This window comes from Actinomadura chokoriensis (assembly GCF_039529475.1).
In the GTDB taxonomy this organism is placed as follows: domain Bacteria; phylum Actinomycetota; class Actinomycetes; order Streptosporangiales; family Streptosporangiaceae; genus Spirillospora; species Spirillospora bangladeshensis.
Map to the genome: position 1 here is coordinate 666,901 of NZ_BAAAMW010000001.1, position 56,973 is coordinate 723,873.

Consider the following 56,973-nt stretch of genomic DNA (forward strand, 5'->3'; position numbering starts at 1 on the left):
AGGCAGAACGCGCCGGGCCAGGTCTCGTTCATCTCCCTCACGGACTGGCCGATGAAGCCCCTCGCCCCGAAACGCGTCGGCGTCGACCTCGTCGGCCTCGACCCGTACCCGTGCAAGGGGTCGTCCGAGGCCCGCGAGCGCTGCGACATCGGGGCGATCGACCGGATGGTCCGGATGGCCGACGCCGCCGGCGTCCCGCGCACCAGGATCGCGCCCGTCCTGCAGACGTTCGGGCAGAGCTGCACCAAGGGCGACAAGCAGTACTGGCTGCCGACGCAGGCCCAGTTCCGCGCGATCCTCGCCCGCTGGGACCGGCTCGCGCCGCGCCCCCAACTGGAGATCTCCTACTCCTGGGGCCGCCAGGACCGGTGGGCCTGCCCCACCCTCGCCGACGCGACCGGCGGCGCCCACCCCGACCTGCAGACCCTGATGCGGGCCCGCAACACGCGCGGCTAACCGCCCGCCTTGTCGGCGATGGCCGGCTGCGAACTGGACGGCAGCGGAAAGTCGAACGAGCCGACCTTCAGAGCCGCGATTTCCATTACGGCGACAACGAGAACGAACGCGACGGCCAACAGGCCGAGCTTCTTGCGGTCCAAGCCCCGCACCCCTATCAAACCCCCAGAAAACGCAGGTCAAGCCTACCACAAGATGATCTATCACCCGTCCGACAACGACCTCGTCCACACCACCTGCAACCGCCCCGTTACAACAATCAACACCACTATTCAGCCACCGGAGCACGAGTCAGCCGCCCAGAGAGCGCCCTGCCCCCAGAGGGACCTCTGCCCCCGAAGGGACCTCTGCACCCAGAGGGAGCTATGCGCCCGGAGGCCGCCCGACCCGCCGAGCCGGGCGACCGCAGCGACACCGCCACCCCCGCACACGGCCACAAACCGGCGAAGACATGACCACCGCCCGGCCGGCAACGGGAGTCGATCCCGTTGACCTGCGGCGTGTTGTTGTTATGCGGCCGCCCATAACAACAACACGCCGCAGGTCAACGTGGGGGGGTGGCTGTGGGGGGTCACTGCGTCAGCTTTTTGCTCGTCAGGTTGGCGGCTCTCGCGTTGATGCATTCGCCGGTGGCCAGGTCGAAGGCGAAGTTGTGGGCTAGGCAGTGGATTTGGCCGTCGCGGACGACGGCGCCGACGGAGAGGTCTTCGCCTGCGTGGGGGCAGTAGCGGGGGATGTCGTAGCGGTCGCCGCCGCAGGCGACGGTGATGCGCTCGGACTCGTCCCGTCCGGTCTCGTACGCCTCGACGGCCTGCAGGGCGGGCGCGTTGGCGTGCTTGAGCAGGCCGACCAGGTAGTCGTTGTAGACGTCGGGGTCGCGGTAGAGGCTGAGGCGGAACGAGATGAGGAGGTCCTCCCAGGCCATCCGGCCGGTGAGGACGCCGTCCAGCCAGCGGCCTGCGGTGGTGATCCGGTAGTGCGGGCGGACGTCGGGGGACGCGGCCGCCACGGTGAGGCCGGCGGCGGAGAAGTCGACGTCCCAGACGCCGCCGTTCGGGCCGGTGACGTCGAACCGGACGGTCATGGCGATCTGCCGGTTGAAGTAGTCGCTGAGCCCGCCGAGGTAGGTGAAGTGGGCCTTGAACCGGTCGAACAGGTCGGGGCCCGGCTCCGGGTACTCGGCGACGACGTCCGCGATGGCGGGCGCGCGGTCGGCGGCGTACCGCTTGAGGTAGTCCGCGCGGTCGGCGTCGGCGAAGGAGAACTCGGCCGACACCGGGTCGCGGGTGATCTCGCCGGTGTCCAGGTCGACGGCGTCGCCGGGCTTGAAGTAGTCCCAGCGCTGCCTCGGCAGGTGCTCGCGCAGCCACGCGGTGGAGACCTCCGGGTCGCAGAACGCGCCGTCGGCCTGGTCGAGCACCCAGTTGAGGTGGTCGACCTCGGCGTCCAGGAAGCAGGGCGGCCCCGCGAAGGGGACGGCCAGCTCCGGCTCGGTCTGCCGGACGAGGCGCTGCGCCGCGCGGAGCTTGGAGATCCGCTTGGCCATGGAGACCTTCGCCATCTCCGCGGGCGGGTACTCGTAGCAGATCGGGTGCCAGGACGCCCCGGACGTCTGCAGGGCCATCAGGTCGAGCCGGCCGCCCGCGAGGTGCTTGGCGCGGCGGGCCTGCGCGGCGGTGAGCCGGGCGTCGTTGCAGTGCAGGATGCCGCGGCCGTCCGCCACGACGAGAAAGGCGGCATCGTGGCACATTGGCGACAGTTCCGGAATCACGGTGATCCAGGACCCGCGATTGTCCAGCGGGAATTTCCGCCAGGGTTCGACCTCGATTACCTGGCGGCCACCCGCGGCGGCCGTGATGCGTTCCCGGAAGGCGGGTCCGGGATAACACGGAATGAGGATTCTGGTCCGCGCCGGAAGGCGGTCCAGCACCCACGGGTCGAAATGATCTAGATGCTCGTGCGAGACGGCGACCCAGTCGGCGTCGAGGATCGGGGCGAGATCCAGATGATCGTTCCTCGGATACTGGTGCCAGGCTCCGAGAAAGGCCCCCGCTGGAGCGAGCCACGGGTCCGCGAGCAGGTGGAACGCGGTCGCGTCCACCGCCACCCCCGCATGTCCGAGAAATGTGACCGTCGGCATGGGGAGACTGTCCCTCGCGGTGCCCGCAGGCACACCCGCCGGAATGCGCAAAGCGGCTACGCCACCGGCATGAAAGAAATGTCATGGACGGAACTGACAATCCTGACTGGGACGCTCCGACAAAGGCCGGAGTTCACATTGCGTTGTGCATGTCCACTTCTGGACAGGCGGCGGTCTGTTGCGGCCAATTGACTGGACATACGCCGGGACACCGAGCGACCGTCTATGGGGTGCTGGAATAGCAGACGGGGGTCTTCATGAACAACGGGGCTCGGTCGTCCCCGGCGGACGGCGCGGCGGACGGCGCGGCGGGCGCGGTGACGCTCGCGTCCGCGCGCGGCGGGGAGCGGGACCGGCCGGCGGCGTCCGGACGCGGCGAGCAGGTGCTGTGGCGGCGCCGGCTCCGCCACGACATCCGCCACGAGCTGGGCACCATCATCATGCTGGCCTCGGCCGTCGTCGTCGCCGAGGACGTCGGCGACACCAGCCGGGCCCGCATCGACCAGCTGCTGGGCGAGACCCGGTGGCTCGACCACCTGCTGCGCCGGCTCGACGAAGAGGACGCCGGGGACGACGGCGGCGCCCGGCCGCTGCCCGGCCCCGAGCGGCTCCGGGTCGACGAGCTGACCGCCGAGGTCGTCACCGGCATGCGGCTCGCGACCCCGCACGAGGTGTGCTTCACCGGGTGCGAGGCGTGGGCCCACATGGACCCGGTCGCGCTGTGGCGCGCCGTCCGCAACGTCCTCGACAACGCGTGCCGCGTCGCCGAGGGGCGGGTCGACGTGCGGGTCGAGGCCGACCAGGGCTGGATCGCCATCCAGGTCGACGACGACGGCCCCGGCTTCGGCGCCGGCGCGCGGCCGGGCGGCCCGGCGCGCGGGCAGGCGCGGCCCGGCCTCGCCTCGCTCGGGCTCGGCATCGTCCACGACCTCATCTCCGGCTACGGCGGCAGCCTGGAGATCCGCACCTGCGAGATGGGCGGGGCGCGGGTCCGGATGCTGCTGCCGGCGGCGCCGCCCCCGACCGACCTCGTCCCCCGCGGCATCGGCGCCGACGCCTACACCGACGACTGGCGGCCCCATCCATGAGAATGGTCATCTGCGACGACCACGCGGTCTTCGCCGAGTCGCTGTCGCTGGTCCTGGCGGACGCCGGGCACAGCGTCGTCGGGGTGGTCTACTCCCCCGCCGACGCGCTGCCCGTGCTGCGGGCCGGGCAGCCCGACGCGTGCCTGATCGACCTGCGGTTCCCGTCCGGCACCGCGCTCGACTGGATGCCGCGGCTGCGCGCCGCGTCCCCGCGCACGAGGTTCGTCGTGCTGACCGGCTTCCTGGAGCAGCACGTCCTGGACGCGGGCGTCGCGGCGGGCGTGCGGGGCTTCGCGCACAAGGGGCAGCAGGCGGGCGACATCCTCGGCGTGCTGCGCCGCGTCGCGGCCGGCGAGGTCGTCGCCGACCAGGCGGCGCTGCGCGGCGGCGCCCGCCCGCGCAGCCGCGCGCAGAAGGTCGCGCAGTTCCTCACGCCGCGCGAGCGGGAGGTCCTGACGCGGCTGGCGCGCGGCGAGTCCACGCAGGCGCTCGCCAAGGCGATGGGGGTGACGCGCAGCACGGCGCGCAGCCACGTGCAGAGCGTCCTGTCCAAGCTGGGCGTGCACTCGCAGCGGGAGGCGGTGATCGAGGCGGCCCGGCACGGCCTGGTCAGCGTCGAAACCGGGGAGTGGCTCGCCGGCTGACGCGCCATCCGGGCGCGGGGACGGCCGAATCCGGCCCTTCAGGGTTCGGCCGGGACGCGTTAGCGTCTGCCTCGGAGAGGAGGTTCCCCCATGCCTCACCGGCGAGGCGCGTCACCCGTCTCCGGCGCCGGGGCCCTCGGCCGCGCTGACGCCTACGCCCGCGGGGTCCCGCACGGCCGGCTCGAACGGCTCCGGTCGCGGACGCCGGTCATGTGGCTCGACGGGCGCGGGGCGGGCCGGTCCGGCGCGTGGGCCGTGCTGCGCTACTGCGACGTCCGGCACGCCCTCACCCACCCCACCCTGTTCGCCCCGGAGCCGGACGGCGTCCTGCACGGCCCGGTCAGCGGCGACCTGCCGCCCCCGGCGCCCGGCGGCGCGGCCCTCATCGACATGGACCCGCCCGCGCGGGCCATGCTCGCCCGCATCCCGTCCCGCGAGCCGGTCGACTTCGTCGGCGACGTCGCGCGGGAGCTGCCCGAGACGCTCCGCAACACCCTCGCGGGCGGCCTGTACGCGCTGCTGCGCCACCCCGCCGAGTACGCCCGGCTGCGGGACGGGCAGGCCGACGAGAGGCTCGTCGACAGCGCCGTGGAGGAGATGCTGCGCTGGTGGACGCCGGTCCTCCAGGTGTGGCGGACCGTGCAGCGCGGGACGACGATCGGCGGCGTGCCGCTGCTGGCCGGCGAGCAGGTGATGCTGTGGCTCGCCTCCGCCAACCACGACGACGAGGTCTTCCCCGACCCCGGACGCTTCGCCCCGGAGCGCTTCCTCAACGCCGGGCGCCCGCACCTGTGCTTCGGGTTCGGGTACCGGGCCTGCCTGGGCGCCCGGCTGGCGCGCACGCACCTGCGCGCCCTGCTCGTCGCGCTGCTCGAACGCCCCGGGCTGCCGGAGCCGGCGGGCGAGCCGGTACCGCTGCGCTCCAGCACCCGCCACGGCTTCGCCCACCTCCCCGTCCGCTGGACCCCCTGATTCGTTGACCTGCGGCGTGTTGTTGTTATGGACGCCCTCAAAACAACAACACGCCGCAAGTCAACGGACTGGCGGATACCTCCCGGGGAGTACGGGCGGTGACTTCCTGCGGCCGACGTGGCGCCCGGGTCCGATGACTTAACGTGCAGGCATGAGCACCTCACCGCCGCCCGTCCAGGGCCGACCGCAGTGGCCGCGGCCCGGCACGTGGCCGGTGTGGGTCGTCCCGCTCCTGGTCGCGTTCTTCCAGGTCGCCGGGTCGCTGGGCGCGCAGCACGGCGGGCCCGGCCCGGACGGGGGGTCCGGCGGCCCGCCATGGGAGCGCGGGGACGGCGGCCCCGCCGAGATCGGGCACACCGACCTCGACGCGCTCGGCTTCGCGCTGCTGCTCGCCGGGCCCGCCCTGCTGCTGCTGCGGCGCCGGCATCCGGTGTTCACGGTGTGCGCCACCGCGGCCGTGACGGCGCTGTACTTCCTGCGCGCCTACACCTACGGCCCCGCGCCGCTCGCGCTGGCGGTCGCGATGATGGCGGCGATCGTGTCCGGGCACCGGCTGGTGACCTGGGCGGGGACGGCCGCCGGGCTCGCGGCGTTCTTCGCCCTCACCGCGCTGATCGGCGTCCCGGCGGCCGAGCGCGGGCAGGACGGGCCGTTCCCGGTGGAGGAGCCGACGCTCGGCGGGTCGAGCTTCGTCGTCGGGTGGGCGCTGGTGGTGCTGGTCACCTCGGAGCTGATCAGGATGCGGGCGCAGCGGGCCGCCGAGACCGCGCGGACCCGGGCCGAGGAGGAGCGCCGGCAGGCCAGCGAGGAGCGGCTGCGGATGGCCCGCGAGCTGCACGACGTCCTCGCGCACAACATCTCGATGATCAACGTGCAGGCGGGCGTGGCGCTGCACCTCATCGACCAGAACCCCGAGCAGGCGCGGACGGCGCTCGCCGCGATCAAGGAGGCGAGCAAGGAGGCGCTCACCGAGATGCGCGGGGTGATCGGCGCGCTGCGCTCCCAGGGCGAGACCGCGCCGCGCGCGCCGACCGCCGGGCTCGACCGGCTGGACGACCTGCTCGACCGGGCCCGCTCCGCCGGGCTGGCGGTCGACGCCGAGACCACCGGGCGGCGGCGGCCGCTGCACGCGGGCACCGACCTCGCCGCGTTCCGGATCGTCCAGGAGTCGCTGACGAACGTGACCCGCCATGCTGGTCCCGGCCCGGTGACGGCGCGGGTCCGCATCGCCTACGGTGAGCACGAGGTCGTGGTGCTGGTCGAGGACGACGGGCGGGGCGCGCCCCTGCTGGACGACCGGCCGGGCGGCAGCGGCATCCGCGGCATGCGCGAGCGGGCCGCCGCGCTCGGCGGGACGTTCGAGGCCGGGCCGCGCCCGGGCGGCGGGTTCCGGGTCCGGGCCGCGCTCCCCCTCGACGAGGAGACCGACCCCGCTGGAGGCGATGCGCGATGATCAAGGTGGTGCTGGCGGACGACCAGGTGCTCGTCCGGGCCGGGTTCCGGGCGCTGCTGGACGCGCAGCCCGACATCGAGGTCGCCGGTGAGGCGAGCGACGGCGAGGAGGCGGTGGCGCAGGCGCGCCGGCTGCGTCCCGACGTCATCCTGATGGACATCCGCATGCCGGGCCTGGACGGCCTCGCCGCGACCCGGCGGATCGCCTCCGACGAGCGGCTCGACGGCGTGAAGATCGTGATCTTGACCACGTTCGAGCTGGACGAGTACGTGTTCGAGGCGCTGCGCGGCGGCGCGAGCGGGTTCCTGGTGAAGGACACCGAGCCGGTGGAGCTGCTGCACGCCGTCCGGGCGGTCGCGGACGGGGACGCGCTGCTCTCCCCCAGCGTGACCAGGCGGCTCATCGCCGAGTTCGCCGCGCGGGCCAAGGAGCCGGCCCCCTCGCCGCGGCTGAACGCCCTGACCGACCGCGAGCGGGAGGTCATGGCGCTTGTCGGAGAGGGCCTGTCGAACGAGGAGATCGCCGCCCGCCTCGTGGTGAGCCCCGCGACCGCGAAAACGCACGTCAGCCGCACGATGGTGAAGCTCGGCGCCCGCGACCGCGCCCAGCTCGTCGTGTTCGCCTATGAGTCGGGACTGGTCAAACCCGGCTGGCTGCCATAGAAATTTACTCTGCGGCGATTTGCTGTTGCCGTTGGCAGTGACATGACAGGCTGGACGGAACGCACACCGCCATCGACGTTGAGGAGTCCGGTGCCGAACGACACGAGGATCCTGGCCGTCGACGACCGCGAGGAGAACCTGACCGCCCTCGCGGCCGTGCTCGACGCGATGCCGGTGGAGGTCGTGCCCGTCACGTCCGGGCAGGCGGCGCTGAAAGAGCTCCTCAACGACGACTTCGCGCTGATCCTGCTGGACGTCGTGATGCCGGAGATGGACGGGTTCGAGACCGCCGAGCACATCAAGGCCCGGCCGCGGACCCGCGACATCCCGATCATCTTCCTCACCGCGGGCGGCGGCGCCGGGGAGCAGGCGTACCGGGGGTACGCGGCGGGGGCCGTCGACTACCTGACGAAGCCGTTCGACCCGTGGCTGCTGCGCGCGAAGGTGTCGGTGTTCGTCGACCTGCACCGCCGCAACACCGAACTCAGGCAGCAGGCGAGGCTGCTGCGCAGCACGCTCGGCGGGGACGACGCCGGGAGCGCCCTCGCGGGCTGCGAGCGGCTGCTGGCCGCCCTCGACGAGCGGCTCGCCAAGGTGGAGGACGACGTCGCCCGGCTGCGGTCCGGCGAGCCGGCCGACGCGCTCGGCGAGCACGTCGGCGAACTGCGCCTCGCCCTGGACGCCTTCTCCGCCGGAACCTGACCCCCGCCCGGCGGCCCGCCGGCGGCCTCCGGTCGCGTTTTCCGCGCGCCCTTCGCGCGCCCTTCGCGCGCTCTCGGGAGCGTCCCGGTTCGGGACCTTCGGCCTCCGCGATCCGGGATCTATGGCCCGTGACGATCACGCTTGGTAGTTGATAGTAGTTGAGCCCTGCCGACGCTATTGACAGTCGATTCAAGAGACTCCGCAGGTCAATCGCTCAGATCCTTTACCTTTCAACCCCTTGATCCGGTTTGTCGCAAGTAAGTACTTGGTAGTAACTTGCACACACCGTCACGACCCCCAGGAGCAGACCCCCATGACCGACTCCCCCGACCCCGCCGTCGGCCGCGTCCGCTGGAAGCGGTTCGCCGCCATCGCCGCGCCCGCCGCGCTCGGCGCCGGCGCGCTGATGTTCATGACCGCGCAGGGCGCGATCGCCTCGTCCTTCGCCGTGTCCGGCGGCAGCTTCAAGGTCAGCGCCGACTCCCTCACCGGGACGGGCTTCGTCCAGTACGGCGGCGTCGACGCGAGCAAGGACGGGTCCAAGCACCCGGTGCAGGTCTCCGGCATCAAGTCCGCGCAGATCCGCAACATGTGCCAGTCGGTGAAGGTCGGCCCGTTCACGCTGCGGCTCACCGCAGGGACGGGGGCCAAGCCCGTCGAGGCCACCGACCTCGTCCTGGACGTGGAGCAGCTCAACGCCGACGCCACGTTCTCCAACATCGAGATCGGCCGGGACGCCAGCACCCTGAACAAGGGCCCGAAGGGCGCCCAGGGCACGGCCGGCATGTTCGGCCAGCAGGCGTCCAAGATCGAGCTGACCAACGTCAAGCAGGTCGCGTGGGCGACCACCGCCGGCACCTTCAAGCTGAGCGACCTCAGCATGAAGCTCGGCGACGAGTGCTTCTGAGGCCATGAACCCAGCCGAACCGCACGGGTTTCGCCGCTGGCGGCGGACGCGCCCCTTCTGGGGCGGCGCGTTCGCCGTCCTCGGCGGCCTGGAGCTGATCGCGATCCCGCTCGCGCCGATGCCGCTCGTCGTCCACCAGGGCATGGCCGGGGTGGCGAGCTGGCTGATCGGCGCGCTGCTCGTCACGACCGGCGTGCTGATGTGGACGCAGCCCGCCCAGCGCAGCTTCTACGGCGTCCTCGCCGTGCTGCTGTCGCTGGCGTCGTTCCTCACGTCCAACTTCGGCGGGTTCTTCTTGGGACTGCTGCTGGGCCTGGTCGGCGGCGCGCTCGGCTTCGCCTGGTCCCCCGCCCCGGCCACCGCCCCGCGCGGCCGGGAGCGCGGCGGGACGGGCGCCCACGCGGCGCAGCGCGGCGGGCGCCTGACCGCGATCGCGCTTCCCGCCCTGCTGGGCTTCCACCTGCTCAGCCCGACGCCCACACCCACAACCACGGCCGCGCCGTCACCGGCGGTCTCGCCCAGCCCGGCCGCCACCCCGGCGCCCACGCCCAGCGCCACGGCGGAGCAAAAGTGCCCGGCCGTCCCCGCCAACGCGTCCGCGCTCTCGCAGGACGAGGCTCGGAAACTCCTCCAGGACTTGACGTCGAGCAAGGACCCCGCCTGCGCCGCGAAGAGCAAGGCGGCCGCTTCGGGCACCCGCATCTACAGCGACTCGGGGACGCTGCGGGCCGACTCCCTGACGATGTCGGGGCTCAGCTATGACGGCGTCGCGTCCCTGTCCTCGGCGAGCGGGACGGTGAAGGCGCTGAAGTTCACCATGTCCAAGGCCGTCCTGAAGAACGTGAACCAGAGCGTCACGCGCGGCGGGACCACCGTCCGGACGCGGACCCCCAACCTCACGCTGACCGGCGACGTCGTCATGTACACGACGAAGATGTCGTCCAAGCTGCTCGGGATCCCGCTGACGTTCACGCCGGAGAGCCCGCCGCCGCTGACGCTGCCCTACATGGTGATGACGGACGTGGTGTCCGAGCAGCCCTCCGTCACCGCGAACGGCGCGCAGATCACCGGGCTCGCCATCGCCTGAGCGTCCGTCTGGAGCTTGCCGCGCAGGATGAACGCGCCCAGCAGCACCGCCGCCACGACCAGGACGACCGCGATCGTGACGACCAGCACCGTCCTGCGGCGCTCCCCGCCCGCCCGGACCGGCGGCTGCGTCTGCGACTGCTGCTGCCAGCTCGGGTAGTGCCGCGGCTGCTCCCACGGCGGGGACGTCCGCGGCGGATCGGCCTGCCGGGCGGGCGGCGGCGCCCACTCGGTCTCCAGCAGCGTGCGGGGCTCGCGGTCCTGGCCGGGCCGCGCGGTCGGCGGGCGGTACGAGCCGTTGCGGTCGGCGAAGCCGCCGTCCCGCTCGCCGGCACCGCCGGGGTCGCGCCGGGTCACCGGGCTGAGGTCGTCGGCGTCGAGGCGCGTCACGGCCTCGCGGTCCTGCCGGGTGACCACGCCGAGCTCGGACGGGTCCAGGACGGTCTCCGCGGCCTCGTCGGTGCGGACCGGCGGCGCACGGCGGACGGACGGCTCGTCCAGCACGGTCCGGCTCGGCGGCGTGAACCGCTGCGGCACGGGCGGCGCCGCGGGCCGGGGCGGCGGCATGGCCGCGACACGGGTGAGCAGGGGTTCCGCCTGCACGGCGGTCATCCGGTGCACCGGCTGGCGCGCCAGCAGACCGTCCAGCACCGGTGCGAGCGGCCCCGCGTTCCGGGCCGGCGGGACCGGCTCGGTCAGCGCGGCCTGCAGCGACGACATCGCGTCCGACCGCTCGTAGGGGGACCGGCCCTCGACCGCCGCGTACAGCGTCGCGCCGAGCGCCCACAGGTCGGACGCGGGCACGGCCCGCTCGCCCTGCGCCCGCTCGGGCGGGATGTAGGCGGGCGACCCCATGACCAGGCCCGTCTGCGTGAGCGTCGCGTCGCCCTCGACCTGCGCGATGCCGAAGTCGGTGAGCACCACCCGGCCGGAGTCGGTGATCAGCACGTTGCTGGGCTTGACGTCGCGGTGCAGGATGCCCTTCTCGTGGGCGTGCCGGAGCGCGGTGAGCATCTGCAGGCCGATGTCGGCCACCCTGCGGTGGTCCATCGGGCCGCGCTCGATGATGTCCTGCAGGGACGGGGCGAGGACCAGCTCCATCACGATCCAGGGCCGGCCGGCCTCCTGCACGACGTCGTGGACGGTGACGACGCCGGAGTGGTTCAGCCGCGCCGAGGCCCGCGCCTCCCGGAACGTCCGCTCGTACAGGACGCCGATCTCGTCGTCGTTCAGGCCCGGCGGGAACACGACCTCCTTCACCGCGACCTCGCGGTCGAGCATGACGTCGCGGGCGCGCCACACGGTGCCCATACCGCCCCGGCCGACCACCGAGTCCAGCCGGTAGCGGTTACCGAGCAGGCGTGCCTGTGTCATGTCGGAAGAGTCCCCCCATTGGTCATCCCACCCCGGAGGGACGGAACGTGTCGAGCACATTCTTCACGAGCGGCTCTCTCTCATTCCACTGGGACGCGGGAACGGCCACCACGATCGCGTACGGCCGGCCGTCGACGATCACGCCCCGGTCCCGGGCCCGGGTGGTGCCCGTGCTCCGGATCCAGGTGAACTCGATGTCGGCGGCCGGATGTCCGGCGGCCTCCGTGCGGGTGATCTCCCCGACCCGCCGGTAGCCCTTCAGCTTGCCGTCCGCGATGGCCTCCCGCTCCCAGCCCAGCCAGTGGTCGTAGGGATCACCGGCCCAGACCGTCTGGTCGACCTGAATGTAAGCGGTGGAGGCGGGGTCGGTCCAGATGACGCTGTTGCCCTGTTCGGAGCGCCGCCACCCGGGCGGGACGCCGATCGTGAATCCGGGGCCGGTCCCCGGGGTGAGGCCCGCGGGCAGGGGCGCCCGGGCCGGCGGGGGCGGGGACGCCGCGGACGAGGACGGCGCCGAGCTGCCCGGCCGCGTGTTCTGAGCGGCGGGCGTGGACTGCTGGGCCGCGGTGGTGGGCGACTGCGCGGCGTTCGTCTCCTTGGACGAGGGCCGGTTCACCCAGAACACGGCCCCGGCGACCGCCAGGATCACCGCCGCCGCGGCGACGCCGCCGAGGATCGGCAGGATCGGCGACCGCTTCCGGGGCGGCGGCGGAGACTGCGCGTATCCGGGCGCCGGGTGTCCGGGCGCCGTGTATCCGGGCGTCCACTGCTGGCCAGTGCCCGGAGGGAAGGCCGCGGTCATGCCCCCGGCCGGGGGCGGCGGCGGGACGGGAACGGACTGCTGCGGCGGTACGGCCCCGGTCGCGGCGGCGGGACCGTCGACCGCCGTCGCCTGGCCCGCCGCGAGCTGCGCGGCGGCCAGGTTCGCGGCGTGCCCGGACGCGACCGCCTTCAGCGCCTCCTCCGCCTGGTCGCCGCTGAGCCGCCGGACCGGGTCGCGCTCCAGCAGCCCGGTGAGAACGGGCGCGAGCGGCCCCGCGTTCTTCGGCGGCGGGACGTCCTGCGTCATCACGGCCGCGAGGACGGCCATCGCGTCGCTGCGGTGGTGCGGCGCCTTGCCCTCGGTCGCCGCGTAGAGGGTCGCGCCGAGCGCCCACAGGTCGGACGCCGGGATCGCGGGGTCGCCGTTCACCCGCTCCGGCGACATGTACGCGGGCGACCCCATGATCAGCCCGGTGCCGGTGAGCGTCGCGTCCCCGGCCATCTGCGCGATGCCGAAGTCGGTGAGGACGGCCCGGTCGCCGTCCGCCACCAGCACGTTCGCGGGCTTGACGTCGCGGTGCAGGATGCCGATCGCGTGCGCCGCCCGCAGCGCGCCCGCGATCTGCCGCCCGATCACCGCGACGCGGCCGGGCGGGAGCGGCCCGTCCTCGTCCACGATGTCCTGGAGGGAACGGGCCCGCACCAGCTCCATGACGATCCACGGCCGGTCGTCCTCGTCCACGACGTCGTGTACGGTCACGACGCCCGGATGGTTCAGCCGCGCCGACGCGCGGGCCTCGCGGAGCGTCCGGCGGTGCCGGTTCTCGCGCTCGTCGTCGCTCAGCCCGGCGGGCAGCACGACCTCCTTGACCGCGACCTCGCGGTCGAGGGTCTCGTCGAGGGCGCGCCACACCGTGCCCATGCCGCCGCGTCCGACGACGGATTCGAGCCGGTACCTGCCGGCGAGGAGGCGGCCGTCCATCACTCGTCCGCGGGCTTGAAGAACCGGTAGACCGGCTGCAGGTCGGCGAACAGCTTGCTCCAGGCGTCGTCGGGGGCGCGCAGGAGGATGGCGTAGCCGTGGTCGCCTGACACGAACCCGCGGTTGAGGATGTGCACCCTTCCCCCGTCGCCCTTGTAGGTGAACTCCCAGTCGGCCGAGTCGTCGCCGTCGCCGGTGTCGGGGACGGGCGGGTGGTCGCCGGTCGGCGCGATCCTGATCTTCTTGTAGCCGGGGAAGCCGCTGCCGCCGCGCTCCTGCCGCCGCCAGTCGTCGATCGCGCTGTCGCCCGGGTCGTCGGTCTGGTCGATCTGGAGGTAGGCCCGGCGGTCGGGCGAGTAGAAGAAGTCGCCGCCCTGCTTGCGCTCGGGCCCGGTCCAGCCCGCGGGGACGGGCACCGAGTAGCCGCTCGGGTCGTCGTGCATGGTGAACCCGGCGGGCAGCGACCCGCCGGCCAGCGTGCTCGGCGAGGCACTGGCCGCCGTGCTCTGCTCGGCGCTCGGCGTCGCGGACGCGGCGGGGGCGGTGGCGCCCTCCGTGCGGGCCTTCTTGTCCTTCTCGCCGCCCCCGCCGTTGGCGAGGGCGATGCCCGCGACGACCACGATGATGATCAGGACGATCGCGGCGACGATCAGCACGTTCCGGTTGGCGGCCAGCGCGGGCCGCGCGGCCGGGTGCGTGGTCGGCGGGAAGTGCGTGGCCGGCCCCGGCTCGGGCGCCCGCTCGCGGCCGTGCCGGACGGCCCCGGCCGGCTCGGTGCGCGGACCCGGGCGCCACGAACTGACGCGGTCGGGGTCGGGCGCGGTCTCGGCGGGGTTCGCCGCGGCCGCTTTGCGCGCCTTGCCGGTGGGGAGGTCCAGGCTGGTCAGCTGGTCGGGGCGGGCCTCGGGATCGGCCGCCGGCGCGCCGGTCTCGGGCACGCCGGGGCCGCCGCCGGAGTCGTCCATCTCCTCCGGGAGCGGCTGGTCGGGCGCGTAGGTCTCCGGGTACGGCTCGGCGTACGCCTCCGCGTACGGCTGCGACCGGTAGGAGGAGTCGCGGGCGGTGGTCTGGGGGCCGGGGAGCTCGTCCATCGAGAACTCGACGGCCATCGTGCGCTGGGTGTCGACGGTCTCCTGGCGGACGATGTCGTCCAGCAGCGCGCCGGCCTCGATCGCGTCCATCCGCTGGTCGGGGTTCTTGCGCAGCAGCCCCTCGATGACCGGGACGAGCCGGCCGCCCTTCTCCGGCGGGTCCGGCTCCTCGGAGATCACCGCGACCAGTGCCGCCATCGGCTCGGGCCGCTCGAACGGCGACCTGCCGTGCAGCATCGCGTACAGGGTGACGCCGAGCGACCACAGGTCGGACGCCGGGCCGGCGACGCGGCCCCGCGCGCGCTCGGGCGCGATGTAGGCGGGGGAGCCCATCACCAGCCCGGTCTGGGTGAGGGTGGCGTCACCGGCCGCGGTCGCGATGCCGAAGTCGGTGAGCACGGCCCGCTCGCCCATCCGCCCCGTGCCGGTGATCAGCACGTTGCTCGGCTTCACGTCGCGGTGCAGGACGCCGGCGCCGTGCGCGGCGTGCAGCGCGGCGAGCATCTGCCGGCCGATCTCGGCGGCGCGGCGCGGCTCCAGCGGGCCGTCCTGCTTGATCACCTGGTCCAGGGAGCGGGCCTTGATCAGCTCCATGATGATCCAGGGGCGGTCGTCCTCCTCGACGACGTCGTAGACCGTCACGACGCCGGGGTGGCCGAGCCGCGCGGCGGTGCGGGCCTCACGGAACGTGCGCTTGTGGTGCACGGCGCGTTCCTCATCGGTGAGACCATGCGGGAGGATGACCTCCTTCACCGCAACGTCACGACCGAGGACCTCATCGTGCGCCTGCCAGACCGTCCCCATGCCGCCCCGGCCGACCTGGGTCACCAGGCGGTAGCGGCGGGCGAGCAACCGCTCACCGGTGGGTTCATTTGGCATATCCGCGACCATATCGACTTTTGCTGACAACCTTGGACCGAGCTTGCAAGCCACATCCCCCTACCCGTACGACGTCCGGCCCGGCCCGCAGGTTCGCCGCCGGGCGGCCGCGGGCGGACGAAAGCGTGGTCGACGTGACACCCGGTAAAAAGGAGAGCGCCATACCAGCGAGGGACGTGCCGCGTCCGGACCGGGGAACCATGATCGACAAAGGCCCGCAGGGCCGCCTGCGGGGCGGTCTGCGGGGCGAGTGGGACCGGCTCGTCCAGGCCGCTCCGACGATCTTCTTCTGGTACACCCGACTCTCCGGGATCCTGTCACTGCTCGCGTGGGTCTCCTATGGTCTCATCCTCGAGATAGCCGATATCTGGGCACTGCGCTGGATCGGGTACCTCGGCTGGTTCCCCAGCGTCCCCATCGGGCTGCTGTGGATCCTGCTGTCGATGGGCGTCCGGCGGCGCAAGAAGGCCGCCTGGCGGATCCTCGTCCTGATCTTCTGCCTGCCCACCGCGCTCGGCGTCACGGCCGTCCTGACGACGCTGTTCAACCCGGACATGCCCACCCCCGTGGGGCTGATCGTCACGGCCGGCGTGTACCTCGCCGTCCTCGGCCTGCTGATCTCCGCGCGGGGGCAGTTCACCACGCTGCCCGACCGCGCCAACCGGCGGCTCGCCACCATCGTCTTCACCAGCCTCCTGGTCGTGACCTGCGGAATCGGCACGTTCCTGGTCACCGTCACCGACCGGAACTCAAGCGGCGACTTCTGGACGCACCCGCTCTACGCGATCTCCCAGACCGTCCTCGGGCCGCGCGTCACCGGCAAGCCGATCGACGTGTCGGTCCCGTTCTGGGTGGACGCCATCCTGTGGAGCCTCGGCACCGGGCTGCTGATCGTCACGTTCTGGGCGCTGTTCAAGCCGGGCCGGCGCGACCCCGTCCTGTCCCCCGGCGAGGAGCTCGCGGCGCGCGGCCTGCTCGCCGAGTACGGCGACCAGGACTCCCTCGGCTACTTCGCGCTGCGCCGCGACAAGGACGTCATGGTCGCGCCGAACGGTAAGGCGGCCATCGCCTACCGGGTGGAGGGTTCGGTCTCGCTGGCCAGCGGCGACCCGCTCGGCGATCCCGAATCATGGGACCAGGCGATCGAGGCGTGGCTGGAGGAGTGCCGCGCGCACGCGTGGATCCCGGGCGCGGTCAGCGTCGGCGAGCGCGCCGCCCACATCTACAAGCGGCACGGGTTCGACGCGCTCGAACTCGGCGACGAGGCGATCATCGACCTCACCGACTTCAACCTCGACGGCCGCGAGATGCGGCAGGTCCGGCAGGCGGTCCGGCGGGTCGAGCGGGCCGGGTACACGATCCGGATCCGGCGGCACTCGCAGATCCCCGGCTGGGAGATGGCCAAGCTGATCCGCAGCGCCGACGCCTGGCGCGGCGAGGAGACCGAGCGCGGCTTCTCCATGGCGCTCGGCCGCCTCGGCGACCCCACCGACGGGCGCTGCGTCATGGTCGAGGCGTTCGACGCGCACGGGGAGTTGCGCGGGCTCCTCAGCTTCGTCCCGTGGGGGCGGGCCGGGCTGTCGCTCGACCTGATGCGCCGCGACCGGCTCGCCGAGAACGGCCTGAACGAGTACATGGTCGCCAAGCTGGCGGAGAAGGCCGCGGCGGTCGGCGCGCAGCAGCTGTCGCTGAACTTCGCGATGCTGCGGTCGGCGTTCGAGCGCGGGTCGCAGATAGGGGCCGGGCCGGTCGCGCGGCTGTACTACCGGTTCCTGTCGTTCGCGTCGAAGTTCTGGCAGCTCGAATCGCTGTACCTGTCGAACGCCAAGTACCTGCCGCACTGGCGCCCGCGCTTCATCTGCTACCTGCAGGGGCGGCATCTCGTCCGGCTCGGGCTCGCCTACGCGCGGGCCGAGGGGTTCCTGCCGAGCTTCAACCGCCCGAAGCTGGACCGGGCCGCCGCGATGGTCCCCTCCACCGACCTCGTCGACAAGATCCACGAGATCGAGGAGGCGGCGGACGCGGCGCGCGCCCCGCAGCGGCGGCTGTCGGAGCAGGAGCGGGTCCGGCACGCCAAGCTCGACCAGATCCGCGCCGCCGGGATGGAGCCGTACGCGCTCGGCTGCGAGCGCACCGACTTCGCCGCCGACATCCGCGCGCGCTTCCCCGGCCTCGCCCCCGACACCCGCACCGGCGCCGCGGTGGCGATCGCGGGACGGGTCGTCCTGGCCCGCGAGCACGGCCGGCTGATCTTCGTCACGCTGCGGGACGAGACCGACGACCTGCAGGTCATGCTGACCGCCGACGCGGTCGGCGAGGAGTCGCTGCGGCACTGGAAGACCCTCATCGACCTCGGCGACCAGGTGGGCGTGCGCGGCGAGGTCGTCACGTCCCGGCGCGGGGAGCTGTCGGTGCTCGCCTCGTCGTGGACGCTCGCGGCCAAGTGCCTGCGTCCGCTGCCGAACAAGAGCTCCGGCCTCTCCGACCCCGAGGCCCGCGTCCGGCAGCGGTACGTCGACTTCATCGTGAACGACGAGTCCCGCCGGATGCTGCGGATGCGCGGCGACGCCATCGCCGCCGTCCGCGACGGGCTGCGCGAGCGCGGCTACCTCGAAGTCGAGACCCCGATGCTGCAGCCGGTGCACGGCGGCGCCACCGCGCGGCCGTTCACCACCCGCATCAACGCCTACAACATGCAGCTCTACCTGCGGATCGCGCCCGAGCTGTACCTGAAGCGCCTGCTGGTCGGCGGCATCGGGCGGGTCTTCGAGCTGAACCGCAACTTCCGCAACGAGGGCGTGTCGCATAAGCACAACCCCGAGTTCACGATGCTGGAGGCGTACGAGCCCTACGGCGACTACGACACGATGGCGGCGCTGACCCGCTCCCTCGTCACCGACGCGGCCCGCGCCGCCCTCGGCACCACCGTCGTCGTCCGGGACGGCGTCGAGTACGACCTCGCCGAGCCCTGGGAGGAGATCACCGTCTACGAGTCGGTGTCGAAGGCCCTCGGCGAGGAGGTCACGCCCGACACGCCGATGGCCGCCGTGCGGAAGTTCGCCGAGCGGCACGGGCTGAACGCCGACCCGCAGTGGGGGCAGGGCAAGATCGTCCAGGAGCTGTTCGAGGCGCTGGTCGAGGAGGGGCTGAAGGCGCCGACGTTCGTCCGCGACTACCCGGCCGAGACCTCGCCGCTGACCCGCCCCCACCGCGCGGACCCGCGCCTCGCGGAGAAGTGGGACCTGATCGTCTTCGGCCTCGAACTGGGCACCGCCTACTCCGAGCTGATCGACCCGATCCTGCAGCGGCAGCGGCTCACCGAGCAGTCGCTGCAGGCCGCGGGCGGCGACCCGGAGGCCATGGAGCTGGACGAGGACTTCCTGCGCGCCCTGGAGTACGCGATGCCGCCCGCCGGCGGCATGGGCATGGGCATCGACCGGCTGCTGATCACCCTGACCGGGCGCAGCATCCGGGAGACGATCCCGTTCCCGCTGGTGCGCCCCGGCTCCTAGAGGCGCCGCGGGACGGGCCGGTACCCCTCCCCGGCGAGCCACCTGCGCGCCGCGCCCCGCCGGGCGTCCTCCCCCTCGGGCAGGACGGCCGGCGGGATCGGCCGCCACCGCCGCCCCTCGCACTCGTCGTCCGGCACTTCGGTGGCATGCAGGACGTCGCCGCGCTCCAGGTCGAGGACCTGCTCGCCGTCCTCCAAGGCGGCGGCCACCGCACCCAGATCGACGGGCAGCGGGACGAGCGGCTCGCCGTAGCCCTCCCCCAGCGCGGCGGCGAGGTCGGCGGCCAACTCGGCATCCCCCGGAAGGTCGCGTTCGCGCAGCTCATCAAGGCACGCGCGAGCAAGGCCGACGTCGGCGGGCGGTTGGGAGAGGGCGGCCACGAAAAGGTCACCGGCGTACTGGAGCACCGGCCGGAGCGGACGCCCGCGAAGCACCGAGACATCGCCGCGGCCCGCGTGAACGGCGGCCCGCAACCGCGCCATCGCCTCCTCGTCCCACTCCGTCACACGACATTTGTACAGACATCCAGTGACGTAGGGCGCCGAATTCACCGAGCCCGTTCCGCCGCCAGCACCGGCTATCCGCTAGTCGGAGCGGCTGCGGTACTGCTCTACGGCGTAGCGGAGGCGGGCGCCGACCAGCAGTTCCTCGTCCTCGGGGCAGTCGAGCAGGCGCGCGACCAGCTCGACGATCTGGTCGTCGGTGAGGTCGGGCTCGCGTTCGGCGATGCGGCCGACGATCTCCACCAGCTCGGGGCGCTTGTATCCGACGATCGACTGCCCGCGCCGGACCTGGGCGTGCGCCGCCGGCTCCTCCGCCGGTTGCTCTACCGGTCGCTCGGTCGGAGGCTGCGGCTTGGGGCCGGGTCTGCCCCAGAGAGCGGGGATGTCGGACGGCGGGCGCGGCTCGTCCGCGGGCCGGCTCGGCCCTACCGCGTCCAGCCGCCGGGGTGGAACACGGCGCCGCGGCGGTCCCGGCTCCGCGGGCCCGTCCGCCCGGCGCGGCGCCTCGCCCTCCCGGGGCCCGAGCGGCGGCGCGTCCAGACGGCGTGGCGGGACGTTCGCCGACCTCGCCCCTCGCCCGCGCGAGCCCCCCGCACCCTCCTCACGGGGCGCGTCCAAACGACGCGGGGGAGCACTCGGACGGCGGGGCGGGGCGTTCTCCTCGCGGGGTGGTGGGGGCGTTCCGGCCCGGTCGCCGCCGCTTCCCGCAGGGGCGGGCGAGGACGAACGCGGAGGCCGGGGCGGCGCGGGGCGGCCGGCTTCTGGTGCAGAGTCCGGACGGCGGGGTGAGGGGTTCTGCTCGCGCGGTGGTGGGGGCGTTCCGGCCCGGTCGCCGGTGATTTCCATGGGGGCGGGCGTGGGCGGACGGGAGTGGCGAGGCGCAGGGCGGGCGGTTTCCGGTGGGGAGTCCGGGCGGTGGCGTGGGGGGCCTGGGTGGGAGGTCGGTGGTCGTGGTTCTTGGGAGGGCGTGGCGGGGCTGGGCGGGACTCGGCGTTCGGGCGGTCTGGGGGTGGGGAGGTCCGGGGCCGTCTCGCGTGGGGACGGGGGTGCTTCCGTGGCGGAGGTCAGGGCCGTGAAGAGGGGGGTCGTGGGGGTGATCGCCTCGTGCAGGTGGGCGGGGAGGCGGATCGCGGGGAGCGGGCCTTCGGGCGGCGGGAGGGGCGGGCCGGCGGGGCCCACGAGGATCGTCCGGGGGGCGAGCCACAGGACGTGCAGGGCCTCCGCGCCCGCCTCGTGCTCGCCGTCGACGATGACGACGTCGAAGGAGTCGGGCGTGGGCGGGAGGACGTCCGGGGTGCGCCACAGCGGGAGGAGCCAGGCGGGGACGTCGGCGAGGGCGACCGCGGCCGTCCACGCGCGCGCGGTGGTGAGGGCGGTGCGGGCCTCGCCGAGTTCCTTCTCGGCGGCGGCGGTCAGGGCGGCGCGGTCGGGCGCGGGCGGGGCGGCGGCGGCGCGGCGGGCCCAGGTCCAGGCGTCGTCCCAGCGGCGGGTGCGGGCGTGCCAGGCCTCGTCGCCGTCGGTGGCGATCATGAGGTTGGCGAGGTCGGGGTGGACGGCGCGGACGCGGGCGAGCAGGTCCGCGCAGCGGACCTGCAGGGAGCGCTCGTGCCGGGCCTCGGCGAGGCCGCCGAGGGCGCGCCCGTACGCGGCGGCGTCGCGGGCGTCGATGGCGGCCACCGCGGCGGCCAGTTCGGGCGGATCGCCGGGCTCGGCGGGGCCGATCGAGTCGCGGAGCGCGTCGAGGTCGGCGGTGGCGCGGTTGACGCCGAGCCCTTCGAGCGCGGTGCGGAGGGCGGCCGCGTAGGTGTGCCACTGGACGGGGTGGGCGAGGGCGATGCCGAACCCGCCCCGGTCGAGGAGGCGGCGCGTCGAGTCGACGGCGCGCATGGCCTCGCCGATGCGGGCGAGGCGGGCGTGCGCGCGGACGAACCGGGCCACGCGCTCGGCGGGCGGCAGGTCGGCGGGGAAGGAGATCCCGGCGGCCTCCCAGACGTACTGGAGTTCGCGGCAGGTGATCCGCACCATGAGCTCGGTGTGGACGATGTCGAGCAGGTCGGGCGTGGTGGGCGCGGCGCCGTCCACGGTGACGGTGGCGAGGAGGGGTTCGGCCTGCCGCTGGGCGGCGGAGCGGAGCGGGCCGCGTTTCAGCGTGCCGCCGCCCGCGAGGTGCGCGCGGAGGTCCTGCGCGGCGGCGGCGAGGCCGCGCAGGTCGGCCTCGGCGGGCAGGTCGACGCGGTGGGCGCCGAGGTCGGCGAGGGCGCGTTCGGCCCACTGGGCGCGGGACGTCATCTCCGAGACGCGGGCCCAGATGAGCGGGCGGTGTTCGGCGAGCGCGTCGCCGAACGCGCGGACGGCGAGGTCGGCGGGGTTCCAGCCGCCCGGGTGGCCGTCCAGGCCGAGGTCGCGGAACGCGGCGGCGACGACGGACGCGTCGCCGTCCAGGCGGGCGAGGAGGGTGACGTCGCTGTCGCGCAGCCGCTCCGACAGGTCGGTCTTCGCGCGTTCGGCGCGCTCGGCGGCGGCGACCTCCGCGTCGATCAGGGTGCGGACGTAGGCGGCGCTCGGCAGCGCGCCCGGATCGACGTCGCGCTGCGCGGTGCGGGCCTTGCGCTCGGGGCTCTCCTCGGCGAGCAGGACGACCAGTTCGGCGGCCTCGCTGCGGGAGATCGGCGGGGTCGGCGGCATGTCCGGCCGGACGGGCATCCAGGAGAGGTCGGGGTCCTCGTCCCGGCGGTCGGGCGGCGGTTCGTCCGGCTTGTCGCGCAGTTCGGCGAGCCGGCGGGCGGCGGCCTTCTCCCGCTCGGTCGCCGCGGCCAGGTCGGGCGCGGCCTCCCGGATCGCGTCGCCGACCTGCGCCGCCGTGGCCTGGTCGGTCGCCGTGAGGGCGGCGAGGCCCGGCGGGAGGGCGGCGCGCAGCGCGGCGGACGCGGCCGGCCCGGACGTGGCGACGAGCACCCGGTGCCCGCGCGCGAGCAGCCCGGCGAGCAGGTCGGGGACGGTCTCCGGCGCCCGCTCCGGGATGTGCATGACCTGCGGTTTCTGCGACGGGGACACCAGGCGCGCCAGCCCGTCCGGGATACCGCGCGGCAGCAGGCCGAGCAGCCGGTCGTGGTGGTCGGCGATGGCGGCGCGGCCCGGCGGCCGGACGACCAGGGCGGGCGCCAGCCGGATGCGGGGCGCGGGCGTGGCGGCGTCGGTGTCGGGCGTCCAGTCCTCGCGGTAGTCGGCGGGGGTGGTGAGCGCCACCTGGCACCATTTCCGGAGGACGTCCCCGACCGATGCGTTCAGCCCGAAACCCTGCCCGGACTGGACGGCGTCCGCGATCCAGCCCGCGGGCCGGAAACCGGGATGCCCGGAGAGCAGGTCCCGGTCGCGCAGGACGGTGTGCCCGGCGAGGACGACGTCGATGCGCTCGGACCGCTCGTCCACCGCGATCCGGACCGGCGTGCTCAGCAGGTGGTCGTGGACGGCCGGGCGCCACGACAGCAGCCCGGTCGCCAGCACGACCTCCTCGTCGGCCAGCTCCCGCAGGATGCGGTACCAGTTGCGGAGCGCGAGCCAGCCGTCGAACTCCTCCAGCACGACGGGCGGCGTGAGCGGAATGACCGGGACGCTGAACAGGACGTCGCCGGGCCCGGCGTCCGCCTCCACGTAGACGTCGCCGGGCAGGCCCGCCAGCCAGTGGACGTGGTCGTGGTCGGCGAGGTCGCGGGACGGGCGGCGCCGGGCCCGCGCGAGGTCGCGCAGGAACCCGAGCAGCCGGGCGGCGTACTCGGCCTCGCGCGCGGCGGCTCCGCCCTCAGGCACCACGGCTCCTTCCCTTCCCACGGCGGGACGGACCCGGTCATCCCCGGCGGTCCCCGCATCGGTGACCGGACGGCGGAAAAGGTCCGATGGTGGTGCCCCGATCTAACACCCACAGGCGGGCCCGGTCGAGCACTATCGATGATCTTGGACTAGTGGCGGGCGCCCGCCATGTGCCGGTCCTCGTTCGGCATCATCACCCAGAGCACCAGGTAGACGACGAACTGCGGTCCGGGCAGGAGGCACGACAGCACGAAGAGCAGGCGGACCATCCCGGGGGTCATGCCGAACCGGCGCGCGAGGCCGGCGCAGACACCCGCGATCATCCGATTGTCGCGCGGACGGTAAAGGCCGTTCATGGTTCTTCTCTCCCCGATTCGTCGAGCGGTGAACACGGCCGCGGTTTTCCGCCGCCGTGTTCCCCACGCTACGAACTGGACAGGGGGCTCCACATCGGCCGCTGGGCCCGTTTCCAGGCCATACTTCGGGATTACGGGACGTCCCCTAAGGGTCGTCTAGGAGGCGTTGTATTCGGCGACCAGCTTCGGCAGGCCGACGAGGTCGTCCAGGACGAACAGGCATTGGCGGAGCGCGTCGTCGTCCTCCTGGATGTGCCCCCAGGGGCCGCGCCGCAGGAACGCCGCCCGCATCCCGAACTCCAGGGCGGGACGGACGTCGTTGTCGATCCGGTCCCCCACGTACAGGACGCGGTCCGGCAGGACGTCCGCGAGCTGGGCGCAGCGCTCGAAGAACTCCTGGGACGGCTTGCTGACGCCCCACACGGCCGAGATGCCGACGACCTCCGTGTCCAGGCCGAGCGCCGCCATCTGCGCCGCGGCCTCGACCGGCTGGTTGCCCGCGATCCCGACGTAGAGGCCCTGGTCCCGCAGGCCGGACAGGCAGGCCCGCGCGTCCGGGTACAGGTCGTCGGGCCCGAACCCGTTCGGGACGCCCGCCTCGGCGCGGCGCCGCTCCTCCTCCGCGAGGTCGAAACCGGGCCGGAAGTACTCCAGCAGGTCCATGTGGCTGCCGCCGAGCGCGAGCACCGCGCCCAGCTTGGTGAGGAAGGTGTGCCTCGGCACGCCGAACCAGTCGGCCCAGCGCCCGTAGATCTCCCCCTCGTTGACGAGGGTCTCGCCGATGTCGAAGAACACCGCCTGGACGGGGCGCAGGTTCACTTGGCGCCCAGGTCCACCGTGGTGCCGGGGGCGAGGCGGCGGAACTCCCTGCCGAGTTCCTCACCCGCCTTGGCGACGTGGTTCTGCATCACCGTGAGGCCGATGTCGTTCAGCAGGCCGTCGTGGATGACGAAGGCCCGCTCGGGGCGGACCTCGCGCGTGTAGGCGTACAACTCCGGAATCTTCATCCACGGCGCGTTGCCCGGCAGGCACAGGGTCGGCACGGGCTCAGACGGGACGGTCAGCGCGTCACCCGGGTGGAACACCTCGCCGTTCACAAGGAAACCGACGTTCGGGATGGGAGGCACGTCCGGGTGGAGGATCTCGTGCTCCTCCCCGTAGACATGGACGTCGAACCCGGCGATGGTCACGGCGTCCCCGTGGCCGACCTGGTGGACGCGCCCGCCGAGGTCGGCGAGGTTCTCCGCGACGACGCGGGACGTCCAGACCTCCAGCGCGGGGCGCTCGGCCATCGCGGCGCGCAGCGCGTCCGGGTCGACGTGGTCGAAGTGCTCATGGGTGATCAGGACGGCGTCGGCGGCGGCCAGCGCGCCGGACGCCTCGCTGAAGGAACCCGGGTCGATGACGATCGTGCGGTCGTCCTCGGTGATCTGGACGCAGGCGTGCCCGAACTTCGTTAGACGCATCCGGCCATGCTTTCACGACGGGGGCGCCGCACCCATTGACCGGTCCCCGGGTCGTTGATAGAACACGTTCTACTTTGACCCGGCGCAGGAGTCCGGTGCAAGGAGGCGGCGATGCCCGTTCCCGACCAACGCGATCCCGAGATCACCCGACGCGCGCTGACGGACTGGCTCGGCGGGCATCTGCCCGGCGTCCGGATCCCCCACGTGGACACCCCGCAGACCAGCGGATTCTCCAACGAGACCCTCATGTTCGAGGCCGAGTGGAGCGAGGGCGGCGAGACCAGGCGGGAGCCGTTCGTCGCGCGGGTCGCGCCCACCGCCTACCAGGTCTTCCCCGAGCCCCGCTTCGCCGACGAGTACCGGCTGATGCGCATCCTGGACGAGCGCACCTCCGTCCCCGTGCCGCCGATCCGCTGGTACGAGCCGTCCGCGGACGTGCTCGGCGCCCCGTTCTTCGTGATGGGACGGGTCGAGGGCCGCGTCCCGACCGACATGCCGCCGTACCACACGGACGGCTGGGTCACCGAGGTCCCGCCGGCGGAGCGGGCCGCGATGTGGTGGTCCACGCTGGAGATCATGGCGGACCTGCACCGGCTGGACGTCCGCGGCCTCGGCCTCGGCTTCCTCGACCAGCCGTCCTGGGGCGCGCCCGGCCTCGACCAGCGGCTCGCCTACTACGAGCACTACCTGCACTGGGCCTACAAGGGCCCGCAGGAGACGGCGCTCAAAGCGCTGGCGTGGCTGAAGGCGAACCGCCCGGACGAGCCGGACGAGCCGGTCGCGCTGTGGGGCGACGCCCGCATCGGCAATGTGATCTTCCAGGCGGGCGCGCCGGCGGCCGTCCTGGACTGGGAGACCGCGGTGCTCGGCGCCCCCGAGGAGGACCTCGCCTGGTTCATGTTCCTCGACCGCCACCACAGCGACGGCATGGGCGCGCCCCGGCTGGACGGCTTCCCGTCCTATGCCGAGACGATCGCCCGGTACGAGGAGCTGCTCGGACGCCCGATGCGGCACATGGCGTACTACGAGGTCCTGTCCGGCTTCAAGTTCTCGGTGATCATGGCGCGGATCGGCCAGGCGATGATCGACTTCGGCTGGATCGACGAGACCTCCGACTTCCCCTACGACAACAACTGCACGCAGTTGCTCGCGCGCATCCTCGGAGGGGACCAGTGACGCTGTCGCCGCTCGACGACTACCCGATCCACCAGGCGCCCGAGGTGATGCGGCACGTCACGACGTCCGACCGCAACTTCTACGACCGGTACTACTTCAACGTGCACCCCTGCTCCGACGAGATGATGATCCTCATCGGGATCGGGCAGTACCCGAACCTCGGGGTGATGGACGCGTTCGCGGTCGTGCGGCGCGGCCACGTGCACAAGGTCGTCCGCGCGTCCCGCGAGCTGGGCAACGACCGCATGGACACCACGGTAGGCCCGTTCCGCGTCGAGGTCATCGAGGGGCTGAAGCGGCTCAGGGTCGTCCTGGACGAGAACGAGCACGGCCTGGCCTTCGACCTGACGTGGGAGGGGACGATCCCCGCCACGCTGGAGCCTCCGCACTACCTGCGCTGGCAGGAACGCGTCGTCTTCGACTCGCGGCGCCTCGCCCAGACCGGCCGCTGGACGGGCACCATCACGGTGGACGGCGAGACCATCGAGGCCACGCCCGACCGCTGGTGGGGCTCGCGGGACCGGTCGTGGGGCGTCCGTCCCGTGGGCGAGCCCGAGCCGCCGGGCATCCAGGTCAAGAACGCGGGCACCTTCTACTGGCTCTACACGCCGATCCAGTTCGAGGACCACTCGATCCTGTGCATCGTCCAGGAGGACGAGAAGGGCCGCCGCGTGCTGGAGGAGGCCACCCGCGTCTGGCCCGACCGCGAGGCCGAGTACCTGGGACGTCCCGAATACCGTCCCGTGTACGCCGAGGGCACCCGCGACGTGGTCACCGCCACGCTGCGGTTCTCACCGCCCGGCGGGGAGCCGTTCGAGGTGAAGGCGACGCCGATCCTGCCCGTCCACCTGATGGTCGGCACGGGCTACGGGTTGGAGCCCGACTGGAAGCACGGCATGTACCAGGGGCCGGACCTCAAGGTCCAGGGCGTCGCCTACGACACCCGCAAACCGGACGACGCCGCCCGCATGTGGGGCATGGTCGACGCCGTCGGCCGGTACGAGTACCTGGACGGGGCGCAGCCCACCGATGCCGTCACCGGCTACGGCCTCTACGAGTACTGGGCCCTCGGCCCGCATCCGTCCTTCGATGACTGAGGAATCTGCGAGACTGGCGACCGTGACGACCCCGCCTTCGCCCGACCCCCCGGACGCGGGACGGCCGTCCCGGGAAGAACTGGACGGGCAAGTGCGCGAACGGTACGGCACGTGGCGCGACCAGCCGCGCGGTCTGGCCTGCGCGGTGATCGCGGCCTTCATGGTCCTCACCACGGCGGCGTTCGTGTTCGCCGTGGTCGCCGTGGTCGCGGCGATGAGCTGACGGCACGAGACCCGGGGCGCCCGCGATCGGAGGCCCCGGGTCTCGCCGCACACGTCAGGTAGGGATCCCCCCGGTGCCCTCCGCGATGGTGAACGCGACGTCCCCCTGCGGATCGACCTGCGCGTCGAGCATCTTGTCGTCCAGCATCTCGGCGACGCTGGGCTCCAGGTACACCTTCGCGCCCTCCTCCTCGACGACCTGGTCGCCGGCCTCGGGCGCGGGGGCGACCGAGAGCCGCAGGGCGTCCGAGCCGTCGAGCCCGGACTCGATGCGGATGCCGGTCTCCGGCGGAAGCTCCGGGTTGGCGGTCACGGTACGGATGACCTGGACGGCACCGCTGGTCAGCGTGAGCACGATCAGCTCCTCACGTCTCTGTCGTTGTCGTGTCGGATCTGCCCCACCCTCCCCGATCGCCACGGCGGCAAACATCCGCGGCGAACCTCTTGCGGCGGGGATCGGCGGACCATCCGGACCGCGACCGGCCGCCCGTGTCAGCCGGCGTTCGGGGCGAGCGCCCGCACCGCCTCGGCCTGGGAGAGCCCGCCGCCGGGGACGACCGCGAGGACCGGCGTGGTCAGGCCGTTGTCGACGTACTCGCGGATCCTGGCCCGGCACGCCTCCGGCGACCCGTGCACGATCAGGTCGTCGACGACCTCGTCCGGGATGACCTCCAGGGCCTTCTTCCGGTCGCCGGCCGCCCACGCCTCGTTCATCGGGGCCAGCGCCTCACCGCGGCCGAGCCACTCGTGGAACGCCTTGTAGACGGGGACCGTCATGTACGCGGCGATCATCCAGCGGCCGATCGCGCGGGCCTCCTCGGCGTCGCCGGTCGGGCACACGAACAGCCGCGCGATCAGCTCGGGCTCCTCGCCCAGCTCGCCGCGGACCGTCCGGACGTCCTTCGGCGCCAGCCAGTTGGTGATCGCGCCGTCGGCCTCCCGCGCGGCGAGCCGCAGCATGCCGGGACGCAGCGCCGCGAGGACGATCGGCGGCGCCGCCTCCGGCACGTTGTCCAGCTTGAAGCCCTTGACGGCGAAGGTGTCGTACTCCTCCTTCACCTTCTCCCCGGCGAGGGCCCTGCGCAGGAAGCGGAGCGTGTCGCGGACCCGCTTGTACGGCTCGTCGAACGGGATCCCGTTCCAGCGCTGCACGATCGTGTCGGACGAGGTGCCGATGCCGAGCACGAACCGTCCGGGCGCGAGGCCCGCGAGGGTGGCGGCATGCTGGGCCAGCAGCGCGGGCCCGCGCGTGTAGACCGGCACGATCGCGGGGCCGAGGCGCAGCTCGGGGCCCCACTGGGAGGCGAGCGCCAGCGGGGTGAACGCGTCGGTGCCGTTCGTCTCGGCGGACCAGGCGTCGGTGTAGCCGAGCCCGGACAGCTCCGCGACGATCTCGCGGTGCTCGGCCAGCGGGAGCCCGGTCAGCGGAATGGTCAGTCCCCAGCGTGACATGCGCGCCTCCTAGACGATCGACGGGCGGATGGTGGAGCCGCCGTCCACGACGAGGGTCTGCCCGGTCATCCATGACGAGAGGTCGCCCGCGAGGAACACGGCCGCGTTCGCGATGTCCTCGGGCTCGCCGAGGCGGGCGAGCGGCATGTACTTGCTGATCTCGGCCTCCTTGCCCTCCCACAGCGCGCGGGCGAGGTGGGTCTTGACCAGGCCGGGGGCGATGCAGTTCACCCGCACCTTGGGCGCGAGCTCCATCGCGAACTGCCGGCTGAGGTGGATGACCGCGGCCTTGGTGACGTTGTAGTAGCCGATGCCGTGCTCGGTGACCATGCCGCCGATGGAGGCGATGTTGATGATGGAGCCGCCGCGCTCGGCCATGCCCGCCTTCAGCGCGAGCTGCGTCCACTGCACGATCGGGAACTGGTTGATCTCGACGGTCTTCGCCGCGGCGGCGGGCTCGATGTCGGCCATCGGCCCGAAGTAGGGGTTCGTACCGGCGTTGTTGACCAGGATGTCGACGCCGCCGAACTCCCGCACCGCCGCGTCCACGCACGCGGCGGCCTCGTCGGCGTGCGCGACGTGCGCCGCCTTGGCGAGGACGCCCACGTTCGGGCTCGCCGCGCCGATCTCCTTGGCGACCTCGTCGAGCGCCTCCTGCTTGCGGGACGAGAGCACCACGTTGGCGCCCTCGGCGGCGAACGCGGCCGCGATCGCCTTCCCGATGCCCCGGGACGCCCCGGTGACCAGGGCCGTCCTTCCCTCAAGACCAGTCCGCATCCGCGCGCTCCCTACTCGCTCGCACCCTGTGGGCGGCTATGGGCAGAATCCGACTCGGTTCACTGTAGCGAAGTGACTGACGAGTCAGTTAGCTGGCTCCCGAGGTTCCGTCCCGCTCACCGGACGGCGTTCTTTCTAACGATCGTTTGGTTGTTACGCTGCGCCGGAAGACACGAGGAGGGGCCGCGTGACCACGACCAAGGAGCGCCGTCCGGCCGTCGAGGGCTGGTACACGACCGCGGACGGCGATGTCCGCCTGCTCGGTACCCGCTGCTCGTCGTGCGGAACGCCGTACTTCCCGCGCAACGAGCTGGCGTGCCGCAACCCCGGCTGCACCGGGCCGAAGGACGGCTCGGAGCTGGAGCCGTACGCGCTGTCGCCGCGCGGGCGCGTCTGGTCCTACGCCGACTCGCGGTACAAGCCGCCGCCTCCGTACGTCTCCCCCGACCCGTTCGTCCCGTACACGGTGGCCGCCGTCGAACTCGAGGCCGAGCGCATGGTCGTCCTCGGCCAGGTCGTCCCCGGCGTCACGGTGGACGACCTCGAGGTCGGCATGGAGGTCGAGCTGACCGAAGGCGTCCTCTACGAGGACGACGAAGCCGAGTACACGGTGTGGATGTGGAGGCCCGTCGAATGAGTCGCGACATCGCCGTCCTCGGTGCGGGCATGCACCCGTGGGGCAAGTGGGGCCGCAACTTCGTCGAGTACGGGCTCGCGGCGGCGCGGGCCGCCCTCGCCGACGCCGGGCTCTCGTGGACGGACGTCCAGTACGTGTCGGGCGCCGACACCATCCGGAACGGGTACCCGGGGTTCATCGCCGGCGCCACGTTCGCGCAGGCGCTCGGCTGGTCGGGCGCGCGGGTGTCGAGCTGCTACGCGGCGTGCGCCTCCGGGGCGCAGGCCATCAACACGGCGCGCGCGCAGATCCTCGCGGGCCTGTGCGACGTCGCGCTGGTCGTCGGCGCCGACGCCGCGCCGAAGGGCTTCTTCAAGCCGGTCGGCGGCGACCGGCCCGACGACCCCGACTGGCTCCGCTTCCGCCTCCTCGGCGCCACGAACCCCATCTACTTCGCGCTGTACGCGCGCCGCCGGATGGCCCTGTACGGCGCGACGCTGGACGACTTCGCCGCCGTGAAGGTGAAGAACGCGCGGCACGGCCTCGCCAACCCGAACGCCCGGTACCGCAAGGAGGTGACGGCGGAGGACGTCCGCGAGTCCGCCGTCGTCGCCGACCCGCTCCGCCTCCTGGACATCTGCGCGACCAGCGACGGCGGCGCCGCGCTCGTCCTCACGTCCATGGAGTTCGCGCGGCGGCACGGCGTCACCGACCCGGTGCGCATCCCGGCGATCTCGACGGTCACGCCGACCTTCCCCAAGACCGTCCTCGACCTGCCCGACTTCGCCACGGACTCGGCCATGACGGCCGCCGTCCCCGAGCGCCCGTTCCGCTCCGCGATCGCGCACGCCGCCTACGAGGAGGCCGGCCTCGGCCCCGAGGACCTGTCGCTCGCCGAGGTCTACGACCTCTCCACCGCCCTCGAACTCGACTGGTACGAGGACATCGGCCTCTGCGAGCAGGGCGGCGCCGAGGACCTGCTGCGCTCCGGCGCCACGGCGCTCGGCGGCCGCATCCCGGTCAACCCGAGCGGCGGCCTCGCCTCCTTCGGCGAGGCGATCCCGGCCCAGGCGATCGCGCAGGTCTGCGAGCTGACCTGGCAGCTGCGCGGCCGGGCCGAGGGCCGCCAGGTCGAGAACGCCCGCGCCGGCATCGCCGTGAACCAGGGCCTCTTCGGCCACGGCTCGGCGGTCATCACCGTCAAGTAGCCGAACCCGCGTCCCAGCCCCCGCCGACCGGCACCGGCCCGGCGGGGGCGTCTCCGCGTGACCGGGCACGCCCGCGCGACCCGTCGCGCCGGCGCGGCTCGTCGCGGCGAGGCGGTCAGTCGGCGGTGCGGGCGACGTGGAGGGCGTAGGCGATCATCGGGGCCTGGAGCGGGAGCCGGCCGTAGGCGATGGCGCGCAGCGGCAGGGGGCGGCGGCGCCAGTCGCGGGCCATCTTGACGTTCGCGGGGAAGACGGCCGCCATCAGGGCCGCCGTGGCGAGCGCGCCCGCCCTGCGGGTGCGCGGGTGGGCGATGGCCGCGGCGCAGCCGAGTTCGGCGGCGCCGCTGAGGTAGGTCCAGGTCCGCGCACGACCGGGCAGGCGCTTGGGGATGAGCGCGTCGAACGGCCTCGGGGCGATCATGTGCAGGGCGCCCATGCCGGCCATGGCACCGGCCAGCCGCCGGGACGCGCGTGACGAATCGGTCATGCCCGGCAGTCTCGCAGATCGGACGGCGCGTCCAATAGCGCCCTCTCTTTTCCGGCAATGTGATGCAAGTCACCCCACTTTGCCCGTGTGACCTGGGGTGGAGCGGTCACGTGTCAGATGTCACCGTCTCGGCGGATTCGCGAGGTTCCGGGCAAGGTTACCTTTGTACTGACCGGTCAGTTCAAATTTCCTCCCGGAGGCTCGCGATGGCGACCGAGCACCAGACTCCGGGGACGGCTGCCGCGGCCGGGGGGACCGCCGGCGCCGTCTCCGGACCCTCCCCGAAGGGCTCCGGGACTGGCGGGGGCCGTCCCGGAGCCGGAGCCCCCCGGGCGCTCGGCGTGCGGGCGCGGGGCCTCGGGGTGCGCGGCGCCCGGGGCTGGGTGTTCCGGGACGTCGGGCTGGACGCCCCGGCCGGGGCCCTGGTCGCGGTGAGCGGCATCGCCGGGACGGGCCGCACCGCACTGCTCCTCACGCTCGGCGGACGCATGAGGCCCGCCGAGGGGTCGGTCGCCGTCGGCGGATTCACCAGGCCCGGAGACGTCCAGCGCGTTGCGGCGCTGGGGATCGTGCCCGGCGTGACCGAACTCGACCCGGCGCTGACCGTGCGCGAGCACCTGAACGAGGCGCTGGCACTGCGCGAGGGCGTCTTCGGCAGGTTCCGCGGACGGGACGAACGCAGGCGGCGGGCCCTCGACCGAGTCGGACTGGACATCGACCAGCGGACGCTCGCCGACGAACTCCCACCGGACGAGGCGCGACTGCTCGGCGCCGCCCTGGCGCTCGTCGGCGCCCCCGGACTGCTCCTGCTCGACGACGTCGACGAGGGGCTGCCCGCCGACCGGCAGCGGGAGCTGTGGCGGCGGCTCGCCGCGATCGCGGCCGGCGGCGTCACCATCGTCGCCGCCTGCCACGACCCCGCCCCCGCCGACGGTCTGGCCACGCACGGCCTCCCCCTGGGCTAGCTAGGAGAACCCCCCGATGAGACTTCCCGCGTTGACGTCCGGCGGCCTGGAACTGCGCCGCTTCCAGCGCAACCGGCTGACCCGCATCGCCCTCGCCGGGCTCGTGCTCCTGCCACTGCTCTACGCGGGTCTCTATCTGTGGTCGTTCTGGGACCCCTACGCGCGGCTCCAGCACGTGCCGGTCGCGCTGGTCGTCCAGGACCGGCCCGCCAAGGCGGACGGCAAGACCGTCCACGCCGGGGCCGATCTCGCGGACGAGCTGAAGCAGCGCAAGGTCTTCGACTGGCGCACCGTGTCGGCGGAGGACGCCGAGAAGGGCGTGCGGTCGGGGAAGTACTACATGTCGCTGACGATCCCGTCCGACTTCAGTGCCCGGATCGCCTCGCCGTCCCAGGACGGCGTTCCCACGGCCGCCGGGCTGCGGCTCCAGATGAACGACACGAACAACTACGTCATGGGGACGCTCGCGCAGTCCGCGTTCAAGGAGATCAGCGCCGCCGCCGGAAGCGAGGCCGTGCACGGCTACTTCGACCGCATCTTCCTGTTGTTCGGCAAGCTGCACGGCGAGCTGGGCGAGGCCGCCGACGGCGCCGGCAGGCTCGCCGAGGGCTCCGGGCAGGCGCGGGACGGGGCCGGGAGGCTCGCCGCAGGCGCGGGCGAGGCCGAGGCGGGCGCGGGCCGGCTCAAGGGCGGCATCGACGAGGCCCGGTCGGGCAGCGGCGACCTGACGTCCGGGCTCGGCGAGCTGCACGACGGGACCGCCCAGGTCGCGGCCGGCATGCGGAGGCTCACCGCGGCCGCCGACCGGGCGAGCGGCACGCTCGTCCCGCTGCTGCGCGAGAACGCCCCCGAGATCCGGCGGGCGGCGCTCGCCGTCGCGCGGGGCGCCGACGCCCTCGCGGACGGGGCCGGGCGGCTGCCCGCGCGGACCGGCGCCGCCGTCGAGCAGGCGGAGAAGGCGCAGGCGGAGCTGGAGGCGCAGCTCGCCGCGCATCCGGAGATCCCCGCGAACGTCCGGCAGGACCTCACCCGGGCCGCCGCGCAGGTCGTCGCCGCGGCGAAGGACGTGGACGGGTACGTCCGCGAGCACGCCGGCGACCTGCGCAAGGTCGCCGCCGACGCGCGGACGGTCGAGAAGGCCGCCCGCAGGCTCGCCGAGGACGCGCCCGCCCTGGCCGCCAAGGTCGACAAGGCCCGCCGGGACGTCGACCGCCTCAACGCCGGAACCCAGCGGGTCAACACGGGCGCCGGGAAGCTCCTCGCCGGATCGTCCCGGCTCACGAACGGACTCGGCGCCCTGTCGGACGGCGCCGGCGCGCTGCGCGGCGGGCTCGGCCGGCTGTCCGGTGGCGCGGTGACGCTGGAGACGGCGCTCGCGCAGATCTCCGACGGCAGCGGCAGGCTCGCGACAGGCCTGGACGAGGGCGCCCGGAAGATCCCGGACTACGGCGACGACGAGCGCGCCGCGCGGGACGACATGATGAGCGACCCGGTGCGGCTGGCCAGCGCCACCGACAACAAGGTGCCGAACTACGGGACGGGCTTCACGCCGTTCTTCGTCCCGCTGTCGCTCTGGGTCGGCGGCATGATCATCTACATGCTGCTGCGCCCGCTGAACCCGCGCGCGATGGCGGGCACCGCGCCCGGCCGCCGCGTCGCGCTCGCCGGCTGGCTGCCCGCCGCGCTGATCGGGGCGGCGCAGGCGTGCGTCGTCCTGGCGGTGCTGCATCTCGCGCTCGGGCTGCGCGCCGAGCACTGGCCGGGGCTCGTCGCGTTCCTCGCGCTCGCGTCCGCCGCGTTCCTCGCCGTGATCCAGTGGGTGAACGCCCGGTTCGGCCCGATCGGCCGGATCCTCGCGCTGGCGCTGCTGATGCTCCAGCTGACGTCGGCGGCGGGCACCTACCCGATCGAGACGAGCCCCCGCTTCTTCCAGGTCGTCCGGCCGTACCTGCCGATGTCGTGGGTGGTGGACGGCGTCCGGCCCCTGATCGGCGGCGGCTCGCTGACGCCGGTATGGCAGGGTTGTGCGGTGCTGGTCGCCTTCCTGGCCGGCGGGCTCGCGCTCACCGCCCTGGCCGTCCGGCACAACCGGGTGTGGACCCTGAAGCGCCTCCACCCGGCGCTGAAGCTGTAGGAGGTGGCGGACGTGGCGCGCAGCGCGACCCGGGAGAAGCTGTTCGGCGCGGCGATCGAGCTGATCGCCGAGAGCGGGCTGGCCGCCACGACCGTCGACCAGATCGCCGAGCGCGCCGGGGTCGCCAAGGGCACCGTCTACTACAACTTCGGCAGCAAGGCCGCGCTGTTCGCGGCGCTGCTGGAGTACGGGGTCGAGCGGCTCGCGGCGGCGCTGCGGGACGCCGCGTCCGGCCGGGCGCCGCTGGACGCGCTGGAGGCCGCCGTCGCCGCCGAGCTGGCGTTCATCGGCGAGCACGAGTCGTTCGCCCGGCTGCTGATCGCCGAGACGTGGCGGTCCGGCGGCGACTGGCAGCGCACCGCGCGCCTCATCCGGGAACGCGCCATCGGCGTCATCGCGGACGTCCTGCGGGACGCCGTCGCCGCCGGCGACCTGCGCTCCGACCTCGACACCGGGACCGCCGCGTCCGCCGTGTTCGGCATGGTGCTGACCGTCGCGCTCGACTGGCGCGCCCTCCAGCCCGGCCGCCCCCTCGCCGACGTCCAGGCCACCCTGATGGACCTCCTGCGCGGCCGGCTCGCCGGCTAGGGGAGGTTGCGGACCTGCTCGATGATGCCGGGCATCGCCTCGTTGCTCTCCCGGATCCAGCGCCGCAGGACGGCGATCTCCTCGTCGCTGTAGGTGGCGAGGCGCTCCCGGAAGGCGTCGGCGATCGGCTCGAAGTAGGAGCCGAACTCGGCGATGTTCTCCTCGACCGGCTCGACGATCACGCGGCGGCGGTCGTCGGGGTCGCGGCTGCGCCTGACGTACCCGGCGCGCTCCAGCCGGTCGATGACGGCCGTGATCGCGCCGCCGGTCGTGATGCCCATCAGCTGCGCCAGCCGGCCGGGCGTCTGCGGCCCGTCCAGGACCAGCGCGCTCACGCACTGCGCGTCGGTGACGTTCAGGCCCGCCTTGCTCGCGGTGGCGTGGTGCAGCAGGACGGTGAACATGGTGCTGCGCTGCATCGCCCGCTGCAGCTCGTCCAACCGCTCGCGGTCCGGGGTCGACACCGCCCACCTCTCCCTCGTCATCTCTCGATTGGAGAGCTTAGTGGCCGGATCCGGACAGGACCACCGGAGACGGCGCGGCGTGTGGCGCACGACTCAGGGGCCCGTGATCGGGGCACCCCCGGGGCACCCCTATCATGGGTTTTGTTAGGACCACTAACAGAGGTCCGCTCCTGGCCCCGAATCCCACGAAGGTTCGGGGCCGACCTCTAGCGAGCGCCCCTACCCGGCCTCCTCCGCCACCTGCTTGGCCCACCGGTAGTCGGCCTTGCCCGCCGGCGACCGCTTCATCTCCGCGACGAACGCGTAGACGCGCGGCACCTTGTAGCCCGACAGCTCGCGGCGGCAGTGCGCGTCCAGGTCGTCCGAGGACGGCGCGTCGCCGGACGCCTGGATCACCGCGGCCACGCGGTTCCCCCAGCGCTCGTCCGGAATGCCGGTCACGACCGCGTCGTACACGGCCGGGTGCCCCTTGAGGACGGCCTCGACCTCCTCCGGGAACACCTTCTCGCCGCCGGTGTTGATCGCCTGCGAGCCGCGCCCGTACACGGCGATCGAGCCGTCCTCTTCGACGGTGGCGATGTCGCCGGTGAGCAGCCAGCGCCTGCCGTCCACCACCGGGAACGTCTTCGCCGTCTTCTCCGGGTCGTTGTAGTAGCCCTGCGCGATGTGCCCCGTCCGGGCGACCTGGCCGATGACGCCCGACCCCGGCTTGACGGGCTGGAGCGCGTCGTCCAGGACCGTGACGTTCTCCACGTCCGGCGCGAACCGCAGGCCCTTCTCCGGGGTGGAGCCGGCGACCGCCTCGGCCGTCGAGCCCGACTCGGTCGACCCGAACCGGTCCAGGATCAGCACGTTCGGCAGCAGCTTCTGGATGCGGTCGCGGACCGTCCCCGTGAAGATCGCGCCCGTGGACACGTAGGCGAACAGCGAGGAGGTGTCGTAGTCGCCGCGCGCCAGCTCCTCCGCCATCGGGATCGCCATCGCGTCCCCGGTGATCGTCAGCGAGTTGACCTTCTCCCGCTCGATCGTCCGCCACACGTCGGCCGCGTCGAACTTGCGGGTGTAGACGAGCGTCGCGCCCATGAACCAGGCGATGAACGTGGCCACCTGCGCGGCCCCGTGCATCAGCGGAGCGACCGGCATCATGGTCAGCGGCCCGCTGTTGCGGGCGTGCTCCACGATGTCCTCCGGCTTGGACGGCCGCGGCACCGTCGGGTTCCAGAACGCGAAGATGATCTGCTCGGCCGACCACATGACGCCCTTCGGCATCCCGGTCGTCCCGCCGGTGTAGATGATGTACAGGTCGTCGCCGGAGCGCGCGGGGAAGTCGCGCGTGCCGTCGGCGTCCCGCAGCGCCTCGTCGTAGGCGACCGCGCCCGGGATGGACGGCGCGCCGCCCACCGCGATGAGGTGCCGCAGCTCCGGCGCCTCCGGGACGGTCGCGGCGACCCGGTCCTCGAACTCCACGTCGTACAGCAGCGCGACGCTGTCGGAGTCCCGGTAGACGTAGAGCAGCTCGTTCTCCACGTACCGGTAGTTGACGTTGATCGGCACGGCCCGGATCTTCATCGTCGCCAGCAGCGCCGCCGCGTACTCCACCCCGTTGTAGAGCTGGACGGCGACGTGCTGGCCGGGGCGGACGCCCGCGTCCCGCAGATGGTGGGCGAGGCGGTTCGCGTGCTCGTCGAGCTCGGCGTAGGTGAACCGCTGGTCGCCGCAGATCAGGGCGACCCGGTCCCCGATCGCATCCGCGAGTCCCTCGAACAGGTCAGCGTGGTTGTACTCCATCGGACGCCCTCCGAAGGGGATCTTCGCGCCTTTGACGGGGTCTGGGGTCGCCCCCAGAGAGACAGGGATTGGGGGAAGTCAGGGTTTGTCGCTGCCGACGATCCACATCGCGAAGAACTGGGCGCCGCCGCCGTAGGCGTGGCCGAGCGCGCGGCGCGCACCGTCCACCTGGTGGTCGCCGGCCAGCCCGCGCACCTGCAGCGCGGCCTCCGCGAACCGGATCATTCCGGACGCGCCGATCGGGTTGGACGACAGCACGCCGCCGGACGGGTTCCACGGGATGTCGCCGTCGAACGCCGTCGCCCCGGCCTCGGTGAGCTTCCAGCCCTCGCTCTCGCCGCAGAACCCGAGGTTCTCCAGCCACATCGGCTCGTACCAGGAGAACGGGACGTACACCTCGGCGCAGTCGAGCTCGCTGCGCGGGTCGGTGATGCCGGCCTGCCGGTACACGTCCGCCGCCGCGTCCTTGCCGCCCTGCGGGCTGACGGTGTCGCGGCCCGCGAACTGCATCGGCTCCGACCGCATCGACGTGCCGTGCACCCACGCGGGCTTGTTCGGCGCCTTCTTGGCGGCGTCCTCCGAGGCCAGCACCATCGCGCAGGCGCCGTCCGAGGACGGGCACGTCTCCAGGTACCGGATCGGCTCCCACAGCATCGGCGTCGACTCGACCATCTCGCGGGAGATGCCGGGGATCTTCAGGTGCGCGTACGGGTTCCGCAGCGCGTTCTGCCGGTCCTTGACCGCGACGAGCGTGCCGATGTGGTCGGGGGCGCCGGACCGGGCCATGTAGGCGCGGATGTGCGGCGCGAAGTAGCCGCCGGCCCCGACGACCAGGGACGTCGTGAACGGCCCGTTCACCGTCAGCGCCCACGTCGCGTTCGACTCCGACTGCTTCTCCCACGCGATCGTGAGGACGCGCTCGTGCACGCCGGACTGGATCAGGTTCGCCGCGACGATCGCCGTGGACCCGCCGACCGAGCCGGCCGTGTGCACGCGCAGCAGCGGCTTGCCGGTGGCGCCGATCGCGTCCGCCAGGAACAGCTCCGGCATCACGACGCCCTCGAACAGGTCGGGCGCCTTGCCGACCACGACGGCGTCGATGTCCTTCCAGGTCAGCCCGGCGTCGTCGAGGGCGCGGCGGGCGGCCTCGCGGAGCAGGCCGGCCATCGACACGTCCAGCCGCTTGGTCTTGTACTGGGTCTGCCCGACGCCGATGACCGCGCAGGATTTAGCCATTGTTCTCTCCCGACAGCACGCAGACGAGGTTCTGCTGGAGGCAGGGGCCGGACGCGGCGTGCCCGAGCGCCCGGGACGCCGTCCCGTCGTGGATGCGGGACGCGGCCTCGCCGATCCGGATGAGGCCCGCCGCCATCACCGGGTTCGCCGACAGCGCCCCGCCGGACGGGTTGACCGTGACGCCGTCGTCCAGGCCGAGGGCCTCGCGCAGGATCAGCTCCTCATGGCTGAACTGGGCGTGCAGCTCCGCGACCTCGATCCCGGCCGCGCCGGCCTTCTCCCCCGCGAGGCGGGCGGCCTCGGACCGGGTCAGGTCGCGGACGCCGAGCGCGTGCGGCTCGGTGCGGTGGTCGATGCCGGTGATCCACGCGGGCCGCTCGCACAGCTCCCGCGCCCTGTCGCCGGCCGCGAGCACGATCGCGGCGGCGCCGTCGGTGACGGGCGCGACGTCGTAGGGGTGCAGCGGCGCCACGTCGTAGTCGTCGCCGTCCGGGTCGGGCAGGTGCAGCGCGAACGGGTTGTCGCGGCCGGACGCCCGGGACCGCGCCGCGACCGCGCGCAGGTCGTCCTCCTTCACGCCCGACCTGTCCATGTAGGCGCGGGCCTGCATGGCGGCCATCGACACCTGGTCGACGCCGAGCGGCGCCAGCGTGTAGGGGTCGAGCTGCTGGTTCATGATCGCGCGGAGGTCGCCCTGGGACGACTTGCCGAACCCGTACACCAGCGCGGTGTCGATCTGGCCGAGCTGGAGCTTCACCCACGCCTCGTACAGCGCCCACGCGCCGTCCATCTCGACGTGGCTCTCGGAGATCGGCGGCCACGCGCCCAGCGTGTCGAGCGCGGACACGAACGCGAACGGCGCGCCCTGCAGGTAGTCGCACGAGCCCGAGCAGGTGAAGCCGAACCGGGACAGCCCGGTCCGCTCCTTGATCTCGGTGATCACCGGCAGGACCATCTCGGTCTCGGCGATCCCCTGGTCCTCGGCGCTGTGATGACTCTGTGCGAACGCGACGACTGCGACATCACGCATTACATGAAGTCCTTGATCTCTTCGAAGGGGACGTCGGGCTCGTCGATGGGCTCGAACCACTTGATGTTGGACATCGAGTGGGTCCACTCATCGCGGGGCCGCCACGCCGCCTTCACCCGCATGCCCATCCGCACCTGGTCGGCCGGGACGCCCGCGACGAGCGTCAGCATCGTCAGGCCGGCGCCGTCCAGCAGGACGTAACCGGACACGAACGGCACCTCGGGCGCGCGCGGGTCGGGGATGTTGTTCACCGCGAAGGTGGTGACGGTGCCGGTGTCCGGCAGCTCCACCTCCTCGGACGTGGGCACGCCGTCGCGGGGGCAGAACCCCTTCATCGGCACGATGACCTTCTCGCACACCGGGCAGCGGTGCCCGATGATCCGGCCCTCGGAGACCCCCTCCAGGAACCGGCCGAGCGCCCGGCCGCCCTTCAGCCGGTACTCCAGGCTCGCCTGCGGGTTGATCATGGTGACCTCGGGCAGGAAGCACTCGATGTCGCCGATCGTCCCGGTGCGCTCCGCGCGGTACTTCGGCCGCACCCGCATCCCGGTCTTAAGGAACTTCGGCGGCTTCGCGCCCGCCTCGAAGACGCCGAGGTCGAGGGCGTGCAGCAGCGCGGTGTCGGCGCCGTCCGGGCGGATCAGCGCCCACGCGAACGGGCGGTCGAACGGGTGCTCCTTCGCCGGGTCCGGCACCCACGACCAGGTCGTGACCGTGCCGGCCGGGCCGACCTCGACGAACTCGTCCGTCACGTCCTCGCCGGTGTCGGGGTCGCACTCCTGCGGCGGGACGATCACCCGGCCGCCCGCCGTCTTGACGCCGACCAGCCGGCCGTCGCGCAGCTCGCTCAGGAAGCGGCCGACCACCGGGCCGACCGAGCGGGTGTAGCCGCCGGGGAACTCGACGACGTGGTTCGGGTTCTCGGCCGGCGCCGTGTTAGATGGCACTGTCGCGGTCCTTCCAGTACGGGTCCCGCAGCTTGCGCTTGAGGAGCTTGCCGTTGGGCTCGCGCGGCATCGTCTCGATGAAGTCGATGGTCTTCGGCCACTTCATCTTCGCGAGCCGCCCCTCCAGCGACGCGAGGATCTCGCCCGCGAGCTCCTCGCCGGGCGCGACGCCCTCGGCGGGCTCGACGACGGCCTTGATCTGCTCGCCCCACTCCTCGTCCGGGATGCCGAACACGGCGACGTCCCCGACCTTCGGGTGCAGGATGATCTCGTTCTCGATCTCGGCCGGGTAGATGTTCGCGCCGCCCGAGATGATCATGTCGGCCTTGCGGTCGGACAGGAACAGGAAGCCGTCCTCGGTGAGGTAGCCGATGTCCCCGACGGTGAAGAAGTCCTTGAGGCGGTTCTTCTCCGTCTTCTCCTTGTCGCCCTTGTACTCGAACTCGACGCCGGCCATCTTCATGTAGATCGTGCCGTGCGTGCCGGCCGGGACGGGGTTGCCGTCGTCGTCCACGATGAGCAGCTCGCTGATCGGCCAGGCGTTGCCGACCGTGCCGGGGTGGGCGCGCCAGTCCTCCGGGCTCGCGATCGTGCCGCCGCCCTCGGTCGCCGCGTAGTACTCCCAGATGCAGTCGCCCCACCATTCGAGCATCTGCTGCTTGATCGGCACCGGGCACGGCGCCGCCGCGTGGATCGCCCACTTCATGCTCGACACGTCGTACCGGGACCGGACGTCCTCGGGCAGGGACAGCAGCCGCTTGAAGTGCGTCGGCACCATGTGGGTATTGCTCACACGGTGTTCCTGGATCACTCTGAGGGTGTCCTCGGCGTCCCACTTGTCCATGTAGACGAGCGTGTGGCCCATCTGCAGGGCGGTGCCGCCGAACTGGGTGACCGCCGTGTGGTAGTTGGGCGAGGTGATCAGATGGGCCTGGTGCTCGCCCCCGGCCGGGATGCCCGGCGGGATGCCGAACAGGCCGAGCAGGAACGTCATCAGCTCGGCGCTGTCGTCGGGGTCGATGCCCATCAGCGCCCGCTTGACGCCCTTCGGCCGTCCCGTCGTGCCGGACGTGTAGTGCATCGTGGCGCCGTTGCTGCGGTCGTCCGGCAGCGTGTCGGGGTGGCCCTCGACCAGCTCCTCGAACGGGCGGAAGCCCTCGACGTCCCCGAACGCGAACCGCCGGTGCGCCTCGATGTCCTCACCGGCCCGCACGCCCTCCCGGGCGTACCGCTCGTGGACGAAGAACGCCTTGGCCTCGCTGTCGGAGACGATGTACCCGATCTCCGGCCCGGTCAGGTGCCAGTTGATCGGCGTGTAGTACCAGCCGGCCTGCAGCGCGGCCAGGTACAGCACCAGGCCGTCGGCACCGTTCGGGACGAGGCCGCAGATGCCGTCGCCCTTCTCCAGCCCCAGCGCGCGCAGCCCGTGGACGAGCCGGTTCGCGCGGGCCAGCAGGTCGCCCGCGGCGTGCTTCGTCCCGTCCGGGTCGACGCACGCGACCCAGTCGGGATCGGCCTGCGCCAACCGCCAAAAGCCCAATGACCCCATCGGAACTCCCCTAAGTGATCACGGTGAGCACCGTCACACGGCGGCACTCGGCGATGAAAGTAGATCACGTTCTCGTTTTGGAGTTCAACCCCTACCGGTAGGGCAGCGGCTTAACTAGAATCTGTTCTCGTTTGACATCCGAGCTGGAGGAACCATGGCGGAACGGCTGCCGATCAGCACCGAGCACTGCATCGTCGAGCGGGACGGCCACGTCGTCATCGTCACGATGAACCGGCCGGAGGCGCGCAACGCGCTCAGCACCGCGATGCTGGTCGGTCTCGCCGACGCCTGGGCCTACATCTCGGACACCCCCGAGGTCCGCGTCGGCATCCTCACCGGAGCCGACGGCACCTTCTGCGCGGGGGCCGACCTGAAGGCGATGAGCCAGCCGCCCTCCGACCCGCGCGTGCAGGAGCGGGCCGCGCAGATCACCGACTACCACTGGAAGGGCCTGCTGCGCGACGGCCGCCCCACCAAGCCGCTCATCTGCGCCATCGAGGGCTACGCCGTCGCCGGCGGCACCGAACTGCTGACCGGCACCGACCTGCGCGTCGTCGCCGAGGGCGCCACCCTCGGGCTGTTCGAGGCCAAGCGCGGACTGTTCCCGATGGGCGGCAGCGCCGTCCGCCTGCCCCGCCAGATCGGCTACGCCGCCGCGCTCGACATCCTGCTCACCGCCCGCGAGGTGACCCCGCGGGAGGCCTTGGCGATGGGGCTGATCAACAAGGTCGTGCCGGACGGGCAGGCGCTCGCCGCGGCCCGCGAGATGGCCGACCAGATCGCCGCGTGCGCGCCGCTGTCCGTCCAGGCGATCCTGCGCGCCGTCCGGGAGACCGAGCACCTCCCCGAGGAGCAGGCCCTCAAGGTCTCCGACGAGATCGGCTGGCCGGTCTTCGCCTCCGAGGACGCCAAGGAGGGCTCGCGCGCCTTCAAGGAGAAGCGCCCCGCCGTCTACCAGGGCAAGTAGCCGACGCCGTCCGCGCGGCACCGTCGCCCCGGTGCCGCGCGGTTCGGGTATTAACGGGCGTCCGTAATTCCGTCCGGGTTTGCCGGATTCCTGACGTGGCACCGCTTGTGGCGAAGCGAGTCACGGAAGGACTGAGCAGGCCATGGCCTTGCAGATACGACGCAGACGGCCGGAGACCACGGAGCAGGCGCCGCGGCGGCTGTGGCCGCGGCGGAGCGCCGCCGACGACACCGGGAAGACCGTGGTGGTCGAGCGCAAGCCCGCCCGGTGGCGGCGCGGCAGGCCGAACCCGGTCAGCGCGATGATCATGGCGGCGGGCTGGGCGGCCGCCGCAATCCTGGCCCTCGGGATGCTGCTGACCTGGGGCGACGCGAACCCGGGCAACGCCCTAGTGGACGCGACGCTCGACGCGGGCTGCTGGCTCGCCACGCCGTTCCGGGACGCCTTCACCCGCACCGACCCCGAAGAGCAGCTCTACGTCAACTGGACGATCGCCGCGGTCGTCTACTACGCCCTCGCCCGCGTCCTGTCCTGGATGACCCGGTTCTGAGCGCGGCGAGGCCCCGGCGGCGCCTGAGGGGAGGGCGCCGGCGGGGCCTCTTACCGGGGGCCGTTCAGGCGTCGGTGATGGTGTTGAGGCGCTCGATGGCCTCGACGTACTCCTCGATCAGGTCGTAGACGACCTGGGCGGCCGGCTTGATCTGGTTCATCGAGCCGACGATCTGGCCGACCGGGAAGGTGACCAGCTCGCCGTCGCCGGACCGCTGGATGCGCGGCAGGGCGTCCGCGATCAGCATGAACTGCATGGGCATCGGCAGGTAGCCGGGCGACTGCTCGCTCTCCCACGCCTCCGTCCACGCGGTCTTCAGGAAGCGCGCGGGCTTGCCCGTCCACGCGCGGGACCGGACGGTGTCGCGGGACGTGGCGTTGAGCAGCTTCGGCAGGGCGCGCTCGGGGGTGTCGGCCTCGTCGACGGTCAGCCAGATGGAGCCCGTCCACACGCCGTCCGCGCCGAGGGCCATGCCCGCCGCCATCTGCCGGCCGCGCCCGATGCCGCCCGCCGCGAGCACGATGGTGTCCTCGCCGACGGCGTCCACCACCTCGGGGATCAGCACCATCGTGGACACGTCGCCGGTGTGGCCGCCGGCCTCGGTGCCCTGCGCGACGATGATGTCGACGCCCACCTCGACCTGCTTGCGGGCATGCCGGGCGTTGGAGGCGAGGCCCGCGACCTTCACGCCGTGCTCGTGCGCCTGCTCGACGACGTCCGCCGGGGGCGGGCCGAGCGCGTTGGCGAGCAGCGCGATCGGGTGCTTGAGCGCCACCTCGACCTGCGGGCGCGCAGTCACGTCCGTCCAGCCGAGCAGCGCCTTGCCGGCCTTCTCCGACGGCGGGTCGACGCCGTGCTCGGCGAGCAGGTCCTCCAGGAATTTCCGGTTCTCCGCCGGGATCATGCCCTGCAGCTTGCCGAGCAGCTCCTCGGCGTCGCCCATGTCGGCGCCCTCGTACTTGGCGGGCATGACGACGTCCACGCCGTAGGGCTTGCCGCCGACGTTCTCGTCGAGCCACTTGAGCTCGAGCTCCAGTTCCTCGGGGGTGAAGTGCAGGGCGCCGAGGACGCCCATGCCGCCGGCGCGGCTCACCGCAGCGACCACGTCGCGGCAGTGACTGAACGCAAAGATCGGGTACTCGATGCCGAATAGTTCGGTGACTCGTGTCCGCACGTCCTCGACCCTAAGCGCGCACCCGCAAAACTGCAACAGGTTCTACTTACAAATCTCACCCCCGCCCCACAACCCCGCCCGACTCCCACCCGAGACTAGAACGCGTATCAGTCCCCTACCCACCAAGGCCGCACACCCGGAGCAGCGAACCGCCCTCGGCCTCGCGCTCGTGCCGCAAGAGTGAGCGGCGCGTCAGGACGACACAGCCCGCAGGTCGCCCGCGGACCGGCTGTTCGTGACCACGTCTCCCGTACGCGACGACGTCCGGCCGCACGCCGCCTCCTTGCCGTGCGGGTCGTTTCGCATGTGCGCGACTGTTTCTGGTGTAGCTAGAGCCTGCGGCCGTGCTGGCGTGCGGCTCGTGCGTCCATGCGCCCGTGCCGCTAGTGCGCATGCCGGCTCCTCACGGGATGTGCGAGCCGTCGTCGCGGGGACGGCACCGCCACGTCCTGGCCACAGCGTGTCCGGGCGGCGCAGGCAACAGGCGAGGGGAGGGTGCACGGTGCGCCGCTGCGGGTCAGGAGCGACGTCGAGCGGGCGTGGCCGCGTCCCGGCGGGAGGGCGTCTGGACGGCTACCTAACGGCGACGTGAGCTGCGCAGTGCGCGGCCGCACACCAAGGACGGCCTCGCCACACAAGTCATCGCCGCGTCCCGGCCCGAGGGCGTCTGGGCGTCGTCAACACGCGATGTGGGTGAGACGCGAGGTGGGCTGCGCGGTGCGCCGCTGTCGCGTCAGGGAGGAAGTCGGGCAGGGCGTGGTCGCGTCCCGGCGGCACGCGTCCAGGCGTCGTCAACACGCGATGTGGGTGAAACGCGAGGTGGGCTGCGCGGTGCGCCGCCGTGCGTCAGGAGGGAAGTCGGGCAGGGCGCGGTCGCGTCCCGGCGGCACGCGTCCAGGCGTCGTCAACACGCGATGTGGGTGAAACGCGAGGTGGGCTGCGCGGTGCGCCGCTGTCGCGTCAGGGGGGAAGCCGGGCAGGGCGTGGTCGCGTCCCGGCGGCACGCGTTTGGGCGGCTGGCTGACGCGCGAGGTGGGGTGGGTGGTGCGCGGCTGCGGGTCAGGAGGGACGTCGTCGTGACGGGGGCGCGCTCTCGCGGTGGGGTGGTGAGAGGGCGGGCCGGGGGTGGGGCGGCGGGGTCAGGTGCGTTTGGAGGGGCCGGTGGCCTTGCGGCGTTGGCGTTGGCTGCCCGGGGCCGGGCGGCGGCCTTGGGGCGGGGCGGGGCGGGTCTGGGGGGACGGCGGGCCTGCGGCGGGGGCCGTAGCCGGGGCCGGGGGCTTCGGCGCGGCGGGCGGGGCCATGTCGCCGAACTTGCCGTCGGGGCGGCGGGGCGTCTCGATGGGCGGGGGCTCGCGTCGGGCGAGGCCGAGGTAACCGCCGACGAACAGCAGGATCAGGCCGAGGAGGATGGCGCCGGCCGGGACGTAGCTGCGCACCATGTCGATCTGCAGCGCCTTGCCGTTCGACATGTCGACCATGGCCTTCTGGTCCTTGTCGATGCTGACCAGGTCGGCCTGGGCGACGATCATCTTGCCCTTGCCGTCCGGCGTCTGGACGGTGCTGCGGATGTTCTTGCGGTGCTTCACCGGGATGCCGGTGCGCGGGTCGACCCAGACGGTGTTGTAGGCCTCGGTGTAGCGGTCCACCTTCTGGTTGCCGGCGTCCTCGGGCAGGCCCAGCATCTTGGCGGGCAGCTTGGTGTCGAGCGCGGCCGTCTTCGTCAGCGGGATGGTCTGGGTGAACCGGTAGGTGGTGAGCCCGTGCACCTTCTCGACGTCGCCGAACACCATCGGCGCCGCCTGCTTGGTCGTCGTGTCGAAGAACGGGTAGTCGCGCTTCTGGACGTTCCCGAGCGGGAAGAGCAGCCCGTACCCGGACATCCGGACCGTGTTGTCGCCGTCGACGTTGACGCCGCAGCAGTTGACCAGGACGCTCGTCCGCCGGTTGAAGGCGATCCGGAAGCCCTGGATCTGGACGGGCTTGTCCGGCTTGGCCTGGTCGTAGATGTTGGTCGTGGAGTCCCAGACCGCGATGTCGTTGTCGCCCTCGTTGGCGCGGACGTCACCGCGGACGGTGTTCTTCGCCAGCAGGGTGACCCCGGTCTTCAGCTTCAGGTCGGCCTGGTCGAAGTACGTGGCGTCCTTCGACTCCAGCAGCGTCACCTGGTACTGGTTCAGCGGCGCGACGATCACCTGGTCGGCCACGTAGAAGCGGACCAGCGGCGCGAGCGCGAGGAAGAAGGCCCCCAGGCCGATCAGGACAAGGCCGACCGGTCGCCGCATGAACACCTCCGGGACTGCCGTCGTCATCATCAACGGCCGAGAGGCCGGGTCCGGCATGTCCGAAGTACCCTACAGGACCTCCCAAACCGCCAGTCCAATAAGACCAGCTCTCCAAGAGTAGGCTTCCGGGCTCGCCCCGTGCGCGACGGCGGTCCCGTTGTTCGGCGGAGATCTGTCCGGCACTTAGTACTGGCCGGTAAGCTCCCCGTTACCTCGGCGTCCCCCCAGTGAGGTGATCATTGACCTCGGCGGCACACGACCGGCCGGCCGCGGCCGGTGATCCGGCATCCGCCCGGCCGGCGGCATGCCCGCAGCCCCACCCGCTGAACGCCACCCCTGCGAATGGCGGTGTCACCAACGGCCATGCGGTGACCGGCAGCACTGCGACCGGCAACGCCGTGAACGGCCATGTGGTGAACGGCAGCGCCGCGACCGGCGGCGCCGCGGCCGGCAGCGCGGTGAACGGCAGCGCCGCGACCGGCAGTGCCGCGGCCTGCAGAGCGGTGAACGGCAGTGCTGCGATCGGCAGTGCCGTGGAGGCTGAGGCTGAGGCTGCGCGTGGTGAGTCCGTTGGTCGTCCTGCGGTGGAGGGGGCGGGACGGGGCGGGTGGCTGCCCGTCCCTCGGCATTGTGCGACGTTGGCGCGGTCGGTGCGGTTGCTCAGTGCGTTCCGGCGGGAGCGGAGTGAGCCGGAGTACTTCTATGACCTGATGGCGCGGGACACCGTCGCGCAGCTCGGGTCGTACGCCGATCTGCGGGGAGCGACCGTCATCGACGTGGGGACGGGGTTCGGGTTCTTCGCGCGGGCGCTGTCCGAGGCCGGGGCGCGCTGCACGGGGATCGACCACGATCTCGCGGAGCTGACCGCGCACGAGGGACGCACCTCGAACCAGCTCGTCGCCAGTGCCTTGGCGCTGCCGTTCCGGACGGGCGCCGCCGACGTGTGCTTCTCGTCCAACGTCCTGGAGCACGTCCCCGACCCTTGGCGGATGGGCGACGAGATGGTGCGGGTCACGCGGCCCGGCGGGACGGTCTTCCTGTCGTTCACCAACTGGCTGTCCCCGTGGGGCGGGCACGAGACCTCGCCCTGGCACTACCTGGGCGGCGACCGGGCCGCGCGCTGGTACGAGCGGCGGACCGGGCGTCCGCCGAAGAACCTGTTCGGCCGCAACCTGCACCCCGTGTCGGTCTCGGCGGCACTGGCGTGGGCCCGGCGGCGTCCTGACGTCGAGGTCCTGGACGCCGTGCCGCGCTACCACCCGCGCTGGGCGGAGGGTGTGGTCCGGGTTCCGTGGCTGCGGGAGATCGCGACATGGAACCTCGTCATGGTGCTGCGGAAGAGGGAACGGTGAGCAGGCCGGCGCCGCCGCCGATCTCCGGCCACCAGGACACGCTGGACGGTCTGCGGGCGGTGGCCGCGCTCGCCGTCCTGGTCTTCCACGTCGCGAGTGCGGCGGGTTCCATCACGAACCCGGACGGGCCGCGCTGGCTGTTCAACGGCGGCCAGGTCGGCGTGCCCATCTTCTTCACGCTGTCCGGGCTGCTGCTCTACCGTCCGTGGGCGGCGGCCGCCCTGGACGGGCGTGCCGGGCCACGTACGGCCACCTACCTGCGCAAACGCGTGTTCCGCATCATGCCCGCCTACTGGGTCGTGATCGTCGTCTTCATGGCCACGGCAGGCCGGGACCACATCGGCGACCTCCTTACGTGGGTCTCGCTGCTCACGCTCACGCAGACCTATCTGCCCGACATGTGGTGGAACGGTGCCCTGGGGCCGGCGCAGCTCGGGCAGTTCTGGAGCCTCGTCGTCGAGGTCGGCTGGTACGTCACGCTGCCGTTCACGGCGGCCGTCCTCGCCTGGTACGCGCACCGGAAGCGGACCCACGACGTGGGCGTCCGGGCCCGGCGGCTGCTGATCGGCATCGGCGTCTACGCGTCGCTGTCGTTCCCCTGGTCGGTCTTCATGTTCGTCCCGGAACGGCACACGCAGATGGGCCTGTGGCTTCCGCGGTACTTCGTCTGGTTCGCGATCGGGATGGCGCTCGCGGTGGTGACGGTGTGGGCGCGGCTGGACGAGCGGCGCCCGGTCGCCGCGCTGTGCCGGGCCGTGTCGGACTCGTGGGCGGCGTGCTGGGCCGCGGCGGCGATGCTGTACGTCGTCGCGGCGACACCGGCGGCGGGCCCGCTCAGCCTCCAGACGCCGGACATGTTCTGGACGGCCACGCTGCACCTCGTCGTGTTCGGGCTGTGCGCGGCGGCGCTGGTGGCGCCGGTCGCGCTGGCGCCGGCCGGGCAGCCCGCGCTCGGCGCGATCCTCGGCAACCGGGTGATGCGGTTCCTCGGACGGATCTCCTACGGCGTGTTCCTGTGGCAGCTCCTGATCATCGTCTTCTGGTACGACGTGACGGACCGGGGTTTCCGGGGGGACGTGGCGACGGATCTGCCGCTGATGGCGGCGGCGTCCATCGCAGCGGGGACCCTGAGCTACTACCTGGTGGAGTGGCCGGTCCAGCGGCTGACCCGGCGCCGGGACCGGGCCCGCCCGGCCCCTGCCCGGGTGCCGTCCAGCTGAGCGAGATCCGTCCGCCGGCGTCGCCGCCGCTCGGCGGTTTCGGCCGCCACAGCTCGACCGCGATCCGGCCGACGACGGCGAGCCCGAGCAACTGCGGCACGATGTCGCCGACCGGACCGGACGGGGCGGCCGGGTTGTCGAGCAGGTCGAACCACATCGCGGCGGCGAGGCAGCCGGTGCCGGCGAGCATGGCGAGCGCGATCGGCCACGGGGACGCGAGCGCGCGCGGCACGGCGGACCGGCGGGTGCGGGCCCAGCCGCACAGGGCCGCGGTGCCGAGCGCGGCGGCGAGGCCGGGGAGCCCGGCGATCCAGCCGCCGAGCGCGGCGGCGAGCCCGAGCGCCGCCCACGCGGGCCAGCCCGTCCCGGCGACCGCGCCGCGCGGATCGGCGCGGCGGCGCCCGGGACGGCCGGGCCACAGCGCGGCGATCAGCAGGACGAGCTGGAGGTTCAGCCCGGTGACGACGGCGATCCGCTGGGCCCGGTCGGGCAGGTAGGACAACTCGACGACGCCGCTGGTGCCTTCGGGGACGAGCCAGCCCTGCTTCCACCCGTCCAGCCGGACGGGCCGCAGTTCTCTGCCGCCGACGGTCGCGCGCCAGCCGGTGTTGAAGTTCTCGTTCACGGTGAGGAACGAGGCGGTGGCGGCGTCCACCTCCAGCTTGCGGGAACTGGAGCCCCAGCTGATGACCTTGACCTGCTGCGGCGGGCGGGCGGCGGCGTCCGGCCCCGGCTTGGCCCCGACCGTCACGGTGTCGACGCGGTAGGTGTCGAACGGAACCGCCGTCAGGTGGTTCTGGCCCTTGGTGAGCACGGCTCCCTTGCAGGCGCTGAACCGGAGCGGCCGACCGGCGAGCAGGTCGCCGAGCGTCCCCGCCGCCTTCGTCTGGACCACCCCGGCCCGCTGACCCGCCCGGCCGCCTACGGCCTGGCCGCTACCACCGGTCTGCGCGCTACCACCGGTCTGCGCATTGCCGCCGGTCTGCGCGTTACCACTCGTCCGGCCACTGCCGCCCGTCTGACCGTTACCACCGGTCTGGCCGTTACCGCCGGTCTGGCCGTTACCGCCGGTCTGCGCGTTACCACCGGTCTGGCCGTTACCGCCCGTCTGCGCATTGCCGCCCGTCCGGCCGCTGCCGCCGGTCTGACCGTTGCTCGACTGGGGGGTGGACGGGGTGACCTGCAGTTTCGGGCCGTAGCCGCAGGGGAGTTCCAGCGGGTAGGCGCGCACGTCGGGGAACGGCTTCACGCCGGGGACGGTCAGCTCGGCGAGCTGCACCGGCTGGGTGCGGCCGTCGCGGAAGAAGGTGATCTTCAGGCGGTCGGTGGTCATCGGCGCGAACGACAGCGTGCCGTCCGCGTCCGACAGGCCCTCGCGGGACTGGCCGTTCGCGCCTTCGACCCGCAGCCGGACCGGGCCCGACGCCCCCGGCGGGCGGACGGCCGTCACCGTGGACACCTGCCTGCGACCATGCCACCGGACGGCGTAGGTGGGCTCGTCGTCGTGCTCCCCCGCGATCCACGACGTCGTCGGGTCACCGTCGAAGGCGGAGCGGGCCTGGTCCGCCGGGTGGCCGGACAGGGTGGAGCTGGCGGCGACGGCCGGTTGCCCGTGCACGGCCGTGTACCGGTCGATGAGCTTCTGGTCGGTGAGGACCGCCGTCCCGGTGACGGGCGCCTTGCCGGCCACGGCCGAGGTGAACGTCCGGTCGAAGCCGCCGCCCTCCTCGTCGCCGGAGCCGAGGGACGGCGAGCACACCCACCGGGCGCTGCCCTTCATGCATTCGCCGGTCGCGCCCGGCACGCGGCTCATCACGTACGTGGCCGGGCCGTCGATCCCGGCGGGGGCGGGCATCGTGTAGGTGCGGGTCGGAGTCACTCCGCCGATCGCCACCTCCGCGAACGCCGCCCGCGCGAACGCCGGGACGATCGGCTTGGACGCGAGCGCGGTGATGCGGAGCCGCAGCCAGCGGGTGGGGCCCTCGGGCGCGCGCAGGGCCTGCGGGTTCGCGCTCTGCCGGACGTCCTGCTCCAGGCGCCCGTTCTCGGTCTCGACGGCGACGCGCGAGACCGCCGGCCCGAGCGCCGAGTTCTGCACGATCGTCGCGGTCAGCCGCCGGACGTCGCGGGCCCGGTCGAAGTCGACGCGCAGCCACTGCCCGATCGGCCCGTTCCAGCCGCCGGTCTCCCAGGCCGTCAGCCGGTCGCCGTCGAACGCGGCGAACGGGACGGCTTCGGGTTTGCGCGACTGCGGGATCGCCTCGTCGCCGCCCGCCGACGTCGACGCCGTGACGTCCCGGACGCCTCCCCCATAGGTGACATGAGTCGTGTACTGCTTCCAGCCCTTGTCGAGGACGTCGGTGGCCTCGCCCCGCCGGGCTGCGGACAATGTCTCGGACGTCTGGTGCAGTTCGCCGAAGTTGCGGTGCAGCAGCCGGGGCGAGTCGGTCACGACCGGTGTGCCGCCCAGGTCGGAGGCGTCGTCGTCCAGCAGGACGGGTGCGTCCGGGAGCGCCTTGTCGTCGGCAAGGGCGAGCAGTGACTCCGGCCCCCCGTACACGCGGACGGGGTCGGTCGCGGCCGCCAGGTTCGCGACGTCGGCGGCGCCCTCGACCTCGTACACCTCGAGCGGCGGATACCGCTGGTCGAGGTCGGTGATCGCGTCCTCGTTGCCGCCGCCGACGGGCGCGCCGAACGACGCGACCCTGCGCATGCCGGGCGAGTCGTCGAGGGCCTGGTGGAGGCGGGCGGGCCAGGCGCCGCGCAGTGTCTCCCGCCGCAGGTCGTTGCGGACCAGGATGTACCGGACGCCCATCCGGCCGAGGAAGTCGCTCAGCCCCGGCGAGCCCTGCCCGGACCGCACCTGCAGGTCGATGGCGTCCAGCGCCCGCGTGTAGCCGGGCGACCCGGCCGGGACGAGCTGCCGGACGCCCCACCGCGCCGTCAGCAGCGGCTGGACGATGTCGTCCATCGGCCGCCCCCACAGGTACTCGCCGAACGGAGCCCCGGGGACGGCGAGCACGCCCTGCTGGCCGGCCCGCGCGTTGATCCACGACGCCGCGTCCCGCCAGTACTTCGGCACCTCTTTGAAGTCGCCGGGCCCGGACAGGCCGTGCGAGACGGCGGTGAGGCCGATGCCGCCGAGCGCGACGGCCGCGGCGACCGGCAGGCTGAGGAGCGACCGCAGCGTCACCCCGAACACCGGGCCGGTCCCGTCGCTCAGGCTGCGCACCCGCGCGTCCCGGGCACGCCTGTCCCGGACGTGCCGGCCGGCCGCGGTGAGCAGGTGGGCGAGGCCGAGCGCGAGCGGCAGCCGGACGACGGCGTCGAACTTGTGCAGGTTGCGCAGCGGGGCGAGCGGGCCGTCCAGCAGGTCGCGGAGCTGGGCGGCGAACGGGCCCGGGATGTCGCTGATGTGGCCCATCGACACGATCGCGACGCCGGCCAGCAGGGTGAGCAGCAGGAACGTCCGCTCGGGCAGCAGCCGGGCCAGCAGCCCGGCGAGGCCGAGCGCGGCGACGACGCCGGTGAAGATGATCGGGACGGGGCTGAGCGAGAGGCCGTGCCCGACCGGCCACCAGACCTGGCCGTCCACGATCAGGTAGTTGACCCAGCGCTCCGCGCCGCGCAGCACGTTGACGAGGCCGGTCGGGCCGGTCGTCGTCGCGGCCTTCTCGGTGTAGGTCAGCCAGGAGAACCCATAGGTGCCGGTGAGCAGCAGCGGGGCGAGCCACCAGGCGGTCGCGGCGCCCGCGGCGGCCGACCACCAGGCGAGCATCCGGACGCGGAACGACCCGCGCGGCCGCGTCACGATGTACAGGAACGGGACGAGGAGGACGGCCGCGGTCGCGGTCGCGTTGATCCCGCCGCAGCAGGCGATCGCCAACCCGGACCGGGCCGCGGCCTTGAGCCGCCCGCCCTCGCCGGACGCCGCGGTGACCAGCGGCAGGACGATCCACGGCAGCATCGCGACCGGCAGGTACTCCGACGAGATCTGGCCGAGCGTGGCCAGCCCGTTCGGGGCGAGCGCGTACGCCATCGCGGCGAACAGCCGCGTCCACTGCCCGTGCCCGTCCTGCGCGGACCCGCCGATGCCGAGCCGCCCGGCGAGCCGCCAGGTGCCGATGAACGCCAGGCACATCAGCAGCGACAGCCAGAACCGCTGGGTGATCCAGGCGGGCATGCCGATGAGGTCGCCGAGCGCGAAGAACGGGCCCATCGGGAACAGGTAGCCGACGGCCTGGTTCTGCAGTTGGCCGAACTGCTCCGGGTCCCACAGGTGGAGGGCGCGGCCGAGGAACCCGAGCGGGTTCACCGCCATGTCGATCTTGGTGTCGGCGAGGATGGCGCCGGGCCGGGTGCCGAACGCGATCGCGGTCAGCGCGAGGCAGCACGCCACCACCCGCAGCCGCTCCCGCAGCCGCGCGACCGGATCAGCCCCGGTGGCTCCAGCGGCCCCGGCGGCCCCGGCCCTACCGGACGCGCCGGCGCGGGACGGATTCGCCTCTCCCACGGCCATGCTCGCCCCCTCCCCCTCTCCGCACTCCCAAGCCCTCCCCGGCCACGCGCCCGCCCCGGAAACCGTGCCCCGGGCGGCATGTCAGTGGGGCGTGCGCCACCGTACCGGCGGCCGGGCGCCTCGCGGACGCCCGCGCCCCGCTCGCTCGCGTCCTCCTCACCTGCGTCCCGCTCGCTCACCTCCCGGTCGTCCGCCGCGCTGGACGGCTTGGGCGATCAGGGTGCGCATTCGCCCAGCGGTGCGTGTCCAGTCGAACTCTGCCGCCCACCTCTGACATTCCGTGGCCACCTGCTCGCGCAGCGTGGGATCGTCCAGCTCCTTGAGGGCTCGCTCGACGCAATCGGCCAGGTCAGAGCCCTCCCGAACGAGCCATCCGGTGGTTCCGTCGCGGACGGCGTCGCGCAGGCCGTCCACGTCGAACGCGACGGTCGGGACGCCCAGCGCGGCGGCCTCGATCACGCTCAGGCCCCACCCCTCGCCCTGCGACGAGTTGAGGTGCAGGTCGGCGCGGGCGACCAGGGCGGCCTTGACGTTCTCGGGGACGTACCCGTGCATGACGACGACGCCGTCCAGGCCGCGCTCGGCGATGGCGGCCTTCAGCGCGGGCGCTTCGGGCCCGTCCCCCACGATGTGGAGCTTCAGCCCGGGGCGGGTTACGGCGAGGGTCTGCGCGAGGTCGAGGAGCAGATGAAGCCGCTTGTGCGGGACGAGCCGGGTCACGCACACCAGGTCCGGGTCACCGGCCGGCTCCGAGACCGCGCCGTCAGGTTCGGCGACCGACGTCCCGTTGTGGACGACATGGGCCGTCCCCGTCCAGCCGAGCCGCTCCCTGACGGCACGCAAGGTGGACTCCGAGACGGCGACGACCGCGTGCCGCCGGTACGTCCAGCGGCTCACGGGCCCTTCCAGCATCTGCCCGAACCAGGTCAGCCATCTGGGGAAGTACAGGCCGAACTGCGCCGTGTGCACGTGGTGGACGACGCAGAACACCGGTACACGGCGAGGCAGCACCCACGGCGTGAAGAAGGGGATGCCGTTCTGGCAGTCGATGACCGCGTCGAAGCGGCGGCGATGGGCCAGCATCCACAGCAGGACGAGGGGGTAGACGGTGAACCGTCCGCCGAGGCGCACGAACTCGACGTCCTCGACCCGTCCCCCGCGCTGCTGGCCGGGCGCCCTGGCCGTCACGTAGTGGACGCGGTCCCCTTCGGCGGCGAACCTGCGGGCGATCTCCCAGGCGTACCGTTCGGCGCCGCCGGTGGAGGGATGCCAGGGATCCCGCCAGTTGACGACAGCCAGCCGCAGTCCCCTGCTCATCCCGACTGGGCGCTCGGCGCCGCCTGCTCCGCGACCGGTACGGGCACAGGGCACGGCTCAGGAAGCTTCGGCTCGGCCAGAATCGTCCGGACGGGCACGACAGGGATGATCGGCATCGCCGGTACACCGGGCATACGGAAACCGGCGCGCGCGCGGATGCGCGCGAGGTCCAGCAGGCATTGCACAGAATGGCGCCGAACCGAGAACGTCGACCCAGGACGGTCACGCCAGACCACCGGAATGGCCGTCACGGACGCCCCGCGCCGTACGCAGTGGGCCAGCAGTTCGACGTCGAACGAGAAACCGGTGGTGCGCAGTTGCTCCGCGGCGGCCCGTCCGAGCGGCCCGTCGAAGAACTTGAACCCGCACTGGGTGTCCTGGATGCCGCCCACGAGGTCGCGGACGACCCGGTTGAACGTGATGGCGCCGAGCCGCCTGACCGGCAGCGCGTATCCCTGGACGACCGACCGACCGTGGCGCCTTGACCCGACCACGACCGGGCGGCCCTCGCGCAGCAGGACGATGGCTTCGTCCAGCGCGGCGAGGTCTGTTGCCATATCGGCGTCCATGAACCCCACGTACGGGGCCCGCGTCTCCAGCAGCCCGGCCCGGACCGCCGCGCCCTTGCCCCGGCGCTCGCAGCGGACCAGCCGCACCGGCACCGGACCGTCCCACGCCCGGACGATGCCGGCCGTCCCGTCGGTGCTGGCGTTGTCGACGACGATGACCTCCGCCCGCAGCGGGAGGCCGGCGAGCTTGTCGCACAGCAGGGCCAGCCCCGCCGGAAGCCGGTCGGCCTCGTTGTAGGCGGGAACGACGATCTCCAGGAGGGCGGGGCCGTCACGCCAGGTCCCCATCAGGGCCTACAGGTCACCGGGAGCCGTAGTTGTACAGCGGTTTGATGACCGGGTCCTGCTGGGAGGCGTTCACGAGCTGGACCGTGCCGAACGACGCTCCGGCGGCGAGCAGAACGCCGACCAACGCGGCGATGGCGATGCGCATCAGGGGGTCCTT

The 56,973-nt window shown here is 72.9% G+C and carries 48 protein-coding genes and 1 pseudogene (2 of these 49 cut by a window edge); 22 read left to right on the plus strand and 27 right to left on the minus strand.

Annotation, left to right across the window (positions count from 1 at the left end; translation table 11 throughout):
- Window positions 1-456, plus strand: partial view of a hypothetical protein gene (locus tag ABFX46_RS03265; RefSeq protein ID WP_346039822.1) — the end only. 465 nt of this gene lie to the left of the window's left edge; only the last 456 of its 921 coding nucleotides appear in the window; its start codon lies beyond the left edge, outside the window; it ends in the stop codon at window positions 454-456.
- Here the strand turns inward: ABFX46_RS03265 and ABFX46_RS03270 are convergent.
- Window positions 453-599: a hypothetical protein gene (locus ABFX46_RS03270; RefSeq protein ID WP_163060429.1), complete on the minus strand. Its 147-nt coding sequence runs from the start codon at window positions 597-599 to the stop codon at window positions 453-455. The two genes, ABFX46_RS03265 and ABFX46_RS03270, sit on opposite strands and share 4 nt — an antisense overlap.
- Before the next feature lie 428 nt (window positions 600-1,027).
- Window positions 1,028-2,596: a Rieske 2Fe-2S domain-containing protein gene (locus ABFX46_RS03275; RefSeq protein WP_346039823.1), complete on the minus strand. Its 1,569-nt coding sequence runs from the start codon at window positions 2,594-2,596 to the stop codon at window positions 1,028-1,030.
- Between the two features lie 257 nt (window positions 2,597-2,853).
- Between ABFX46_RS03275 and ABFX46_RS03280 the strand changes: the two genes are divergently transcribed.
- The 8 genes from ABFX46_RS03280 to ABFX46_RS03315 all read left to right on the plus strand — a co-directional run bounded on the left by ABFX46_RS03280 (window position 2,854) and on the right by ABFX46_RS03315 (window position 10,111).
- Complete coding sequence (locus tag ABFX46_RS03280) at window positions 2,854-3,684, plus strand: sensor histidine kinase (protein WP_346039824.1); 831 nt, start codon at window positions 2,854-2,856, stop codon at window positions 3,682-3,684.
- Entirely contained in the window at window positions 3,681-4,328 is a 648-nt protein-coding gene (locus ABFX46_RS03285; RefSeq protein WP_346039825.1) for a LuxR C-terminal-related transcriptional regulator, read from the plus strand. Before ABFX46_RS03280 ends, ABFX46_RS03285 begins: the two co-directional genes overlap by 4 nt.
- A gap of 90 nt (window positions 4,329-4,418) precedes the next feature.
- Entirely contained in the window at window positions 4,419-5,300 is an 882-nt protein-coding gene (locus ABFX46_RS03290; protein ID WP_346039826.1) for a cytochrome P450, read from the plus strand.
- A 151-nt stretch (window positions 5,301-5,451) separates the two neighbouring features.
- A complete protein-coding gene (locus ABFX46_RS03295) occupies window positions 5,452-6,753 on the plus strand; it encodes a sensor histidine kinase (RefSeq protein WP_346039827.1) in 1,302 nt (433 codons plus the stop codon).
- Window positions 6,750-7,415 carry a response regulator gene (locus ABFX46_RS03300; RefSeq protein ID WP_346039828.1) on the plus strand — a complete coding sequence of 222 codons (666 nt, stop codon included), beginning with the start codon at window positions 6,750-6,752 and terminating at the stop codon, window positions 7,413-7,415. Before ABFX46_RS03295 ends, ABFX46_RS03300 begins: the two co-directional genes overlap by 4 nt.
- A gap of 90 nt (window positions 7,416-7,505) precedes the next feature.
- Window positions 7,506-8,117 carry a response regulator gene (locus ABFX46_RS03305; RefSeq protein ID WP_346039829.1) on the plus strand — a complete coding sequence of 204 codons (612 nt, stop codon included), beginning with the start codon at window positions 7,506-7,508 and terminating at the stop codon, window positions 8,115-8,117.
- Window positions 8,118-8,430: 313 nt separating this feature from the next.
- Window positions 8,431-9,024, plus strand: a complete 594-nt coding sequence (locus ABFX46_RS03310; RefSeq protein WP_346039830.1) for a DUF6230 family protein — start codon at window positions 8,431-8,433, stop codon at window positions 9,022-9,024.
- A 4-nt stretch (window positions 9,025-9,028) separates the two neighbouring features.
- A complete protein-coding gene (locus ABFX46_RS03315) occupies window positions 9,029-10,111 on the plus strand; it encodes a DUF6114 domain-containing protein (protein WP_346039831.1) in 1,083 nt (360 codons plus the stop codon).
- On the opposite strand, the gene ABFX46_RS03320 is transcribed toward ABFX46_RS03315, so the two are convergent.
- From ABFX46_RS03320 to ABFX46_RS03330, 3 genes are read right to left on the minus strand one after another with little or no spacing between them, the layout of a single operon-like run.
- Window positions 10,027-11,484 (minus strand): serine/threonine-protein kinase, encoded by a 1,458-nt coding sequence (locus ABFX46_RS03320; protein WP_346039832.1) that lies wholly within the window; start codon window positions 11,482-11,484, stop codon window positions 10,027-10,029. The two genes, ABFX46_RS03315 and ABFX46_RS03320, sit on opposite strands and share 85 nt — an antisense overlap.
- A 22-nt stretch (window positions 11,485-11,506) precedes the next feature.
- Window positions 11,507-13,228 (minus strand): serine/threonine-protein kinase, encoded by a 1,722-nt coding sequence (locus ABFX46_RS03325; protein WP_346039833.1) that lies wholly within the window; start codon window positions 13,226-13,228, stop codon window positions 11,507-11,509.
- On the minus strand, window positions 13,228-15,198 hold the full coding sequence (locus ABFX46_RS03330; RefSeq protein WP_346039834.1) for a serine/threonine-protein kinase: 1,971 nt from the start codon (window positions 15,196-15,198) through the stop codon (window positions 13,228-13,230). Before ABFX46_RS03330 ends, ABFX46_RS03325 begins: the two co-directional genes overlap by 1 nt.
- Before the next feature lie 200 nt (window positions 15,199-15,398).
- On the opposite strand from ABFX46_RS03330, the gene lysX reads away from it, so the two are divergent.
- Complete coding sequence (gene lysX / locus ABFX46_RS03335) at window positions 15,399-18,710, plus strand: bifunctional lysylphosphatidylglycerol synthetase/lysine--tRNA ligase LysX (protein ID WP_346039835.1); 3,312 nt, start codon at window positions 15,399-15,401, stop codon at window positions 18,708-18,710.
- Here lysX and ABFX46_RS03340 read toward each other — a convergent pair.
- The 5 genes from ABFX46_RS03340 to ABFX46_RS03360 form a co-directional block, all read right to left on the minus strand.
- Entirely contained in the window at window positions 18,707-19,216 is a 510-nt protein-coding gene (locus ABFX46_RS03340; RefSeq protein WP_346039836.1) for a hypothetical protein, read from the minus strand. The two genes, lysX and ABFX46_RS03340, sit on opposite strands and share 4 nt — an antisense overlap.
- A gap of 78 nt (window positions 19,217-19,294) precedes the next feature.
- On the minus strand, window positions 19,295-23,020 hold the full coding sequence (locus ABFX46_RS03345; protein WP_346039837.1) for a hypothetical protein: 3,726 nt from the start codon (window positions 23,018-23,020) through the stop codon (window positions 19,295-19,297).
- 149 nt (window positions 23,021-23,169) lie between these two features.
- Window positions 23,170-23,376 (minus strand): PspC domain-containing protein, encoded by a 207-nt coding sequence (locus ABFX46_RS03350; protein WP_346039838.1) that lies wholly within the window; start codon window positions 23,374-23,376, stop codon window positions 23,170-23,172.
- A 156-nt stretch (window positions 23,377-23,532) separates the two neighbouring features.
- Window positions 23,533-24,195 carry an HAD family hydrolase gene (locus tag ABFX46_RS03355; RefSeq protein ID WP_346039839.1) on the minus strand — a complete coding sequence of 221 codons (663 nt, stop codon included), beginning with the start codon at window positions 24,193-24,195 and terminating at the stop codon, window positions 23,533-23,535.
- Window positions 24,192-24,842, minus strand: coding sequence for an MBL fold metallo-hydrolase (locus ABFX46_RS03360; RefSeq protein WP_346039840.1), 651 nt, complete (start codon window positions 24,840-24,842; stop codon window positions 24,192-24,194). Before ABFX46_RS03360 ends, ABFX46_RS03355 begins: the two co-directional genes overlap by 4 nt.
- 111 nt (window positions 24,843-24,953) lie before the next feature.
- Here ABFX46_RS03360 and ABFX46_RS03365 point away from each other — a divergent pair, with 111 nt between their 5' ends.
- The 3 genes from ABFX46_RS03365 to ABFX46_RS03375 are packed head-to-tail and all read left to right on the plus strand — an operon-like array spanning window position 24,954 to window position 27,338.
- Complete coding sequence (locus ABFX46_RS03365) at window positions 24,954-26,018, plus strand: phosphotransferase family protein (protein ID WP_346039841.1); 1,065 nt, start codon at window positions 24,954-24,956, stop codon at window positions 26,016-26,018.
- Window positions 26,015-27,115: an Rv3169 family protein gene (locus ABFX46_RS03370; protein ID WP_346039842.1), complete on the plus strand. Its 1,101-nt coding sequence runs from the start codon at window positions 26,015-26,017 to the stop codon at window positions 27,113-27,115. The genes ABFX46_RS03365 and ABFX46_RS03370 overlap by 4 nt, the downstream gene beginning before the upstream one ends.
- 22 nt (window positions 27,116-27,137) lie before the next feature.
- A complete protein-coding gene (locus tag ABFX46_RS03375) occupies window positions 27,138-27,338 on the plus strand; it encodes a hypothetical protein (protein ID WP_131943247.1) in 201 nt (66 codons plus the stop codon).
- 54 nt (window positions 27,339-27,392) lie between these two features.
- Here ABFX46_RS03375 and ABFX46_RS03380 read toward each other — a convergent pair whose 3' ends face one another.
- From ABFX46_RS03380 to ABFX46_RS03390, 3 genes are all read right to left on the minus strand, one after another.
- Complete coding sequence (locus tag ABFX46_RS03380) at window positions 27,393-27,692, minus strand: Fe-S cluster assembly protein HesB (protein WP_346039843.1); 300 nt, start codon at window positions 27,690-27,692, stop codon at window positions 27,393-27,395.
- A 137-nt stretch (window positions 27,693-27,829) separates the two neighbouring features.
- Window positions 27,830-28,789 (minus strand): LLM class F420-dependent oxidoreductase, encoded by a 960-nt coding sequence (locus ABFX46_RS03385; RefSeq protein ID WP_346039844.1) that lies wholly within the window; start codon window positions 28,787-28,789, stop codon window positions 27,830-27,832.
- A gap of 9 nt (window positions 28,790-28,798) precedes the next feature.
- On the minus strand, window positions 28,799-29,566 hold the full coding sequence (locus ABFX46_RS03390; protein ID WP_346039845.1) for an SDR family oxidoreductase: 768 nt from the start codon (window positions 29,564-29,566) through the stop codon (window positions 28,799-28,801).
- Window positions 29,567-29,753: 187 nt separating this feature from the next.
- Between ABFX46_RS03390 and ABFX46_RS03395 the strand changes: the two genes are divergently transcribed.
- Together ABFX46_RS03395 and ABFX46_RS03400 are read left to right on the plus strand one after the other, a co-directional pair.
- Window positions 29,754-30,203, plus strand: a complete 450-nt coding sequence (locus ABFX46_RS03395; RefSeq protein WP_346039846.1) for a Zn-ribbon domain-containing OB-fold protein — start codon at window positions 29,754-29,756, stop codon at window positions 30,201-30,203.
- Window positions 30,200-31,390, plus strand: a complete 1,191-nt coding sequence (locus ABFX46_RS03400; protein ID WP_346039847.1) for a lipid-transfer protein — start codon at window positions 30,200-30,202, stop codon at window positions 31,388-31,390. Before ABFX46_RS03395 ends, ABFX46_RS03400 begins: the two co-directional genes overlap by 4 nt.
- A gap of 115 nt (window positions 31,391-31,505) precedes the next feature.
- On the opposite strand, the gene ABFX46_RS03405 is transcribed toward ABFX46_RS03400, so the two are convergent.
- Window positions 31,506-31,877: a DoxX family protein gene (locus ABFX46_RS03405; protein WP_346039848.1), complete on the minus strand. Its 372-nt coding sequence runs from the start codon at window positions 31,875-31,877 to the stop codon at window positions 31,506-31,508.
- A 341-nt stretch (window positions 31,878-32,218) separates the two neighbouring features.
- Here ABFX46_RS03405 and ABFX46_RS03410 point away from each other — a divergent pair, with 341 nt between their 5' ends.
- The 3 genes from ABFX46_RS03410 to ABFX46_RS03420 are packed head-to-tail and all read left to right on the plus strand — an operon-like array spanning window position 32,219 to window position 35,564.
- Window positions 32,219-32,842 (plus strand): ATP-binding cassette domain-containing protein, encoded by a 624-nt coding sequence (locus ABFX46_RS03410; protein ID WP_346039849.1) that lies wholly within the window; start codon window positions 32,219-32,221, stop codon window positions 32,840-32,842.
- 16 nt (window positions 32,843-32,858) lie between these two features.
- Window positions 32,859-34,976, plus strand: coding sequence for a YhgE/Pip family protein (locus tag ABFX46_RS03415; protein WP_346039850.1), 2,118 nt, complete (start codon window positions 32,859-32,861; stop codon window positions 34,974-34,976).
- Window positions 34,977-34,988: 12 nt separating this feature from the next.
- Window positions 34,989-35,564 carry a TetR/AcrR family transcriptional regulator gene (locus tag ABFX46_RS03420; protein WP_346039851.1) on the plus strand — a complete coding sequence of 192 codons (576 nt, stop codon included), beginning with the start codon at window positions 34,989-34,991 and terminating at the stop codon, window positions 35,562-35,564.
- Here ABFX46_RS03420 and ABFX46_RS03425 read toward each other — a convergent pair.
- From ABFX46_RS03425 to ABFX46_RS03450, 6 genes are all read right to left on the minus strand, one after another.
- On the minus strand, window positions 35,561-36,049 hold the full coding sequence (locus ABFX46_RS03425) for a MarR family winged helix-turn-helix transcriptional regulator (protein WP_346039852.1): 489 nt from the start codon (window positions 36,047-36,049) through the stop codon (window positions 35,561-35,563). The genes ABFX46_RS03420 and ABFX46_RS03425 overlap by 4 nt on opposite strands.
- Window positions 36,050-36,247: 198 nt before the next feature.
- Window positions 36,248-37,816, minus strand: a complete 1,569-nt coding sequence (locus ABFX46_RS03430; RefSeq protein ID WP_346039853.1) for an acyl-CoA synthetase — start codon at window positions 37,814-37,816, stop codon at window positions 36,248-36,250.
- Between the two features lie 78 nt (window positions 37,817-37,894).
- On the minus strand, window positions 37,895-39,052 hold the full coding sequence (locus ABFX46_RS03435) for a thiolase domain-containing protein (RefSeq protein WP_346039854.1): 1,158 nt from the start codon (window positions 39,050-39,052) through the stop codon (window positions 37,895-37,897).
- The gene (locus ABFX46_RS03440) at window positions 39,045-40,082 is read right to left on the minus strand and encodes a thiolase domain-containing protein (protein ID WP_346039855.1); all 1,038 of its coding nucleotides are present in this window, start codon (window positions 40,080-40,082) and stop codon (window positions 39,045-39,047) included. Before ABFX46_RS03440 ends, ABFX46_RS03435 begins: the two co-directional genes overlap by 8 nt.
- Window positions 40,082-41,029, minus strand: a complete 948-nt coding sequence (locus tag ABFX46_RS03445; protein ID WP_346039856.1) for a Zn-ribbon domain-containing OB-fold protein — start codon at window positions 41,027-41,029, stop codon at window positions 40,082-40,084. The genes ABFX46_RS03440 and ABFX46_RS03445 overlap by 1 nt, the downstream gene beginning before the upstream one ends.
- On the minus strand, window positions 41,019-42,578 hold the full coding sequence (locus ABFX46_RS03450) for an acyl-CoA synthetase (RefSeq protein WP_346039857.1): 1,560 nt from the start codon (window positions 42,576-42,578) through the stop codon (window positions 41,019-41,021). The genes ABFX46_RS03445 and ABFX46_RS03450 overlap by 11 nt, the downstream gene beginning before the upstream one ends.
- 154 nt (window positions 42,579-42,732) lie before the next feature.
- Between ABFX46_RS03450 and ABFX46_RS03455 the strand changes: the two genes are divergently transcribed.
- Both ABFX46_RS03455 and ABFX46_RS03460 read left to right on the plus strand, forming a co-directional pair.
- Window positions 42,733-43,545: a crotonase/enoyl-CoA hydratase family protein gene (locus tag ABFX46_RS03455; RefSeq protein ID WP_346039858.1), complete on the plus strand. Its 813-nt coding sequence runs from the start codon at window positions 42,733-42,735 to the stop codon at window positions 43,543-43,545.
- Window positions 43,546-43,687: 142 nt separating this feature from the next.
- Window positions 43,688-44,095, plus strand: a complete 408-nt coding sequence (locus tag ABFX46_RS03460; RefSeq protein WP_346039859.1) for a hypothetical protein — start codon at window positions 43,688-43,690, stop codon at window positions 44,093-44,095.
- 64 nt (window positions 44,096-44,159) lie between these two features.
- Here ABFX46_RS03460 and ABFX46_RS03465 read toward each other — a convergent pair whose 3' ends face one another.
- Window positions 44,160-45,269, minus strand: a complete 1,110-nt coding sequence (locus tag ABFX46_RS03465) for an NAD(P)H-dependent flavin oxidoreductase (RefSeq protein ID WP_346039860.1) — start codon at window positions 45,267-45,269, stop codon at window positions 44,160-44,162.
- 1,139 nt (window positions 45,270-46,408) lie between these two features.
- Entirely contained in the window at window positions 46,409-47,551 is a 1,143-nt protein-coding gene (gene pgfA / locus ABFX46_RS03470) for a cell envelope lipid trafficking protein PgfA (RefSeq protein WP_346039861.1), read from the minus strand.
- Between the two features lie 650 nt (window positions 47,552-48,201).
- Between pgfA and ABFX46_RS03475 the strand changes: the two genes are divergently transcribed.
- Together ABFX46_RS03475 and ABFX46_RS03480 are read left to right on the plus strand one after the other, a co-directional pair.
- Window positions 48,202-48,903, plus strand: a complete 702-nt coding sequence (locus ABFX46_RS03475; protein ID WP_346039862.1) for a class I SAM-dependent methyltransferase — start codon at window positions 48,202-48,204, stop codon at window positions 48,901-48,903.
- Complete coding sequence (locus ABFX46_RS03480; protein WP_346039863.1) at window positions 48,900-50,123, plus strand: acyltransferase family protein; 1,224 nt, start codon at window positions 48,900-48,902, stop codon at window positions 50,121-50,123. The genes ABFX46_RS03475 and ABFX46_RS03480 overlap by 4 nt, the downstream gene beginning before the upstream one ends.
- A gap of 1,312 nt (window positions 50,124-51,435) precedes the next feature.
- Here the strand turns inward: ABFX46_RS03480 and ABFX46_RS03485 are convergent.
- The 5 genes and pseudogenes from ABFX46_RS03485 to ABFX46_RS03505 all read right to left on the minus strand — a co-directional run.
- Window positions 51,436-54,642, minus strand: a pseudogene (locus ABFX46_RS03485) (alpha-(1->3)-arabinofuranosyltransferase domain-containing protein); the annotation flags it as partial.
- A 156-nt stretch (window positions 54,643-54,798) separates the two neighbouring features.
- On the minus strand, window positions 54,799-55,959 hold the full coding sequence (locus tag ABFX46_RS03490) for a glycosyltransferase family 4 protein (RefSeq protein ID WP_346039864.1): 1,161 nt from the start codon (window positions 55,957-55,959) through the stop codon (window positions 54,799-54,801).
- Entirely contained in the window at window positions 55,956-56,816 is an 861-nt protein-coding gene (locus ABFX46_RS03495) for a glycosyltransferase (protein WP_346039865.1), read from the minus strand. Before ABFX46_RS03495 ends, ABFX46_RS03490 begins: the two co-directional genes overlap by 4 nt.
- A 13-nt stretch (window positions 56,817-56,829) precedes the next feature.
- Window positions 56,830-56,961, minus strand: a complete 132-nt coding sequence (locus ABFX46_RS03500) for a hypothetical protein (protein ID WP_275406839.1) — start codon at window positions 56,959-56,961, stop codon at window positions 56,830-56,832.
- Window positions 56,961-56,973 carry the 3' end of an MmpA family trehalose lipid delivery protein gene (locus ABFX46_RS03505; protein ID WP_346039866.1) on the minus strand. Its footprint extends 1,694 nt past the window's final position, so 13 of the gene's 1,707 nt are visible here — the last part of the coding sequence; its start codon lies beyond the right edge, outside the window — the gene reads right to left on this strand; the stop codon is at window positions 56,961-56,963. Before ABFX46_RS03505 ends, ABFX46_RS03500 begins: the two co-directional genes overlap by 1 nt.

What these genes read in the sequence shown, in the direction of transcription:
- ABFX46_RS03275 (WP_346039823.1), bottom strand. Translation starts at nt 2,596, where the DNA reads ATGCCGACGGTCACATTTCTCGGACATGCGGGGGTGGCGGTGGACGCG.
- ABFX46_RS03280 (WP_346039824.1), top strand. Translation starts at nt 2,854, where the DNA reads ATGAACAACGGGGCTCGGTCGTCCCCGGCGGACGGCGCGGCGGACGGC.
- ABFX46_RS03285 (WP_346039825.1), top strand. Translation starts at nt 3,681, where the DNA reads ATGAGAATGGTCATCTGCGACGACCACGCGGTCTTCGCCGAGTCGCTG.
- ABFX46_RS03290 (WP_346039826.1), top strand. Translation starts at nt 4,419, where the DNA reads ATGCCTCACCGGCGAGGCGCGTCACCCGTCTCCGGCGCCGGGGCCCTC.
- ABFX46_RS03295 (WP_346039827.1), top strand. Translation starts at nt 5,452, where the DNA reads ATGAGCACCTCACCGCCGCCCGTCCAGGGCCGACCGCAGTGGCCGCGG.
- ABFX46_RS03300 (WP_346039828.1), top strand. Translation starts at nt 6,750, where the DNA reads ATGATCAAGGTGGTGCTGGCGGACGACCAGGTGCTCGTCCGGGCCGGG.
- ABFX46_RS03310 (WP_346039830.1), top strand. Translation starts at nt 8,431, where the DNA reads ATGACCGACTCCCCCGACCCCGCCGTCGGCCGCGTCCGCTGGAAGCGG.
- ABFX46_RS03315 (WP_346039831.1), top strand. Translation starts at nt 9,029, where the DNA reads ATGAACCCAGCCGAACCGCACGGGTTTCGCCGCTGGCGGCGGACGCGC.
- ABFX46_RS03320 (WP_346039832.1), bottom strand. Translation starts at nt 11,484, where the DNA reads ATGACACAGGCACGCCTGCTCGGTAACCGCTACCGGCTGGACTCGGTG.
- ABFX46_RS03325 (WP_346039833.1), bottom strand. Translation starts at nt 13,228, where the DNA reads ATGGACGGCCGCCTCCTCGCCGGCAGGTACCGGCTCGAATCCGTCGTC.
- ABFX46_RS03330 (WP_346039834.1), bottom strand. Translation starts at nt 15,198, where the DNA reads ATGCCAAATGAACCCACCGGTGAGCGGTTGCTCGCCCGCCGCTACCGC.
- lysX (WP_346039835.1), top strand. Translation starts at nt 15,399, where the DNA reads ATGATCGACAAAGGCCCGCAGGGCCGCCTGCGGGGCGGTCTGCGGGGC.
- ABFX46_RS03350 (WP_346039838.1), bottom strand. Translation starts at nt 23,376, where the DNA reads ATGAACGGCCTTTACCGTCCGCGCGACAATCGGATGATCGCGGGTGTC.
- ABFX46_RS03360 (WP_346039840.1), bottom strand. Translation starts at nt 24,842, where the DNA reads ATGCGTCTAACGAAGTTCGGGCACGCCTGCGTCCAGATCACCGAGGAC.
- ABFX46_RS03365 (WP_346039841.1), top strand. Translation starts at nt 24,954, where the DNA reads ATGCCCGTTCCCGACCAACGCGATCCCGAGATCACCCGACGCGCGCTG.
- ABFX46_RS03385 (WP_346039844.1), bottom strand. Translation starts at nt 28,789, where the DNA reads ATGTCACGCTGGGGACTGACCATTCCGCTGACCGGGCTCCCGCTGGCC.
- ABFX46_RS03390 (WP_346039845.1), bottom strand. Translation starts at nt 29,566, where the DNA reads ATGCGGACTGGTCTTGAGGGAAGGACGGCCCTGGTCACCGGGGCGTCC.
- ABFX46_RS03400 (WP_346039847.1), top strand. Translation starts at nt 30,200, where the DNA reads ATGAGTCGCGACATCGCCGTCCTCGGTGCGGGCATGCACCCGTGGGGC.
- ABFX46_RS03405 (WP_346039848.1), bottom strand. Translation starts at nt 31,877, where the DNA reads ATGACCGATTCGTCACGCGCGTCCCGGCGGCTGGCCGGTGCCATGGCC.
- ABFX46_RS03415 (WP_346039850.1), top strand. Translation starts at nt 32,859, where the DNA reads ATGAGACTTCCCGCGTTGACGTCCGGCGGCCTGGAACTGCGCCGCTTC.
- ABFX46_RS03425 (WP_346039852.1), bottom strand. Translation starts at nt 36,049, where the DNA reads ATGACGAGGGAGAGGTGGGCGGTGTCGACCCCGGACCGCGAGCGGTTG.
- ABFX46_RS03430 (WP_346039853.1), bottom strand. Translation starts at nt 37,816, where the DNA reads ATGGAGTACAACCACGCTGACCTGTTCGAGGGACTCGCGGATGCGATC.
- ABFX46_RS03435 (WP_346039854.1), bottom strand. Translation starts at nt 39,052, where the DNA reads ATGGCTAAATCCTGCGCGGTCATCGGCGTCGGGCAGACCCAGTACAAG.
- ABFX46_RS03440 (WP_346039855.1), bottom strand. Translation starts at nt 40,082, where the DNA reads ATGCGTGATGTCGCAGTCGTCGCGTTCGCACAGAGTCATCACAGCGCC.
- ABFX46_RS03450 (WP_346039857.1), bottom strand. Translation starts at nt 42,578, where the DNA reads ATGGGGTCATTGGGCTTTTGGCGGTTGGCGCAGGCCGATCCCGACTGG.
- ABFX46_RS03455 (WP_346039858.1), top strand. Translation starts at nt 42,733, where the DNA reads ATGGCGGAACGGCTGCCGATCAGCACCGAGCACTGCATCGTCGAGCGG.
- ABFX46_RS03460 (WP_346039859.1), top strand. Translation starts at nt 43,688, where the DNA reads ATGGCCTTGCAGATACGACGCAGACGGCCGGAGACCACGGAGCAGGCG.
- pgfA (WP_346039861.1), bottom strand. Translation starts at nt 47,551, where the DNA reads ATGCGGCGACCGGTCGGCCTTGTCCTGATCGGCCTGGGGGCCTTCTTC.
- ABFX46_RS03490 (WP_346039864.1), bottom strand. Translation starts at nt 55,959, where the DNA reads ATGAGCAGGGGACTGCGGCTGGCTGTCGTCAACTGGCGGGATCCCTGG.
- ABFX46_RS03495 (WP_346039865.1), bottom strand. Translation starts at nt 56,816, where the DNA reads ATGGGGACCTGGCGTGACGGCCCCGCCCTCCTGGAGATCGTCGTTCCC.
- ABFX46_RS03500 (WP_275406839.1), bottom strand. Translation starts at nt 56,961, where the DNA reads ATGCGCATCGCCATCGCCGCGTTGGTCGGCGTTCTGCTCGCCGCCGGA.